At 44.3% G+C, this 57671-nt stretch carries 60 protein-coding genes, 1 tRNA gene and 1 pseudogene (2 of these 62 cut by a window edge); 30 read left to right on the top strand and 32 right to left on the bottom strand.

Annotated elements, in window-relative coordinates; genetic code table 11:
- On the top strand, positions 1-846 hold the 3' portion of the coding sequence (locus ACZ5PW_RS07745; protein ID WP_464559564.1) for a hypothetical protein. It extends 216 nt beyond the left edge of the window; the window shows 846 of its 1062 coding nt (coding positions 217-1062); the start codon falls outside the window, past its left edge; its stop codon occupies positions 844-846.
- Between the two features lie 110 nt (positions 847-956).
- Here the strand turns inward: ACZ5PW_RS07745 and ACZ5PW_RS07740 are convergent, their stop codons facing one another.
- Complete coding sequence (locus ACZ5PW_RS07740) at positions 957-1418, bottom strand: Lrp/AsnC family transcriptional regulator (RefSeq protein WP_464559562.1); 462 nt, start codon at positions 1416-1418, stop codon at positions 957-959.
- Between the two features lie 231 nt (positions 1419-1649).
- Here ACZ5PW_RS07740 and ACZ5PW_RS07735 point away from each other — a divergent pair, with 231 nt between their 5' ends.
- A complete protein-coding gene (locus ACZ5PW_RS07735; RefSeq protein ID WP_464559560.1) occupies positions 1650-2840 on the top strand; it encodes a glycine C-acetyltransferase in 1191 nt (396 codons plus the stop codon).
- Positions 2841-2946: 106 nt separating this feature from the next.
- Positions 2947-3981, top strand: coding sequence for an L-threonine 3-dehydrogenase (gene tdh / locus ACZ5PW_RS07730; protein ID WP_464559558.1), 1035 nt, complete (start codon positions 2947-2949; stop codon positions 3979-3981).
- 176 nt (positions 3982-4157) lie between these two features.
- Here the strand turns inward: tdh and ACZ5PW_RS07725 are convergent, their stop codons facing one another.
- The 7 genes from ACZ5PW_RS07725 to ACZ5PW_RS07695 form a co-directional block, all read right to left on the bottom strand.
- Positions 4158-4625, bottom strand: coding sequence for a pyridoxamine 5'-phosphate oxidase family protein (locus tag ACZ5PW_RS07725; RefSeq protein ID WP_464559556.1), 468 nt, complete (start codon positions 4623-4625; stop codon positions 4158-4160).
- 7 nt (positions 4626-4632) lie between these two features.
- Positions 4633-5685 carry a chorismate synthase gene (aroC, locus tag ACZ5PW_RS07720; RefSeq protein WP_464559554.1) on the bottom strand — a complete coding sequence of 351 codons (1053 nt, stop codon included), beginning with the start codon at positions 5683-5685 and terminating at the stop codon, positions 4633-4635.
- 2 nt (positions 5686-5687) lie between these two features.
- Positions 5688-6215, bottom strand: coding sequence for a shikimate kinase AroL (gene aroL, locus ACZ5PW_RS07715; RefSeq protein ID WP_464559552.1), 528 nt, complete (start codon positions 6213-6215; stop codon positions 5688-5690).
- Positions 6216-6630: 415 nt separating this feature from the next.
- Complete coding sequence (locus ACZ5PW_RS07710) at positions 6631-7005, bottom strand: rhodanese-related (seleno)protein (protein ID WP_464560375.1); 375 nt, start codon at positions 7003-7005, stop codon at positions 6631-6633.
- Positions 7006-7221: 216 nt separating this feature from the next.
- Complete coding sequence (locus ACZ5PW_RS07705; RefSeq protein WP_464559550.1) at positions 7222-8571, bottom strand: APC family permease; 1350 nt, start codon at positions 8569-8571, stop codon at positions 7222-7224.
- 117 nt (positions 8572-8688) lie between these two features.
- Positions 8689-9027: an STAS domain-containing protein gene (locus ACZ5PW_RS07700; RefSeq protein WP_464559548.1), complete on the bottom strand. Its 339-nt coding sequence runs from the start codon at positions 9025-9027 to the stop codon at positions 8689-8691.
- A 116-nt stretch (positions 9028-9143) separates the two neighbouring features.
- Positions 9144-9587, bottom strand: a complete 444-nt coding sequence (locus tag ACZ5PW_RS07695) for an ATP-binding protein (RefSeq protein WP_464559546.1) — start codon at positions 9585-9587, stop codon at positions 9144-9146.
- A gap of 308 nt (positions 9588-9895) precedes the next feature.
- Between ACZ5PW_RS07695 and ACZ5PW_RS07690 the strand changes: the two genes are divergently transcribed.
- The 3 genes from ACZ5PW_RS07690 to ACZ5PW_RS07680 are packed head-to-tail and all read left to right on the top strand — an operon-like array spanning position 9896 to position 13524.
- Positions 9896-12391: an ABC transporter ATP-binding protein/permease gene (locus ACZ5PW_RS07690; protein WP_464559544.1), complete on the top strand. Its 2496-nt coding sequence runs from the start codon at positions 9896-9898 to the stop codon at positions 12389-12391.
- 2 nt (positions 12392-12393) lie between these two features.
- The gene (locus ACZ5PW_RS07685) at positions 12394-12891 is read left to right on the top strand and encodes a Crp/Fnr family transcriptional regulator (RefSeq protein ID WP_464559542.1); all 498 of its coding nucleotides are present in this window, start codon (positions 12394-12396) and stop codon (positions 12889-12891) included.
- Between the two features lie 27 nt (positions 12892-12918).
- Positions 12919-13524, top strand: coding sequence for a hypothetical protein (locus ACZ5PW_RS07680; protein ID WP_464559540.1), 606 nt, complete (start codon positions 12919-12921; stop codon positions 13522-13524).
- Positions 13525-13711: 187 nt separating this feature from the next.
- Here ACZ5PW_RS07680 and ACZ5PW_RS07675 read toward each other — a convergent pair whose 3' ends face one another.
- From ACZ5PW_RS07675 to ACZ5PW_RS07660, 4 genes are all read right to left on the bottom strand, one after another.
- On the bottom strand, positions 13712-14923 hold the full coding sequence (locus tag ACZ5PW_RS07675) for a methyltransferase domain-containing protein (protein WP_464559538.1): 1212 nt from the start codon (positions 14921-14923) through the stop codon (positions 13712-13714).
- Between the two features lie 220 nt (positions 14924-15143).
- Positions 15144-15353: a hypothetical protein gene (locus ACZ5PW_RS07670; protein WP_464559536.1), complete on the bottom strand. Its 210-nt coding sequence runs from the start codon at positions 15351-15353 to the stop codon at positions 15144-15146.
- A 394-nt stretch (positions 15354-15747) separates the two neighbouring features.
- Entirely contained in the window at positions 15748-16512 is a 765-nt protein-coding gene (gene mazG / locus ACZ5PW_RS07665; protein ID WP_464559534.1) for a nucleoside triphosphate pyrophosphohydrolase, read from the bottom strand.
- On the bottom strand, positions 16513-17073 hold the full coding sequence (locus ACZ5PW_RS07660; protein WP_464559532.1) for a CvpA family protein: 561 nt from the start codon (positions 17071-17073) through the stop codon (positions 16513-16515).
- Positions 17074-17330: 257 nt separating this feature from the next.
- Here ACZ5PW_RS07660 and rfbC point away from each other — a divergent pair, with 257 nt between their 5' ends.
- From rfbC to qrcD, 5 genes are all read left to right on the top strand, one after another.
- Entirely contained in the window at positions 17331-17882 is a 552-nt protein-coding gene (gene rfbC, locus ACZ5PW_RS07655) for a dTDP-4-dehydrorhamnose 3,5-epimerase (RefSeq protein ID WP_464559530.1), read from the top strand.
- A 192-nt stretch (positions 17883-18074) separates the two neighbouring features.
- On the top strand, positions 18075-18626 hold the full coding sequence (gene qrcA, locus ACZ5PW_RS07650) for a menaquinone reductase multiheme cytochrome c subunit QrcA (protein WP_464559528.1): 552 nt from the start codon (positions 18075-18077) through the stop codon (positions 18624-18626).
- A gap of 13 nt (positions 18627-18639) precedes the next feature.
- Positions 18640-20709, top strand: a complete 2070-nt coding sequence (gene qrcB, locus ACZ5PW_RS07645; RefSeq protein WP_464559526.1) for a menaquinone reductase molybdopterin-binding-like subunit QrcB — start codon at positions 18640-18642, stop codon at positions 20707-20709.
- 23 nt (positions 20710-20732) lie between these two features.
- Complete coding sequence (gene qrcC / locus ACZ5PW_RS07640; protein ID WP_464559524.1) at positions 20733-21509, top strand: menaquinone reductase iron-sulfur cluster-binding subunit QrcC; 777 nt, start codon at positions 20733-20735, stop codon at positions 21507-21509.
- 14 nt (positions 21510-21523) lie between these two features.
- Positions 21524-22756: a menaquinone reductase integral membrane subunit QrcD gene (gene qrcD / locus ACZ5PW_RS07635; protein ID WP_464559522.1), complete on the top strand. Its 1233-nt coding sequence runs from the start codon at positions 21524-21526 to the stop codon at positions 22754-22756.
- 475 nt (positions 22757-23231) lie between these two features.
- Here the strand turns inward: qrcD and ACZ5PW_RS07630 are convergent.
- Positions 23232-23405 (bottom strand): annotated as a pseudogene (locus ACZ5PW_RS07630) (flagellin); the annotation flags it as partial.
- 264 nt (positions 23406-23669) lie between these two features.
- Here ACZ5PW_RS07630 and ACZ5PW_RS07625 point away from each other — a divergent pair.
- Positions 23670-23804, top strand: coding sequence for a hypothetical protein (locus tag ACZ5PW_RS07625; protein ID WP_464559520.1), 135 nt, complete (start codon positions 23670-23672; stop codon positions 23802-23804).
- A 101-nt stretch (positions 23805-23905) separates the two neighbouring features.
- Here the strand turns inward: ACZ5PW_RS07625 and ACZ5PW_RS07620 are convergent, their stop codons facing one another.
- The gene (locus ACZ5PW_RS07620) at positions 23906-24184 is read right to left on the bottom strand and encodes an SHOCT domain-containing protein (RefSeq protein WP_464559518.1); all 279 of its coding nucleotides are present in this window, start codon (positions 24182-24184) and stop codon (positions 23906-23908) included.
- A 41-nt stretch (positions 24185-24225) separates the two neighbouring features.
- A complete protein-coding gene (locus ACZ5PW_RS07615; protein WP_464559516.1) occupies positions 24226-24657 on the bottom strand; it encodes a Spy/CpxP family protein refolding chaperone in 432 nt (143 codons plus the stop codon).
- 244 nt (positions 24658-24901) lie between these two features.
- Between ACZ5PW_RS07615 and ACZ5PW_RS07610 the strand changes: the two genes are divergently transcribed.
- Both ACZ5PW_RS07610 and ACZ5PW_RS07605 read left to right on the top strand, forming a co-directional pair.
- On the top strand, positions 24902-26725 hold the full coding sequence (locus ACZ5PW_RS07610; RefSeq protein WP_464559514.1) for an ATP-binding protein: 1824 nt from the start codon (positions 24902-24904) through the stop codon (positions 26723-26725).
- Between the two features lie 3 nt (positions 26726-26728).
- A complete protein-coding gene (locus tag ACZ5PW_RS07605) occupies positions 26729-28120 on the top strand; it encodes a sigma-54-dependent transcriptional regulator (RefSeq protein WP_464559512.1) in 1392 nt (463 codons plus the stop codon).
- Positions 28121-28911: 791 nt separating this feature from the next.
- Here the strand turns inward: ACZ5PW_RS07605 and ACZ5PW_RS07600 are convergent.
- Positions 28912-31959, bottom strand: a complete 3048-nt coding sequence (locus ACZ5PW_RS07600; RefSeq protein ID WP_464559510.1) for a hypothetical protein — start codon at positions 31957-31959, stop codon at positions 28912-28914.
- 21 nt (positions 31960-31980) lie between these two features.
- Positions 31981-32559: a hypothetical protein gene (locus ACZ5PW_RS07595; RefSeq protein WP_464559508.1), complete on the bottom strand. Its 579-nt coding sequence runs from the start codon at positions 32557-32559 to the stop codon at positions 31981-31983.
- Positions 32560-33032: 473 nt separating this feature from the next.
- Between ACZ5PW_RS07595 and ACZ5PW_RS07590 the strand changes: the two genes are divergently transcribed.
- From ACZ5PW_RS07590 to ACZ5PW_RS07570, 5 genes are all read left to right on the top strand, one after another.
- Positions 33033-33257, top strand: a complete 225-nt coding sequence (locus ACZ5PW_RS07590; protein WP_320174089.1) for a hypothetical protein — start codon at positions 33033-33035, stop codon at positions 33255-33257.
- Between the two features lie 153 nt (positions 33258-33410).
- Positions 33411-34199, top strand: coding sequence for a BRO-N domain-containing protein (locus tag ACZ5PW_RS07585; protein WP_464559506.1), 789 nt, complete (start codon positions 33411-33413; stop codon positions 34197-34199).
- 4 nt (positions 34200-34203) lie between these two features.
- A complete protein-coding gene (locus tag ACZ5PW_RS07580) occupies positions 34204-34347 on the top strand; it encodes a hypothetical protein (RefSeq protein WP_319760775.1) in 144 nt (47 codons plus the stop codon).
- Positions 34340-34753, top strand: coding sequence for a hypothetical protein (locus ACZ5PW_RS07575; protein WP_464559503.1), 414 nt, complete (start codon positions 34340-34342; stop codon positions 34751-34753). Before ACZ5PW_RS07580 ends, ACZ5PW_RS07575 begins: the two co-directional genes overlap by 8 nt.
- A gap of 112 nt (positions 34754-34865) precedes the next feature.
- The gene (locus ACZ5PW_RS07570) at positions 34866-35231 is read left to right on the top strand and encodes a hypothetical protein (RefSeq protein WP_464559501.1); all 366 of its coding nucleotides are present in this window, start codon (positions 34866-34868) and stop codon (positions 35229-35231) included.
- A 96-nt stretch (positions 35232-35327) separates the two neighbouring features.
- Here the strand turns inward: ACZ5PW_RS07570 and ACZ5PW_RS07565 are convergent, their stop codons facing one another.
- The 8 genes from ACZ5PW_RS07565 to ACZ5PW_RS07530 form a co-directional block, all read right to left on the bottom strand.
- Entirely contained in the window at positions 35328-35876 is a 549-nt protein-coding gene (locus ACZ5PW_RS07565) for a recombinase family protein (protein WP_464559499.1), read from the bottom strand.
- 532 nt (positions 35877-36408) lie between these two features.
- On the bottom strand, positions 36409-36732 hold the full coding sequence (locus ACZ5PW_RS07560; protein ID WP_464559497.1) for a Rha family transcriptional regulator: 324 nt from the start codon (positions 36730-36732) through the stop codon (positions 36409-36411).
- A gap of 116 nt (positions 36733-36848) precedes the next feature.
- On the bottom strand, positions 36849-37805 hold the full coding sequence (locus tag ACZ5PW_RS07555) for a hypothetical protein (RefSeq protein WP_464559495.1): 957 nt from the start codon (positions 37803-37805) through the stop codon (positions 36849-36851).
- Positions 37806-37840: 35 nt separating this feature from the next.
- On the bottom strand, positions 37841-38377 hold the full coding sequence (locus tag ACZ5PW_RS07550) for a hypothetical protein (RefSeq protein WP_464559493.1): 537 nt from the start codon (positions 38375-38377) through the stop codon (positions 37841-37843).
- A gap of 148 nt (positions 38378-38525) precedes the next feature.
- Positions 38526-39104, bottom strand: a complete 579-nt coding sequence (locus ACZ5PW_RS07545; RefSeq protein ID WP_464559491.1) for a virion core protein, T7 gp14 family — start codon at positions 39102-39104, stop codon at positions 38526-38528.
- Between the two features lie 354 nt (positions 39105-39458).
- Positions 39459-39698, bottom strand: a complete 240-nt coding sequence (locus ACZ5PW_RS07540; protein WP_464559489.1) for a hypothetical protein — start codon at positions 39696-39698, stop codon at positions 39459-39461.
- A 17-nt stretch (positions 39699-39715) separates the two neighbouring features.
- Positions 39716-40045 carry a hypothetical protein gene (locus tag ACZ5PW_RS07535; protein WP_464559487.1) on the bottom strand — a complete coding sequence of 110 codons (330 nt, stop codon included), beginning with the start codon at positions 40043-40045 and terminating at the stop codon, positions 39716-39718.
- Between the two features lie 825 nt (positions 40046-40870).
- Positions 40871-42040, bottom strand: a complete 1170-nt coding sequence (locus ACZ5PW_RS07530) for a site-specific integrase (RefSeq protein WP_464559485.1) — start codon at positions 42038-42040, stop codon at positions 40871-40873.
- An 83-nt stretch (positions 42041-42123) separates the two neighbouring features.
- Here ACZ5PW_RS07530 and ACZ5PW_RS07525 point away from each other — a divergent pair.
- Positions 42124-43235, top strand: a protein-coding gene (locus ACZ5PW_RS07525) for an IS3 family transposase (protein ID WP_464557112.1) whose coding sequence is annotated in 2 segments (ribosomal slippage) — positions 42124-42376 and positions 42376-43235 — 1113 coding nt in all. Because the reading frame shifts where the segments join, the coding sequence is not laid out codon by codon here.
- On the opposite strand, the gene ACZ5PW_RS07520 is transcribed toward ACZ5PW_RS07525, so the two are convergent.
- Entirely contained in the window at positions 43216-43752 is a 537-nt protein-coding gene (locus ACZ5PW_RS07520) for a DUF6538 domain-containing protein (RefSeq protein ID WP_464559483.1), read from the bottom strand. The genes ACZ5PW_RS07525 and ACZ5PW_RS07520 overlap by 20 nt on opposite strands.
- 319 nt (positions 43753-44071) lie before the next feature.
- On the opposite strand from ACZ5PW_RS07520, the gene ACZ5PW_RS07515 reads away from it, so the two are divergent.
- On the top strand, positions 44072-46327 hold the full coding sequence (locus tag ACZ5PW_RS07515; protein WP_464559481.1) for a KAP family P-loop NTPase fold protein: 2256 nt from the start codon (positions 44072-44074) through the stop codon (positions 46325-46327).
- Positions 46328-46335: 8 nt separating this feature from the next.
- Here ACZ5PW_RS07515 and ACZ5PW_RS07510 read toward each other — a convergent pair whose 3' ends face one another.
- The 3 genes from ACZ5PW_RS07510 to ACZ5PW_RS07500 all read right to left on the bottom strand — a co-directional run bounded on the left by ACZ5PW_RS07510 (position 46336) and on the right by ACZ5PW_RS07500 (position 47436).
- A complete protein-coding gene (locus ACZ5PW_RS07510; RefSeq protein WP_464559479.1) occupies positions 46336-46620 on the bottom strand; it encodes a type II toxin-antitoxin system RelE/ParE family toxin in 285 nt (94 codons plus the stop codon).
- Positions 46607-46858, bottom strand: coding sequence for a CopG family ribbon-helix-helix protein (locus ACZ5PW_RS07505; RefSeq protein WP_464559477.1), 252 nt, complete (start codon positions 46856-46858; stop codon positions 46607-46609). The genes ACZ5PW_RS07510 and ACZ5PW_RS07505 overlap by 14 nt, the downstream gene beginning before the upstream one ends.
- 260 nt (positions 46859-47118) lie before the next feature.
- A complete protein-coding gene (locus tag ACZ5PW_RS07500) occupies positions 47119-47436 on the bottom strand; it encodes a hypothetical protein (protein WP_464559475.1) in 318 nt (105 codons plus the stop codon).
- A gap of 529 nt (positions 47437-47965) precedes the next feature.
- Between ACZ5PW_RS07500 and ACZ5PW_RS07495 the strand changes: the two genes are divergently transcribed.
- The 9 genes from ACZ5PW_RS07495 to ACZ5PW_RS07455 all read left to right on the top strand — a co-directional run bounded on the left by ACZ5PW_RS07495 (position 47966) and on the right by ACZ5PW_RS07455 (position 55514).
- Positions 47966-49180 (top strand): ISL3 family transposase, encoded by a 1215-nt coding sequence (locus tag ACZ5PW_RS07495; protein ID WP_464553331.1) that lies wholly within the window; start codon positions 47966-47968, stop codon positions 49178-49180.
- A gap of 28 nt (positions 49181-49208) precedes the next feature.
- On the top strand, positions 49209-49928 hold the full coding sequence (locus ACZ5PW_RS07490) for a hypothetical protein (protein WP_464559473.1): 720 nt from the start codon (positions 49209-49211) through the stop codon (positions 49926-49928).
- Positions 49929-50027: 99 nt separating this feature from the next.
- On the top strand, positions 50028-50270 hold the full coding sequence (locus ACZ5PW_RS07485) for a helix-turn-helix transcriptional regulator (protein WP_464559471.1): 243 nt from the start codon (positions 50028-50030) through the stop codon (positions 50268-50270).
- Positions 50270-52060 carry an AAA family ATPase gene (locus ACZ5PW_RS07480; RefSeq protein WP_464559469.1) on the top strand — a complete coding sequence of 597 codons (1791 nt, stop codon included), beginning with the start codon at positions 50270-50272 and terminating at the stop codon, positions 52058-52060. Before ACZ5PW_RS07485 ends, ACZ5PW_RS07480 begins: the two co-directional genes overlap by 1 nt.
- Before the next feature lie 414 nt (positions 52061-52474).
- Positions 52475-52861 (top strand): plasmid mobilization protein, encoded by a 387-nt coding sequence (locus ACZ5PW_RS07475; RefSeq protein ID WP_464559467.1) that lies wholly within the window; start codon positions 52475-52477, stop codon positions 52859-52861.
- A complete protein-coding gene (locus ACZ5PW_RS07470) occupies positions 52851-53819 on the top strand; it encodes a relaxase/mobilization nuclease domain-containing protein (protein WP_464559465.1) in 969 nt (322 codons plus the stop codon). The genes ACZ5PW_RS07475 and ACZ5PW_RS07470 overlap by 11 nt, the downstream gene beginning before the upstream one ends.
- Before the next feature lie 328 nt (positions 53820-54147).
- Positions 54148-54576 (top strand): hypothetical protein, encoded by a 429-nt coding sequence (locus ACZ5PW_RS07465; protein ID WP_464559463.1) that lies wholly within the window; start codon positions 54148-54150, stop codon positions 54574-54576.
- A 10-nt stretch (positions 54577-54586) separates the two neighbouring features.
- A complete protein-coding gene (locus tag ACZ5PW_RS07460; RefSeq protein WP_464559461.1) occupies positions 54587-54832 on the top strand; it encodes a hypothetical protein in 246 nt (81 codons plus the stop codon).
- Between the two features lie 4 nt (positions 54833-54836).
- Entirely contained in the window at positions 54837-55514 is a 678-nt protein-coding gene (locus ACZ5PW_RS07455) for a RusA family crossover junction endodeoxyribonuclease (protein ID WP_464559459.1), read from the top strand.
- Between the two features lie 137 nt (positions 55515-55651).
- Here the strand turns inward: ACZ5PW_RS07455 and ACZ5PW_RS07450 are convergent, their stop codons facing one another.
- The 3 genes from ACZ5PW_RS07450 to ACZ5PW_RS07440 form a co-directional block, all read right to left on the bottom strand.
- Positions 55652-56839 carry a tyrosine-type recombinase/integrase gene (locus ACZ5PW_RS07450; protein ID WP_464559456.1) on the bottom strand — a complete coding sequence of 396 codons (1188 nt, stop codon included), beginning with the start codon at positions 56837-56839 and terminating at the stop codon, positions 55652-55654.
- A gap of 189 nt (positions 56840-57028) precedes the next feature.
- A tRNA-Ser gene (locus ACZ5PW_RS07445) sits at positions 57029-57120 on the bottom strand.
- 146 nt (positions 57121-57266) lie between these two features.
- Positions 57267-57671, bottom strand: the 3' portion of a protein-coding gene (locus tag ACZ5PW_RS07440) for a response regulator (protein ID WP_464559454.1). The gene runs 252 nt beyond the window's last position; 405 of the gene's 657 nt are visible here — the last part of the coding sequence; its start codon lies off the right edge, out of view — the gene reads right to left on this strand; its stop codon occupies positions 57267-57269.

Here is a 57671-nt window from a genome sequence, read left to right as displayed (position 1 = left end):
GTAAAACCTTATAATGCCGGAGATGTTCCGCCTTCTCAGGAATTGATGGATATTATCAGAAAGGTAAAAGATTCCACTATCCCCGCCCCTTTCAAAACAGAAACGGATGAGGAGGAAAAAGCTTCACAAAAAGCACTCGAGATAATTAGAACAGAAAAAAAAGCCCTCAAAGCAAGTGAAATAAATCCCTCGCCAGCCCTTGAAGCGGTACTTGAAGCATATCGCAGCGGTCAACTGCCCTACACTCGAAGAACCCTTGACCCCGAAGACATTGATGAACAGAATTACTATCATCAGCCCTATTCCGAACTGAATCTAAAATCCATTTTTGATATGACTGTGCTGACCAGCGGAAAGGACATCTTTCTTTCACTGGGACTTACTCCGCTAGGACTTGAACGGCCGAGCGAAAAGGACTCCAGATCAAGAAAGATCAAGGAACTTAGACAGATTGTTTTGGCCTTCAAGGCTAAAGAAGCGCGAGAAGCGGCAGAGCTTTCTCCAGATGAAACAGAACTGCAAAGGCTGCGGGCTTCAGCTAAAAGTAATATTCAGCCACGAAAATACATGGTCAAGCAGATCATGGACTTCTTTGGCATCAGGCGCAAAGGTGATCCCAATCAGAGCTACGAAGAAATGACAACGGCTTTCAGGCTCTACAAGCAATGGGTCAACCGCTGGGAACGCATGGATATGTATGTCAAAAAACAAAAAGCCAGGCGGATTCAACTCAAAAGGCAAAGCCCCTCTCCGGCAATAATGAGAGAAGCAGACCCTTTTTCCTACGGCAAACAGATTCAGATCAGCCCTTACGGGTATGAAAAAATTTACACAGCCCCTAAATAACCTGTTAACGGACTGTATAAAAATTTACCCAGAGCGGATTAAAGCTGTTGCCTTTTGCTGAAATATTCGGTGGCAGATCTAGATAAGGGCCATCACAGGCCGTATGACATTCAAACTTTATGTTCAGCCCATTTATTGATGGCATCAAGGAACATAAAGGTTTCAGTGGATTTGATCCCGCCTACATGGGATAGATCATCCACAAGAAACTGGCGAAACGCATTGCGTGAAGGAACAAAAACTTCCACTAAAAGGTCAAATCTACCGGATACGTTGATTACTGACTGGACACCGCTTACTTTAGATATTTTTTCCATAATATCTGAGTTGGCCCGTTCTTCAAGGTTTATTCCCACCATGGCGATAAGGCTGTTTTCAAAGTAAAGCGGGTTAACTGAAGCGGTAATACGCAGATAATCATTTTTAATCATTCTTTCTGTACGCAACCTTACAGTACCGTCGGAAACGCCGAGCTTACGCGCGATATTCTTATACGACTCGCGTCCATTACACTGTAATTCTTCAATAATTTTACGATCGATCTCATCAAGAACTAAAGGGCGGTCTTTCACGCGATATCTCCTTTTTCAAAATAACTTGTCTTTTTACCAGATAACGAAATATACATAGTGGCAAAATGACAAATCCGTCAATATAATCGTTTTTTAAGTCAAAATTACATTTTGAGCACCATTTTTACTCGTTTCATAGTTTTAAGTTCATTTAATTTTGCTTGACAACAATAATAATGTAGTTTTTTAAATATATCGAAGCAACTCTATTTCCGGACGGGAGAAAACTATATGCAAAATAATTTCCTTAGGTCACTTTCCGAGCAGACTGAAGAGCTCAAATCGGCAGGTCTTTACAAAGATGAAAGAATCATCACATCCCAGCAGCAGGCAAAGATCTCTGTAGCCGGGGGGCAGGAAGTGCTCAACTTCTGCGCCAACAACTATCTGGGACTGGCCAACAATCCCGAACTGATCGAAGCGGGAAAGAACGCTCTCGACAAGTACGGATTCGGTCTTTCGTCTGTTCGTTTCATCTGCGGCACACAGGACGTCCACAAAAAGCTGGAAAACAAAATCAGCGAATTTCTGGGCACTGAAGACACTATCCTCTACAGCTCCTGCTTTGACGCGAACGGCGGTCTTTTCGAAACCATCCTCGGTCCTGAAGACGCTGTCATCAGTGACGCACTCAACCATGCATCTATCATCGATGGTGTAAGGCTCTGCAAGGCCAAACGATTTCGCTACAAAAACAACGATATGGCTGACCTTGAAGAGCAGCTCAAAGCCGCTGCGGACTGCCGCTACCGCCTGATTGTTACTGACGGTGTGTTTTCCATGGATGGTATCATCGCCGACCTCAAATCAGTCTGCGACCTCGCAGACAAATATGACGCACTGGTGATGGTTGATGATTCACACGCTGTGGGTTTCATTGGCGAGAATGGCCGCGGAACCCATGAATACTGCGGTGTAATGGACCGTGTCGACATCATAACCGGAACCCTCGGCAAGGCCCTTGGCGGCGCGTCCGGCGGATACACCTCCGGTCGCAAGGAAATTGTGGAATGGCTGCGCCAGAGATCACGTCCTTACCTTTTCTCAAACACTCTTGCCCCTGTTATTGCATCCACCTCAATAGAAGTGCTGAACATGATTGACCGCAAGCCGGAACTTCGTGAACAGCTGGAAGAAAACAGTAAACTGTTCCGTACCCGCATGAGTGAAGCAGGTTTCAACCTTGTTCCCGGAAACCATCCCATCATCCCGGTGATGCTTGGCGATGCCGTCCTGGCGCAGAAAATGGCGGAAGGACTTCTCAAAGAAGGAATCTATGTAATCGGATTCAGCTTCCCCGTAGTTCCCCGCGGTGCTGCACGGATCAGAACCCAGATGTCAGCCGGACATACCACCGAGCAGGTCAACCGGGCCGTGGACGCTTTCATTAAAGTCGGACGCGAACTGGGCGTGATCGATTAACTCAGTCCATTTAAGTTATGCCTGAGAACGATTATCCGGCACTGTTCGGATTAAAAATTAAAGAGCCCCGCCAAAGGCAGGGTACAGTCAAATATAAGGTTTTAAGATGAAAACAATGAAAGCTCTGGTCAAAAGCAAAGCAGAGGAAGGCATCTGGCTGGAAGAAGTTCCGGTCCCCGAATGCGGTCATAATGATGTTCTTATCAAAGTAAAAAAGACCGCAATCTGCGGAACTGACATTCATATTTACAATTGGGATAAATGGGCGCAGCAGACGATTCCCGTACCCATGGTAGTGGGACATGAATTTGTGGGGACCATTGAAAAAATGGGCAGTGAAGTTCAGGGACTTGCTCTCGGAGACCGTGTTTCCGCGGAAGGACATGTCACCTGCGGGCACTGCCGTAACTGCCGTGCGGGGAAAAGACACCTCTGCCGCAACACCATAGGTGTAGGTGTGAACCGTCCCGGCTGCTTTGCTGAATATGTCTGTGTTCCCGCATCAAATGTTTTCAAACTCACCGATGCCATTTCCGATGACGTAGGTTCAATTCTCGACCCTCTCGGCAATGCAGCACACACAGCCCTTTCCTTTGATCTCGTAGGTGAAGATGTGCTCATCACCGGAGCAGGGCCCATCGGCATCATGGCGGTTGCCATTGCCAAGCATGCAGGCGCGCGCCATGTGGTAATTACCGATCTGAACGATTACCGCCTCGACATCGCAGCCCAGCTCGGTGCAACCCGGACTGTGAACGTGTCTAAGGAAAAGCTTGAAGACGTGATGGCTGAACTTCAGATGAGCGAAGGCTTTGATGTCGGCCTAGAGATGTCCGGGAGCCCGCAGGCTTTCAATGAAATGCTCGACAAAATGAATCACGGCGGAAACATCGCCCTGCTCGGCATCCTGCCAGAAGGCACAACCATTGACTGGAACATGGTCGTGTTCAAGGGACTTAAACTTAAAGGCATCTACGGTCGTGAAATGTTTGAAACCTGGTACAAAATGGCTTCCATGCTGCAGTCCAATCTGGATATAACAGCAGCCATCACACACCACTTCAAAATTGATGATTTCCAGAAAGGCTTCGATATTATGCGCTCCGGCCAATCCGGCAAGGTTATCCTTGACTGGAGTTAGTTCCGGAAGATTCGAAAAAGAGCTGACGGCAACGTTTCAGGCCTATGCCCCCTATAGGACCGTAAAAAAGGTTGCTCAGCTTTTTGGAAATCACTTGCAATAAAAACGGTCGGATTGACATAAGATGTCAATCCGACCGTTTAAGTTTTAACATCACAGCTGACCAGTGGAAAAATCTACTTAACCCGACCTTTGGCCGTTTTATGCTCAATATTAATTTTAATCACCCTTGTCTTGTCCATATCATTACGGATGTATTTCTCTCCGGCGGGAACATGGTCAGGGGAAAACCTGTGTACCAGAGCTAGTAAAGCATCTTCCTTCTCATCCCCTTCCACCTCTTCAGCCCTGCCGAATATAACAACGCTGCGAAACTTTGTGCTGAACTTTGAGGGCAGCAGTTCCGTGTCCACATAAACACAGAAAGAAACCTTTGAACTGAAAGCTATATTATCCAGCTTATGCCCTTTCAAAGCACAGTGAAAATATATGCTTCCGTTATGGTAAACATAGTTTAGGGGGACGGCATAAGGGTAACCATCTTCGCCTACCGTTGCCAGCACACCCTCCTCACCCGAAACCAGAATTTCTTCCGCTTCCTCTGCAGGCAGCACCTTTTTCTTATTACTTATTTCCCTGAACATTATTAACCTACCCCATTCTACGCTGCAAAAGAACGAAATCCGCCACAGTAAGCATTGCCATAGCCTTTAGAACCGGAACAATCCGTGGAATGGCACAGATATCATGCCTTCCCCCGATTCTTATTTCGGTTGCTTTACCTTCACGGTCCACGGTCTGCTGCGGCTTGCTTATGGAAGGTATGGGTTTGACGTAAGCACGGACAACAATGTCCTGCCCGCTTGATATGCCTCCAAGGATACCACCGGCATTGTTTGAAGCAAAACCATCTCCATCCATGAAATCGTTATTCTCACTGCCCAGAGAATCCGCAGCGGCACATCCGGAGCCGATCTCGACACCTTTAACCGCTCCCACAGACATCAAAGCATAGGCCAGTCTGGCGTCAATTTTATCAAACACAGGTTCTCCCAGTCCGGCAGGAACATTCCTGATGCAGACTTCTACAACACCGCCAAGAGTATCCCCATGTGAGCGTACTTCTTTCACCCGCTCTTCCCATTTGGGTACTATATCCGGGTCCGCTGCAAAAAAAGGAGACTCACAGGCACGTTCCGGTGACACTACAGCGGCATCAATCCCACCGATCTTAGTAGTGTAGGCCATGCATTCAATCGACTGCTGGCGTAAAAATTCCTGAGCAACAGCACCGGCGGCAACTCTGGACACTGTTTCGCGTCCTGACGATCTCCCTCCACCTCGGTAGTCCCTGAACCCGTACTTGGCGTCAAAAGTATAATCCGCGTGTCCGGGCCGGTAAACATTCATTATGTCAGAATAATCACGGGACCGCTGATCAGTGTTATCAATATGGAATCCAATCGGAGTTCCCGTGGTTCTGCCTTCGAAAACACCGGATAAAATTTTAACCTGATCGGCTTCCTTGCGCGCGGTGCTGGCAATTCCCTGACCGGGTTTGCGCCTGTCCAGTTCCAATTGGATCATTTCCTCGTCAAGTTCAATTCCGGCCGGACAACCATCGATAACACCACCAAGTCCCGGACCGTGAGATTCGCCATAAGTAGTGACTTTGAAAAGATTCCCGAATGAACTTCCACTCATATTTAAATATCTCCCTGATCAAAGGATTTATATCCATCCATAATTTTAGCGCAGACTTCATCTACAGCCCCCGATCCATTAACAATGAGAGTTGCGCAACCACTGTATAGAGCTTCACGTGCATCCAGAACTTCACGGATCTCCTCAACAAGAGATTTTCCGGTAAGGGAAGGACGCTGCCCATTTGCCGGATCCGCGCTCAACCTCGCTGAAAGTACATCCACATCGGTCTTAAGATAGACAGTGAAGCCGTTCTTAAGAACACTCAAGTTCTCTTCCCGCACAACAATACCACCTCCACAGGACACAATGGAATCATCATTCCCGCTCAATAAAGCCAGAATTTCAGCTTCAAGATCGCGAAATGCTTCCCAGCTGTTTTTTTCGACATACTCGGAAATTTCACACCCGGCCTTTTCAACAATCAAGGCATCGCTGTCGTAAAATCTGCGGTTTAATTGTTCCGCCAGAAGTCTGCCCACTGTGGTTTTTCCGCAGGCCCGTGGACCGATTAGGTAAATATTGGACACATGATCTCCTGTTCACGAATTTTATACAGATAGGACAAAAAGGCAGAATCGCAATGATTACAACTCTCTAACTAAACTGCAGTGAAAGAAGCAGTACCGATACGGTACGGCTGAAACGGTCGATTGACCGGAAAATAAAAGGGAGTCCAGCTCAAGCTGTAACAGACGAACTGATGTAATGAAAAGCTGCAGGATGGTAAGCAACGTCTTCAAGTAATTAACAGGATTTCCGGGTGACTTGTCAAGGTCCGCGGCTGAAGATCTCTGTCCACAAAACCTTGATAAGAGCAGACAGCCTTCCAATAAGACGAATGATTGTCTACTCTTGAATTATCCGTTGAATTGAAACGTCATTCAAACAAAGCCCCCCGGCATAGACAGACTAAGCCGGGGGGGATCTGATTAATTATCAAATCTATTTGTCTTCAACGGGATAACCGGAACGGTTCCACTGATGCCATCCGCCAAGAAGTGCACTTACATTTTCAAAACCCATTTTCTTGAGAGTCCGCCCCACACGGGAGCTGGTGTACTCGTTGGGTCAGGCGCAATAAATTACAATCTCTGAATCCTTAGGTAGATCTTTAGCCCATTCATCCTCCTGCCCGGCCTTGCCGCGCAGTGCTCCTTTGACCTTGAGACCGCTGCCCCGCCAATCTGACCCGCTGCGGGCATCGACAATCACCAGTTTTTCATTATCAAGACTACGGTTGAGTTGTTCCACTGAAATACGAGGGATGTCTTCCGCCGATACGGTATCTGGTAACAATAAAAATCCGGATGCCGCCATAAAAAAGACTGCAACCAGAGATGTAACAAAGCCTTTGATCATTCTATCCTCCATTAAATTTTCAGACCTACGCACTCTGAAATAATTTTCCAATCTTGAATGATATATTATCAGATAATCTCAAGAGAACAAGAATTAATGATAGGATTTAATAATAAAAAAAGAGGAAGCACCGTCTGCGGTACTCCCCCATTATAATTGAATTATTGTGGAAAACTACTTGTAATCGACTATCTTCAAGGCATCATCTTCTGTGTCTGGAACGGCTTCTTCACTCTCATTTTCCTCGTCAATATCGTTTTCCTCTTCAGCTTTCGCGGCTTCACGGGCCTCAATTTCCGCTATGAGAGGTTTGGACTCCAGATAGCTGCCCACCCCGAAAACAAGACCTGCGGCGGCCATGCCACCGAGTGAATAATAAAAATGCTCCGGAAACTGTATATGCAGAGCACAATAAGCGGCTGCTCCGGCATGGACAAACGCAGCCATTAATCCCGGCAGAAAAGAAAAAAGCCCCCTGCGCATTCTGCGGAGACCTGCCAGATGAATCAGATCGATCAGCGCGTAGGTTCCGAACCAGAAACACAGTCCGGCTGAGATAAAGGATTCAAGCGCGTCTTCGCCCGCCCATCCTGTGGCAAGAAGCACGCCTATAATGATCGCAATGAGAACAGCAGCTCCCTTGGTGGCATATTTCCTGTAATCTTCAGTAAGAACAGACTCAATGCGCTTCCCTGCAAGCATAAAAAATCCCAGAACACCTGCAAGGGAAATCAGAATAACCGCTCCTCCCACAAGACAGCGCCCGAGTTCACCCAATCCCTGCCCTGCCATCAGCAGATGCGGGACAGTTGTTTCCGCAAGCCTGTCGGGAGAGTCAAGAAGAAGTGCAGCCCAACCAAAAGCGGCAAAAGCCAGAAGCGCCAGAAGAACGGCTGGAATTGCACGGCGTGCCCTGTTTTCAAATGCAAGCGGCAGGTCAAAACCGATAAAAACAAATACTGACAGGAAAAGAAGCTGCAACCAGCCAAAAGGACCTGATGAAATTAAAGACTCAGGAACAACCGGGGAAATCATCCCGGGAACTACAGTCGGATACCCAGCCCCGGAATCAGCTGGCTGCGTGGACATGACCGCAACATACAGAAAGGCACAAAAACCCAGGGTAAGACATATAGTGAAAACATCCATCCCGTTTTCATCAGCAATAATGCAGGCAATCACAGCCAAAGCCAAGATAAGAAAAGATGCCCCGAGATTTGGAAACCACAAAAAGAATATTTCATTTACCGCATACCCCGCTATCCCCAGCCAGGAAACGGCCATGACAGTCAGGGTAAAAAGCCGGGCAGAATCAAGAAAACCGAAAACAAAATTGTCCGCACGGGTCAACCTGACTTTTCCGGTTCCCAGAGATTCCATGTTGCGGGCGGTAACGATAGATGCGAACGCAGCCAGAGCCAGAACCCCGAGAAAAGCAACTCCGCCTATTCCGGTACCGTTGCCGGCGGCGGCCAGTCCCCGAGGGGACATCATTACAGCAAGTGACGTGAATAAACCGCTCATAAACAACCCTCCATTGCACAAGCCGGTGATTATGAAAAAACTTCCTGCCCGTAAATCACCGGACAGGAAGCCATTATACAATATAGATCCGTACCCCCGGATCTGACCGGGACAAACCTAGAAAGCGGCTACGCATTCATCCCTGGTCTCATAGATCGGCAGAAAAGCCACAAACCCCGAAAGGTCGAAAACTTCCCTTATATAATCCTTAAGAGAACACAGCAACAGCTGACCGTCACCGCCTTTAAGCTCACGGGCAGCCTTGAGCAACACCCTAAGCCCGGCACTGGATATATATTCAAGGTTGCCAAAGTCAAGAATAATCCTGTTTTCACCATTCTGGATTGATCCCAGCAGCCTTTCTTCAAAATCATTGGATGTATTAGAATCAAGGCGTCCTTTCAGCTCAAAAGTAATGATCCCGTCATTTTTCAATTCACCGACTTCAAGGCCCATTGTCTCCTCCGTATTCAACCTGATTTCATTTCCGGACATACCCTGTTGTCATACCGGAATTTTTTGAAAAATATATTAACCATGCAGCATGGTCTTCTCTAGTGTCCAAAATAAAACTACTGGATATTTTTGGTCAACTTCAATCTGTTTTTGCCGTTTTTAAAAGCATACTCTATGCTGTCCATCATTTTTCGCATGAAATGTATGCCCAGCCCACCTATTTTCCGCTCGGAACAATCACACTTGATATCCGGCTCTCCGGTTTCAAGCGGGTTAAACTTCCTGCCGTCATCTTCTATATCTATATAGATAGACCCGGCTTCAAGCTGCATTCTGATTTCAAAATTATGCGAATCCAGATGACAACCATGATTTACCAGATTGGTGAAGAGTTCATCCAGTACAAGGTTAAGTTCAAATACGACCTTTGGGGAAATATCATTCTCTTCACCGAAACTTTCAACCTTCTCGGCCAGCACCTTGAGCTCGGAAAGATCCGACTTGAGTGAAAATGAAGATATAATACGACCGTTTACTGACGGACCTTGTTCATCTACCAAAACTTAATCCTCTTTTTCCCGATTGTGGACAAATGTGCGAATTAACCACAATCAAGTTAGAAAACCCTTGTCCCTGCGTCAACATAAAGGTAATAATTTTTTGAAAGTCAGGCTCTTTATGTCAACAAAAACTACTTTTTAAGCTTTTCAGCTGATAATATGAGTACAAATTTTAGATAGAGGCCTAAATGCTTCGGAATTACTTTTTATAACAATACTGAAAATTCAGGAATGATTGAATCTCCTGAGTTTTAAAGACATAAAACGTCTGAACCGACTTATTCATAATGAACTAACAGGAGTTCTGAATGATCACCAAACGTCCTCTGACTTACTGGGTGAAAAACAGCAATCTCAAACTGCAGTTAATTCTTCTGGCTGTTATTCTGGTTACGGTATCCATAAGACTGGTCCCTCTGGAGATGCAGAAAAAAATCATCAACCAGGCGATCAGCATGCGCAAGGTTGACCTGCTTTTCATGTATTGCGGATTTTACATCGCCTCAGTGGTGGCCGCCAGTCTCCTGAAATACCTGATAACCGTTCTCCAGACGTATATTGGGCAGGAGGCTCTGGCCAGCATGAGAAAAGAGCTTTACGCGCATATTCTCACCCTGCCTCTGGGGTATTTCAGAAAAGCCAACCCCGGAATGGTGGTTTCATCTCTAGTCACGGAACTGGCTCCGGCCGGTGAATACGTAGGACAATCTGTAGCCGTTCCGGTAACCAACCTGCTGACCCTCATAGCATTCGCCGGGTACATGTTCTATCTCAATCCGATCATGGCCGGTATATCAATAGCTCTCTACCCCTTCGTGATTTACCTGGTTCCAAAGCTTCAGAAAAAATCCAACAAGGCCAACAAAAAAAGAGTCGATACAACCAGAAACCTGAGCAGCCACATCAACGAAACAATCTCCGGAATACACGAAATTCACGGCAACGGTTCCTACCGCATTGAAAACCGAAAATACGGCTCATTCGTCGACAAGCTTTTCAAAATCAGAATCACATGGATTCTTTACAAACAGGGGATCAAGGTTCTTAACAATTTTTTTCAGAACCTCGGCCCGTTTCTGCTGTTTATAGTCGGTGGTTATCTTGCTATTCAGGGTCGTTTTGACCTTGGTGCTCTTGTCGCTTTCCTCTCCGCCTACGAAAAAATATACGATCCGTGGAAAGAGCTTATGGACTTCTATCAAGTCCATAACGATTCTCAGGTACGTTATAAAAGAGTCATGGAATACTTTGACTACAAGCCCGAGTTCAAACTTGAGCCTGAAGGGCGCGAGCCAGTCAAAATGACCGGTAATATTGAGGTCCAGAACCTGGGATTCACAGTTTCTGGAAACATCAGGCTGTTGAAACAGATCAACATGAGGCTGAAGCCCGGAGAACAGATGGCCCTTGTCGGTTTTTCGGGCAGTGGGAAAAGTACTCTGGCCCAATGTATTTCCCAACTGTACAAGTATTCGGGCGGATCGGTCAAAATAGACGGTTATGAAGTTGCAGAACTAACAAAGGCCGACATGATTCACAATATGGGTATAGTAGCCCAGGATCCGTTCATTTTCTCAGGTTCGATAAAAGACAACCTGCTATACTCGTGTGCCGCTGTACTGGAGGGAGATCCGGACATAGACACGAAGATGCCCAGCCGCGACAATATGATCGAGGCCATCCAGCAGGCCGGTATTTTTGTCGATGTTCTGAGATTCGGCCTCAACACCCTTCTTGATCCGGCAAAAGAAGCTGAACTGTCTGAAAGGCTTGTAAGGGTCCGCAAGAACTTCCATGCTGATTTCGGTGAGAAACTTGCAGAACATGTCGAGTTCTACCGGGAAGGCGAATACCTAGAATTTTCCAGCGTAGCTGGAAACATAACCTTCGGCCATGCCAATGATAATTCATTTTCCGGCCGGGAACTGGTCAGCAATGAATTCTTCCTCGATTTCCTCAGGGAAGCTCAGCTTGAAACCCCTCTCCTCAGCCTGGGAAGGGAACTGGCCAGGCAGACAGTGGATATTCTGGGCAATTTACCCCCTGATGAAGTTTTCTTTGAGCAAAGCCCAATTCCCACTGAGGAATTCGAAGATTATAAAGAAATCGTAACACGTATAGAGGAAAAAACACTGCAGGAAATCGAGGGACGTGACCGGGAAATGATTCTTCTTCTGGCCCTGAGTTTTGTTCCGGGCAAACACAAGATTGTCGCCCTGCCCTCAATACTGAAAGGGCTGATCCTCGATGGACGTAAAATGTTCAACAACAAAGTCAGTGAAGAACGACCGGAAACCTTCAGCTTTTACCAGATGTCCGAATTCATTCCATCTCAGACAATTCTGGATAACATCCTGTTCGGTAAGCCCAAAACAGATCATCCAAGGGTTCAGGATACCATCAACCAATCCATGATTCAGTTACTTATCGAGGAAGACCTGCTGGAAACCGTGGTTGAACTGGGGATGGAATTTGAAGTGGGAACCAAGGGAGACAAGCTCTCCGGTGGGCAGAGACAAAAACTGGCAATCGCCAGAACTTTTCTCAAGAATCCTCCCATCATGATCATGGATGAGGCGACTTCGGCGCTGGATAACAGATCTCAGAACAGAATTCAGGGACTTCTTGAAACAAAATGGAAAGGAAAGTCCACTTTAATCTCGGTTATTCACAGGCTCGATACCATCAAAAACTACGACAAAGTGGCGGTAATGAAGGCCGGTAAGCTTATGGAAATAGGCACATATGATGAACTGATGGCCAAAAAAGGCCTGCTTTATGAATTAGTACACGGAGCACATTAGTCATGACAGCAGAAACCAGTGAATATCAGGAACACCTCGAAATAATGAGAGAAATCCCTTACTTCTCCGGACTTGACCTTGAGGCCCAGAAGCTACTCGCTTATTTATGCGTTCGCGAAAAATTCGCAGAAGGGGAAGATGTTTTTACCAATGGAGACATCGATAAGTCAGCCTACTTCATCATAAGCGGACAAATGGAGGCATACCTGGACATAAGCGGTAAGGTGGTTCAATCCTTCAAGTCCGGCGATTTTGTGGGAGCATTGTCACTAATCGGCGACTCCAAAAGACTTTTCACGCTTAAAACAAAATCTGAATGCATATGCATCAGGCTTACCAGTGAAAAATTCAAAAAAGCTCAGGAACAGTATCCGGAAATAAGCCGTAGATTCCTTAAGGTTACCGTTGACAAGATCAGTAACTGGGAAGAAAGATTTATAGGCAAGTTCAAAGATGATTGCTCAGGCTGCATGAGCGGAATCGGCCTGACACTGATATAACAAGCCATAGACGAGAAGGTGACTCAGATGAATAAAACAGTACTGACTATATTGATTCTTAACATTTTACTTTCGGCTTCGGTTGTTGCAGCCGGGCAGAATGCGCCAGAATCCATCGCCGGTATCACCATAGGCAAGGATGTCTCCACTATCCACTCGCTTTTGGACATGGAGTCGGAAGCTTCTCCTTGGCAGCAGGGCTACATTTCCAGAATAGAAGTCAGAGATATGGAAGGCTACAAAGGCGGCTATGTGGTTGTCGGTAAGTGCAAGAGAAAAGACACTGTCCTGCGTATGAAGCTCAAGTACAAAGACGGCAGTATGAGTTTTTTCAACAAAATTTATGCAAAAATCGAAAAAAGATTCGGACAGCCAAACGACTGGCGGGGGAATCCCTTCGGAACCCTCAAAGTCTGGAAATGGTCACTCAACGACAAGCAGGGTAACATAAGCCTTATCCTGCAGCACTTCTCCGGGGAAGACGATTCAATTACCAACGGCAACAGCATCCGTTTGTCACGTCCTTCATGGATAAAGGAAGAAGAGGAATGCTGGGACCGAATTAATCCTCCGGTAGAAGAAAAACCTATTCCTGCCAAAATACAGGGAATGAAATGGTATCTACCCTATTAGTTTAAAGACATATTTCCTGCAAAGCCGTTAAAGGCCATTGCGAGCAGATAGTCACGAGACAATTATAAGATGGATATAAGAAAACACCTGAGCCAGTTATACTTCAATGTTCCGGCTCAGGTGTTTTTTATTACCATTCACACCAGGCATTCATGCATACCCCTGTGAACTAGCAAATAGGCAACTTTTAATCCTTCCTGCACCATACAACATACACCGGGTCACTTACACCACGCGTCGCCAGGAAGTGCTTATCGTTGACCGGACGCCAGTCATTTCTGACACTTACTGTTCCCTTTGATCCTTTGAAACCAGCTTCCTGAGCAAGTTGCAGAAGGTATCCCATCCTTTCAAATTCATGCATCTCCAGCCATCCCTGAGTAACTTTGCTTGGGAACCAACGGTTTGAAATCCCCACCAGCAGAACGCCACCACTTGAGAGAGACTGGTAAGCCTGGCGGAGCACACTTAATGGATCAGTGAGGTACTCTATAGACAGACTGCAGATAACAGCGTCAAAACTATCCGGAGACAGATTCATTACCGGATTCAGGTTCAGATCCTGAGTGATTCTTGTATTCAGGTCAGGATTCATCTTCAACTCATCCATATTCATCCCCAGACCTGTTACATCCAAATCAAGGTCACCGGGCAGATGGGACTTCATACTGCTCATCAAATCCAAAACCTTCATTCCCGGAGCCAGGAACCTGCTGTAAATATCCTGCAGGTTCCTGCTGGCCTGATAATCAACATGTCCTATCAGCCTTGGGGAGGAGTAAAAGACAGAATCATCTTCATTATCCTGCCTTCTATAGAAATCACCATGAATGAAATCTGTTGGACAGTTTTCAAGCGGAGCCTGCATTCCCGGCCCCCAGTTGCACATCTCTTCTATCCAATGAGTGAGTCTTCCTCCGGTTTCGCTGTCTTTGTCAGCTATGTTAAGGACCTCCGCTGAAAGCTCGAAGGGAATCCCGGATAAAGGATGGTTGAGGTCAGCAACGAGCTCATTATTTTCAACGTTAAGAACTCTGAAAGGCACAGCAGTCTGCGGATACACACCGGGAATGCCCGTTATCGATCCTTGAGGATAAAATCTTCCCTTTCGCGGAGGCTGATCTTTAGCATCATGAAATCTGATACTGAATTTCCTGAGAGGAACTGCTATGATTTTACTGCGGTCAGGCTCAGCAAGTCCTTCTCCCGGCTGAAAATAGACAGAGACAACATCACCTGTTTTTTTACCTGCTAATTCAGATTCAAGCTTTTCCGGAAGAATATCCCTCCAGAAATTTATTTTCCTCGCTAGATATTGTTCCTCATGGTCTCCGTAATCGCTTTTCCAATTGAGTGTGAATTGAATTGTCGCAAATGAATTCTTACTGAATTCAGTCATTTTCTCCTTCTTGCTCACTCTGAATTGAGTTCAAAAGGTTAACGGTTTCATGACTTGATATTAATCTTTAATCAAAGATAAGCAATAATACCTGCGTTTGTGAAGATAAAAATAACTGTTTGCACTAAATCAAACCAACTCACGGTATAGTACAAAGAAACGTAAAAACCCGGCTTGCAGGCCGGGTTTTTAGCTGTCAGACGTGTAGAAAACCCTTTTATCAGGTTTTAATGTCGGTAATGAACCCCACGCCGGAATAGGCCGGGCCCAGAACACTTTTCTGGAAATCATAATCACTGCTGGTTGACGAATAAGACTGGTCGGAATTCATGTAGTCGAGAGTCTTGCTCACGACCTGAGCTCCAAACAGTTGCCTTTCCGTTGCCTTGTCAACGGTACTAGCCGTTGAACTGATTCCTGATATGTCCATAAAGACCCTCCTTGCAGATAAAGAGCGCACTTCACGTCTATCAGCATTATCGGCAGAAACCAAAAATACTTTAGTGCAGATAAATATAAATAAAGAAAAATAAAGATTGATCATTTCCATTAAAAATCCCCTGTATTCGGGCGAATACAGGGGATTAGAAGTTCTTTGATGCAACATCTGCTTTTTAAAATGAACTTTTATCTAATTATCAAGCTCAAAATTCCCTATGCCTGTGGTGTGCTCCGGAAATGCTGAAAAGCACATACACCAGAACCTCGCCTGTTTAAGCATTTTTAGACGCAAAACATTGGAGACCTTCTAAACAGGAGGTAATCTGACTGACAAATCAGAAGAAAATAAATCACTGAGAAAAAGCAGAACACCTGCTTAAGAACTATTTAACCTGTTTCCAGAGTTCGTTCTGCTCGATAAGATCCATTTCAGAGATATCCTTCCCCTGCTCCCGTGCGAGGTCTTCCATCCGGGAAAAACGATCCAAAAACTTGTTGTTTGAACGGTCAAGGGCACTGTTTGCCTTAATGCCTTTTCGACGGCCAAGCTCAATCAAGGTAAACAAGTAATCCCCGAATTCCTCTTCAACAGCGTCTTTATTTCCGGACTCGAGAGCGGAATTCCACTCTTTCCACTCACTTTCAAGCTGCTCAAGGCACTGGTCATCAGATTCATATGTAAATCCGCTGCGTGAAGCCTTGGCATTGATTCTGTATGATTTCAAAAGCGGCGGAAGGCCCTTTGGAAGGGAATCAAATATTTTATTTGAATCATCTTTTTCGCTACGCTTGATTTTCTCCCAGTTCTTTAAAAGCTCGTCTTGATCTTCAACTTTGCAATCCGCAAAGACATGGGGATGCCTGCGAATCATTTTAGCGGAACTGGAATCTATTGCTTCAGCCAGAGAAAAAGAACCGCCCTCTTCATAACGATTGGCAATAAACAGAAGCAGGAACATGACATCGCCAAGCTCCTCCATTGCCTCGTTTATATCCCCGGCCCGAATGGCCTCTACAAGTTCAAAAGCCTCTTCAATCACATAATCACAAAGAGTCTCCGGAGTCTGCTTCATGTCCCAAGGACATCCTTCAGGACCGGTAAGGGTGGAAATTACGTCTTTAAGTTTTTCAAAAGATTTGGTGCTCATTTAAATAATATCACTCATTGGGTTTGCCAGTTCCGACTGATCTGGAAACATGGATTTGATGTCAAGAGAGTCCAGCACGTTATCCGGCGCAAAGCTTATAAAAAAGCTGGCGGTGGACATAACCCTCGGCGCAAGCTGAGATTTGGTCAGAAACTCGGAATTTGGGGTGAAACTGTTCAGCACGACTATAAGAATTCCGCCGACAATAACTGCTTCCACCAGCCCCAGAATTCCACCCAGCACCTGATCAGCCCAACTGAGCATGCTGACTGAAAGAATTTTCTTTATGGCCACGCCTGCGATAAAAGCAACAAGCAACGTAGCCACAATGATAGAGAGATAGCTGAAAGCCTTAACCGCACCGGGGCCGTCAAAAATACTGGAAAAATAAGGTGCAAGCTCATGATGGTACTTGGCGGCGAGATAAAAACCGAGAATCAGCGAGAAAACCGATATGGCTTCTCTGACTATACCCCGCAGCAATCCTCTGAAAATCAAGCCTGCGGCAATAACGATAAGTATAATATCCAGAGAGTTGAGTGCTATACCTGAAGGTTCCATCGGATATTCCTGAAGAATGTTTGTGAAAAAAAGCTCAACCTTTTCTTAAAAAGATTAAGCAACGCATGACTAAAAAAGCAGATTAACAGACCGTGTCGGAAAAGTGAATAATGTGAACCACCCTAAAAATAATAAAAAAATATTACATTCAAGTGAAAAATGAGGTTGTGTCATTTTATGATCTCGGGTAATTCTCGATTAATTTTGGGGGAACGATTTAATGTCAGGGAACGGATGTCTCTGGCCGGAGGATTTTGATGAAATTGATCGAGACAGAGTTTCCGGGACTTCTGGTTATCGAACCGAAAGTATTCCGGGACAAACGCGGGTTCTTTCTGGAAAGCTTTAACCGGGAGGTATTTGCTGAACATGGATTACCCGTTGATTTCGTTCAGGATAATCATGCCTATTCGTCCGGCATAGGGGTAATAAGAGGGCTCCACCTTCAATTGCCTCCTCATGCGCAGTCCAAATTGGTATGGGTTACCAGAGGGGCTGTAAATGACGTGGTTGTTGATCTGAGAAAAGGCTCTCCGACTTACCTGAGTTCGTTCAAAATCGAACTATCTGCGGATAATTTTCGCAGGCTCTTCATTCCGAAAGGTTTCGCACATGGGTATGAAACCCTGACTGAAGAATGCGAGTTCATGTACAAGGTCGACTCCGGCTATGCCCCCGGCAGCGAGGCCGGAATAAGCTGGAATGACCCTGAACTGGCAATTGAATGGAAGGCAGTTAATCCGGTACTTTCCGATAAGGATCTCGGACTTCCGCGACTGTCTGAATTCAAATCTCCGTTCGATTTTTAAATTGCTCTGCACGGACAGGACCATCCTGTTCTGTGCCCCCTTCGGTTTCTGAAAAAGGGCTTTTTTCCATGCTTGAGGGGATTGTGAAAAGTTTCATATTCTCTTGACATGGAAAGATTCTCTATTTTAGAAGAAATGGCGTTAATTGGTTGTTTATGTTTCACAAAACTTAAGGAGTAGTGGGGCGAGGTTATGGAGGAAAAAAGAACATCGAAGCAGTGTGGAGGAGTTCTTCCTTTCTTCATCGGTGTCCTTGCGAGCCTGATCATCGGTTGGTGGGTTTTCCCACAGGTTATCTACAGTTCTAAGAGTCAGCCGATCGATTTCAGTCACAAGGTCCATGTTGAGGATGAGGGAATGGACTGTGAGTCATGTCACATGTTTTTGGAAGACGGTTCCTTTGCAGGTCTCCCTTCCAACGAGCAGTGTGCTGAGTGTCACGAAGATATTCTGGGCGAATCAGAAGCCGAAGAAATCTATGTGACCGAATACCTGCAGAAGGGTGTTGAGGTGCCCTGGCTGGTTTATCAGTATCAGCCTGACAACGTATACTTTTCGCACATGGCCCACCAAGGCTTCGAGTGTACTGATTGCCATCCCGACGTAGGCAACAGCGACACGCTGCCGACGTATTACGAAAACAGAATTAGCGGTTACAGCAAGCAGACCATGAAGATGTGGCAGTGTGAACGCTGTCATGCGGAAGTTGGTACCAGCAACGCATGTTACGTCTGCCATAAGTAAGTGAGGGACTGCAATGGGTATTGATCGCAGAACTTTTATTCAATTGGTAACAGGTGGTGTGGTAGGTTCACTCTTCACCCCTGTGATTTGGAAAACTCTCGATGATGCATCTATCTGGTCTCAGAACTGGCCCTGGATTCCCAGACTGAAATACGGTGCAATCACAGAGCAGGCCTCTTTGTGTAAATTCGGACCTTCCCCCTGTGCGGAGATTGTAAAATCCGTTGGCGGAAGCCCGTACCTTACCAGAGGCAATGATGACAATGAAATGAGCAAGGGTGGTGTTGATGCTATCAGCGCCGGAGGACCTCAGCTCATGTATAGCCCTTCCCGCGTAAACGGCCCCATGAAAAAGGTCGGCGAAGGAAAATACGAATCCATCTCCTGGGAAGAAGCTGAAAAGATACTCTCTGAGAAACTGGATGCAGTTAAAGGAAAGAAAGGCAAACTCGCTGTTGTTTCCGGAGATGCTACCGGAACAGCAACAGAAGTTCTTTCCGGTTTTGCGGCAGGTATGGGAGGCGAATGCTTCCTGATGCCAGGAGAGGAACAAGGCGCGGCTGTGGCGTTGACCAGCATGGGCGGAAACGGACAGATCGGTTACGATCTGGACAACTCCGACATGATTCTCTTCGTCGGTGCTGACGCACTGGATTCATGGGGTCCGGTTGTGAGAAACCAGCGCGTGTACTCGGAAAGCCGCCCCACCGGTGAAAAGATCAAGACTAAATATCTCTACGCCGGGTCTTTCATGAACAATACTGCAGCAGCAAGTGACAAATGGATTCCGGTCAACCCCGGAACCGGTGCCATTTTCTGCCTCGGTCTTGCATATCACCTGCTCAAGGCCGGAGCTTCCGCACCAGTTGCTGACTTTGCGGATTTTAAAACTCTGGTAATGTCCAGGTTCACCCCTGATAAAGTTGAGAAAGCTGTAGGTGTCAACGGCACTGATATGGCTAACATAGCAGCTGAGCTCGTTAAATCTTCCGCCCCCGTTGTTGTTGCCGGTTCTGAATTCGGCAGCGGCGCAGGCGCAGCAGATATTATAGCAGCTTCTGCTCTCAACATCCTGCTCGGCCGTGTAAATAAAGACGGCGGCATGAAAATCCTGCCCAACCTGCCCAAGGCGGTTGAAGCAGCTGCAGACCGCTCCGAACTGGCTGCAAAAGACTTTGCAGGCTATCTGAGCGGAATCGCTTCCGGCAAAACCGGAACTCCTGATGTTATGATGGTCTACGAGGCCAACCCTGTTTACGCCATGCCCCAGACAGATGCTCTGGCCGCTGCCGTTGCCAAGGTGCCTTTCCTCGTGTCTTTCAGCACTTTCATGGATGAGACAGCCGCCGCTGCTGACCTGATCATGCCCAACCCCACCGGTTACGAGCGTTTTGATGATGCTCAGACACCTTACGGGCTCGGCTCCGCAATGCTCAGTGCCTGCGCACCCGTTACCGATCCGCTTTACAACAGCAAGTCCACTGTGGATGTTATCCTCGGTGTAGGCTCTCTGCTGGGTGTGGACCTCGGGTATGAATCAGCTGAAACCGTTTTTCAGGCCAAAGCTGAAAAAGCAGGTGCAGACTGGGATTCCCTGGTAGAAGGCGCAGCTTATGTTTCCGAAGAAACCGAATCCGGTCCCGCGAAGTTTGCTGCATCCGTTCTGTCCAAGGCTATCGTGATGCCCAAGGGCGGAGAAGTAGCAGTTGCTCCTTACTCGAAGCTCATTAACGGCTCGGCTAAAATGGCGCTGCCGCCGCTTAACGTTGCGCTGGTCAGCAAATTCGAACTGAAAGGCAAAGACCTTCTGGTTCAGGTCAACTCCAAGACTGCCAAAGCTATCGGCAAGTCTGAAGGTGATATGGTCAAGCTGTCCGGAGCCGGCGGTGAGTGTGTTGCAAGAGTCCGCATCAATGAAGGCGTAATGAACAATGTTATCGCCGCACCACTCGGATTCGGCCACACCGCCTGGGACGTATACTCCCGCGGAAAAGGCGACAACATCTGCAAAGTTCTCAAGGTTGAAACTGAAGCCGGCACCGGCCTGTCCAAATGGACCAGTTCCACCGTGAGTATCGCCTAAATTAAATTCAGGGGATTCACGTTATGCAACAAATTGAATTAAATAATAAATGGACCATGGTGGTCGATGTCGACAAGTGTACCGGTTGCGGAGCTTGTATGGTATCCTGCCAGGCTGAAAATAACATAGCGCCCATGGAAGAAGGGTCCAATAAGCTTAAGACCCTTACCTGGATGCTTGTTTATGAACTCAACAATGGTAAGGAATTCCCCAACAGGGAAGTTGCCTACCTGCCCAGACCCTGCATGCAGTGTGGTCATCCGGCCTGCGTTCCCGTTTGTCCCGTAGTAGCAACTACCAAGGATGAAGATGGCGGAATCGTCAGCCAGATCTACCCCCGCTGTATCGGTTGCAGGTACTGCATGGCAGCCTGCCCTTACCACGCTCGCTATTTTGGATGGTTTGACCCCGTATGGCCCGGTGGTATGGACAAGGCACTGTCGCCCTCAACATCAGCCCGCCCCCGCGGTGTTGTTGAGAAGTGCAACTTCTGCCACACCAGACTGCTGAACGCACGCCAGCGTGCCCGTAACGAAGGTATGGACCCAGGCAAACTTCCCGACGGTTGGTACAAGCCCGCATGTCTCGAAGGCTGCCCCACAGGCGCGATCTCTTTTGGTGATGCACTGAACCCTGAACACAAAGTCCATGAAATGATTAAAGACCCCAATGCATTCCGCATTCTGGAGTCTATCGGCATGGAGCCTCAGGTTTACTACATCAGCCGTAGGGATTGGGTTCGTAAACAGAGCGACAACCTTGAAGTCGATGGCAGCCATGTTGCCAAAGACAAGCACTAGGAGGGAGGTTTACCATGGATAGCAATCTCTTCCCCGAAGGCGTGAAACGTTGCGGACTGCCCAAGTTCCTGCTCTGGATGGTTTTTCCTACCGCCATCCTGCTCTGGGGTGTGTACGCTGCCGCTAAGATTTTCTATTACGGCATCGGCGTTACCGGCCTTGACAACTACTTCGGTTTCGGTCTCTGGATTACCTTTGACCTTGCCGTTATTGCTCTTGGAGCAGGTGCTTTTTTCACCGGCTTCCTGAAGTATATACTGAAAATAGACCAGCTCAAGAATATCGTAAACCTTGCGGTTATTCTTGGTTTTCTGTGCTATTCCGGCGCCATGCTCATCCTGACCATGGATATCGGTCAGCCGATTCGTGCATGGTTCGGTTACTGGCACCCCAACGTGCATTCCATGCTCACAGAAGTTATCTTCTGTATTACCTGTTACTGCACAGTTCTTATCATCGAGTTCATTCCGATCATTCTCGAACAGAAACAGCTGAACAAGATTCCTTTCCTGCACCACTTTGCCCATCACCTGCACGTGAACATGGCTCTGTTTGCCGGTATCGGAACCTTCCTCTCCACCTTTCACCAGGGCTCCCTTGGTGGTATGTACGGAGTTATGTTCGGCCGTCCTTACGCCTTCCGTGAAGGTTTCTTCATCTGGCCCTGGACATTCTTTCTCTTCGTTCTCTCTGCTGTTGGTTCCGGGCCGGTATTTACCGTACTGGTCTGCACCCTCATTGAGAAAATGACCGGAAAGAAACTGGTTGAATACAAAGTTAAAGCTCTCATGGGCAAAATAGCCGGAACCATGCTTTGCGTGTACATGTTCTTCAAGATCATTGACACATGGGCCTGGGCAACTGGCTACCTGCCCTCCGTTGGACTCTCTTTTGAAGACATGTTCTACGGAAATGTTTACGGCCAGTGGCTGCTCTGGACTGAACTGATCCTCTGCGGTGTTGTTCCCGCTATCATGCTGATCACGCCTTCCATCAGAAACAACCCCACTCTGCTGTATTCAGCTGCAATTCTGGACTGCATCGGTGTAACCATCAACCGTTACGTCTTCACCGTCCAGACCATTGCTATTCCGGTTATGCCTTTTGATAACTGGGAAGTTTACTTACCTAACTGGGCTGAATGGGCCACCACCCTTATGATCTGCGCATATGGCGCACTCGTACTCAGCCTTTGCTACCGTTATCTGCCTGTCTTCCCGCAGGAAGTTAAGCTAAATCAGAAGTAGCAGTTAGAATTATCTCGTAATTAGAAGCCACAGTAATGTGGTAAGCCCCCATCAGGTAGACAAGGTCTTCGGATCTTTCTCCTGATGGGGGTTTTCTTATGGGCTGACTTTATTACAGCAAGAGACACATAAATAATCCAGACACATCACCAATATGGTTTAAGGATAAATTAATATACTCCTTAACAACCTTAGCAGCATATTTCATGATTTATAATCATTTCAACCTTCATCCATGAAAACAAAGACTGGCCGCAGTATTATCCATTTTGAAAAATTCAAATAATAGTTGACCTGGAATATTAAGTATCAATCGGTAAGCAGGAAGAATCGCTTCATCTTTGGTGAATGACTCAGGAAGACCGCTGAGCAAGAACATCATGAAAAGAGTTAATTGCTGACAATAGGCCACCTCCCTGGAACCACAGCCACTTCCGTAAGACGGCTTATGGAACTAAAAAATGCATTGCATTCAAATTTGCTCTCTGATTAATTCAGTCATCTCTGTGGCTACATCTACATCTGATATTCTGTATTCTGAAGCCTGTATTTTCTCAGCTTGGATGGATCAGTTTATAATTGTATTTTCGAATCGACTCTGCATGGCTCCTAATTCAGCTTTAATATCGTCCTTATAAACCATTGCATTACCCATTTGTTCATGAGCGTTTTGTACTCCTGACTTAACGGAGGAACTTCCTCCTGTATTTATGTCGTCACTGTTGTAAGTTAATGGTCATTTGCAAAACAAGTCCATAGTCTATTTTTAACTCATATTTATCGTCTATCCTTTGGTTTTACATCTGGAGGACAAGAGTAAAGAGCTACATAACGTATTTGTGAACAATTGAAATCTTTAAGAAAGTAAAAAGGACTGATACAGGACAAGCTTGCTGAACTTTGTGGTGTCTCTGTGCAGTACTTAATCGATGTGGAGAGCTGGAAGGCCAATGCGACCATCAAGGTGTTGAGTGAAATTACACAGGCACTTCAGTGGTTCTGGAAAATAATGACAACACGGAAAAATAAGTTTTTAGCAGATCGATAAAATTTGGTATATCCAGCAACAATAAACAAAAAGATCTACATTATTGAAGCCTCCCCGCAATCTTGCGGGGAGGCTTCAACCATTCACAGTATGTGCATTACTTAATCTCCGAGAACTTCCTTCCTCTTGAGATATTCATCTTCGTCAATGTCGCCCCGCGCAAACCTTTCCTCAAGAATCTGAACTGAATCCCTTACATGGGTCTTCCGAGGATTCGTTACACCTTTATCGCCGAGGTTCTGCAACAGCTTGAAAATGAGGTAAGCGATAAATGCTATGATTAGTATATTGATGAACATTCCCAAAAAACCTCCCCCCATAAACCCGCCGTGCATAAAGCCTCCTCCGGGACCGTATCCGAGATAGTTACATCCGAACATATCATGCTCCTGAGATTTTGGTCTACTTATATTCCATTCACCTACCAGCCGTGTCCGTAGCCCAGAGGGCAGTTGTATCCGCCGCCCCTGGTGCCTCTGGAGCCCATGCGACCGAAAGAAATGTTATTGGCTCTCGCCTGATCAGAAAGCTGAGTTTCCTTCTTGGAGATAGTTTCAATCAGAGTACGAACCTTATCAGGATCAGGGTTTGTTCCTGCCATCAAGGCCTGAAGCTCTCCATGGTCGGCCCTAAGCGATGCCCTCAGTTCCTGGGTTTGTTCAAAGAACTTCTGATATTGGGCACTGTTGTATACAGCGACATTGCTTCCCTGCTGGCAGTAACCGGCCATCATCTGCCCACCGCGCATGCCATGTCCCGGTCCGTGTCCATATCCCCTTGCGAAGGCGTTGCTGGAGATGAATGCCATTCCTGCTGCCAGTACCATTGCGATTGCGATAATTGCCTTTCTCATTTGTTATCTCCTATTGGTTGTAGATTTTGAATGCCTTTTGCATGGTATAAGGCAAGAGTGATGCCAAAGCGGTTTATTTTATTTAACACATTAATATAAAAGACAAAAAACGTAACCCAATCTGGGGGACTGCTTTTTTTAGCTCTTGCTTAATTTTTAAGCAGATGTTTAAAAAATAGACACTTCCAAAGATTAACTGTCCAATTTTTAGACAGTCGGAGCCAACAAAAATCCGGGAAGAAAAATGAAAAATAGAATTAAAGCATATCTGGGTAATGTGTCTCCATGGATAGTCATAGGCATGAGCCTGATACTTGTGGCTGTGGTGCTGACTCTGGCGCTCATGAATTATAACCGGGAAAAAGAATATACCGGTCGGGTGTTAAGCGAAAAAGGAACCGCCCTGATCCGCGCATTCGAGGCCGGAACCCGCACTGGGATGATGGGCCGCCTGGGACAAGGAGCAAACATTCAGCTTCTTATTGATGAAACAGCCGCCCTGCCCGACATCATTTACATTACAATAATCGACGGAAATGGCAGAATCATCGCTTCAAGCAAAAAAAACACAATCGGCAGTACCTTCATCTCTCCAGCAGAGCTCAAGGAGTTGTCCCCCTCAAACAGCACAAAATGGCGCATTATGGGCTCTCGGCAGGCAACCGAAGCATTCGAGGTCTACAAGCAGTTTGCCCCGACTCAACCGGGATTCAGGAACAGGGGGCACGATATGCCCCGGCACATGGGAATGATGGGAGGCAGAAATTCGTGGCGAGATAACAAGTTCTTCTCCGGGAAGGGCGGAATGGGCTGGATGCATTCTCGCGCTGACGGAAGCCAAATATACGAGAACGGAAAAACCGTCATCTTTATCGGCATGGATATGACCTCCTTCAATGAGGCGATACAGGAAGATATCTCCCTGACCCTGACCATGTCCGGCACCCTTCTGCTACTGGGACTCGGAGGTTTCGTTTCCCTTTTCTGGATGAACAGTCACCTGCGTTCCCGGAAACTTCTGCAGGACAACCGAGCACTGACCGAGGAAATTGTCGCCAACCTGCCGGAAGCGATTGTCTCCTGCTCGCCCGGAGGCGAAGTCAATTTCATCAACCCAATCGCTAGGCAGATGCTGGCAAAGGATGTTTTTAGTCCTGGTCGAACTGTCCGCGAGTTACTGCCTGAAAATATAGTCAGTCTGGGCGAGGAAGTCAGGCGAAGCGGATTTCCAGTCATCAATACCGAGATGGAATTGCAAAAAACGTCCGGAGCGATGATTCCCGTTGCGGTGAACGTAACCGAAATACGAACCGGGAACAGTGAACGTGTGGGCATGGTTTACATGATTCGCGACCTCACGCAGGTCCGCCTGCTTCAGGACCAGATCCGCAAGGCGGACCGCCTCGCCGCCATCGGTCAACTAGCCGCAGGGGTAGCCCACGAGGTTCGCAACCCCTTAAGCTCTATCAAGGGCTACGCCACATATTTCGGTTCCCTGTTTCCAGAAAACAGCGATAACCGTAAGGCTGCCGAAGTAATGACCCACGAAGTGGAGAGGCTGAACCGGGTAATATCCGAATTGCTTGAAATGGCCCGGCCGGCAGACATCAAGATGCGCGAAACCGATGTGAATATCCTCATCGAATCTTCGCTAAGGCTGGTAAGTCAGGACGCGGAGTCAGCATCCGTTTCCATTGAGACCGATGTGGACCCCGACATGCCCCGGATAATCGCTGACCCGGATCGTCTGGCCCAGACCCTCATCAATCTTTACATCAACGCCATTCAAGCCATGCCGGAGGGCGGCAGGCTCGGTGTTTCGTCAGGATTGTCGGAAAAGGGACTCAAAATAACGGTCAGAGATAGCGGAGGAGGCCTGCCCGGAGATGACTTTTCGAGGATATTCGACCCATACTACACAACCAAACCATCAGGCACCGGACTGGGACTGTCCATAGTGCAGAAAATTGTGGAAGCCCATGGCGGAACCATCGAAGTCGAATACAGCGGGAATCAAGGAACATCATTTGTAATAATCATTCCGGTAGAACCGGAAAGAGAGGCATAGACTATGAGTGCATCCATACTGGTGGTGGACGACGACAAAGCCCACCTCTCCATGCTGTGTACCATTCTCACCGGATGGGGACATAGCCCCGAAGGGGTTGAGGACGGAGGCGATGCCATTGAAAAAGTTAGCGAAGCGCCATTTGACGCGGTTCTAATGGACGTGCGTATGGCAAAGGTGGGCGGTATTGAAGCCCTTTCCAGAATCAAGGAGATCAATCCGGCCATCCCGGTAATCATTATGACGGCTTACTCTTCCGTGGATACGGCTGTTGAAGCTATGAAAATCGGGGCCTACGATTACCTGACCAAGCCCCTGAATTTCGATGAACTCAAGCTGACCCTTGAACGCGCCCTTGAGCACATGACCCTCATAAGGGAAAACCGCAGTCTGAAGGAGCAGATTTCCGATAACGGGCAGGCTTTTGGAATCATCGGAAGAAGCGGGCCGATCAGGGAATTGATGGATATGGTCAAAACTGTCGCCGCAACAGAGGCCACAGTGCTTATAAACGGAGAAAGCGGAACCGGAAAGGAACTTTTTGCCAAGGCCATCCACGCAGGCAGCAACCGCAGCGACTCACCGTTGATCACGGTAAACTGTGCTGCTCTGACCGAGACCCTGCTTGAATCCGAACTTTTCGGACATGAGAAAGGAGCCTTCACCGGAGCTGACCGGAAACGCGAAGGTAGGTTCGTTCAGGCCGACGGGGGAACCCTTTTTCTTGACGAGGTGGGTGAAATACCCATGCCCATGCAGTCCAAGCTCCTACGGGCCATTCAGGAGGGAGAAGTCCAGCGGGTGGGCAGCGATAAGGTCTTAAGTGTTGACGTGCGCATAATCGCCGCGACCAACCGAGACCTATTGGAAGAGTCAAAAAAGGGAAATTTCCGCGAAGACCTATACTATCGCCTGAATGTGGTCAGCCTGAGAATTCCTTCCCTGGCCGACCGCAGTGAAGATATCTCGCTGCTGACGAACCATTTTCTAGGCAGGTACGCCCGAAGAAACAGAAAAAAGGTCAAGGGATTCACTCCCGGCGCAATGGACAGGCTGAACCGCTACTCGTGGCCGGGAAATGTGCGTGAGCTTGAAAACGCAGTGGAAAGGGCCGTTATCCTGACTGCCGGGGAATACATTTCAGAAAAGGATCTGCCCCCGGCAATAACAGGAGATTCTCCTGTTGTGCAGAAAGAGGATGTCCAAGTAAGCGACAATTTCCCTTCAATAGGCGGCAAACCCCTGCACGAGGTGGAGAAGATAGCCATCCACGAAACCCTTGTGCGTACCGGTGGCAACAAAAGCGAGGCGGCTAAGATTCTCAATATCACCCGTACCACGCTGGACAACAAGATCAGGAAATATTCTATAGACCTGCATAATCTAGAAAAATGAAGTATCCCACAGGCCGACAGTTGAAATACAAATTTATATTTAAAGACGGAGTTTGATGACAAAAGCAATCAGGCCCGGCTGCTAAAAAGATTCAGCAGTTGGGTTGCCCAAAAATAACTAACTTTAAATGAAGCAGGTTAGCAGCCTGTATGGTTTTGAATCCCCAAAACCCCACTGCTTCACAACTACGCTTGTTTATTCATCATCAGGTGCATAAACGTTATGCTGGGTTTGCGCCCAAAATTGTCGAGTTATTCAGATTCAGCGTGAGACAAACCGAGACTCCAAACCACTAAAAAACGTAAGGCCCACAAAGCTTTTGAAGCTTTATGGGCCTTACTGATTTCTTGTAATGGCGGAGAGGGAGGGATTCGAACTTCGCACCCCTCTAACCCTGAAATCATTGAACTTATTCTTGCTTCAAACGTCCCTTGGTGTAGCAGTTTGAGGGGCAATTTGGCAAGCCTATCGAACTTAAATTTTAGCAATAAACACAGTCTGATTTTTTCAGTTTGCTCAGACAGATTTACGCTCGCTGCTCGGTTGCTTCCTTTCGGTTATATGGAAGAGAATCTGAAAGATCATCCCAATTGACCTCCTTCAATTTCATACTGTTAACTAATCATGAAAATTGAAGGTTATCCTGATTGGTTTGATTTGGTCACGGGGGGAATTGATTTTTTTGGTGATTCTGTGGATCAAGTGGGGATGTGGTCTGGTGGATTCTTCGGTTGACCGAAGATGGCGGTGACGTAAAAAAATGACTTCACATAAGTTCGTGATATATAGATTTAACTTGTCAATTCACATTCTAATCGATGTAAAAACTGTTCTCCAAGCTCTCCAATGACTCCTCCAACCTTGCGAGCTAACCGTGCTAACCTGATATAATTTGCACGCTCGTTATGCTGTCGTCTTGCAAGGGCTGCAATTAACTCAGCAACTTCTGGGTTATCTAAATCTATTTCATTTACAAATTCATCAGCAAGACTCGATGACAATTCGTAAAGAACTTTAAAAAATAATACAACATAACGTGGCTTATCTAAAGTAAGACTATACAATTTTCTTTTTAATTTTTCTGAGTTTTGTTTAAAAACACTAACTGCAACTTCTTTATCTACAACTGAAATTGCATGCAAAGCCAAAGCGGTTTGATTCCATCGGTGCTGATACTTTTGCGTAAGAGCAACACCTTTTCCATCATTATAAAATTTTACCGCTACCTTAGGTGCTATTGCAGCAAACAATGGAGTTAAAGGGGGATCAATAATGATTTCGTTATGCTCAATCCATTTACTCGCTGGGGAATGCTCTTCTCCTCTACAAAAATAAACTAAAACATTAGAAATTTCAGAAGACTGATTTTGCCAGTCAGCTCTTGTTGCAGCTAAAAATTCCTCTTCAGGTATAAAGGGGACAATTTTATATACAAATTCTTTATCAATTTCATTGATAATAGACAAAGAACGAGCTAACTTTTCAACATCCCGTGAAATAATATCTTTCATTGAAGCAGCAAACACTTCAGGATCAAGTTGAGAAACAATCTTTCCAGCTATTTGTCTCTGAGCTGTATTTGGATTTACTCCATTGCGAAGAAAAGCAGGATAATAACCCAAAGAATTCCAAAATATACAATCCATTGATTGCAGTGCATTAGCAGGTTTTTTATTGATAGCCCTCACCAAATAAGGAATAATATCTTCAACGTATCCAAAATTAAAATTCCGTTCTCCGTCTCCTACTCCACTTAAATAACAAAGAGTTCCTACAAATTTATCTACTGCATAAGCAAAACTAGTATCAACAGAATTAATAATATTTACGAATCTTCCCCATTTTAAATTTAAAAAAAATACTTCTAACCATTGTGGATGATAAAAAGAAATACGATCAAGCAATGATCCGAAATGGTAAAAGTCATCTACTGTTAAATCATTAGCTAAAGCAATAAGCCTATTAACATCAATTTTCTCAAAAAGTTTTTTTGCAATATCTTTTGAATTAGGCAGCTCGTTGACATTAGACTTTGTAATAAGAGTATTAGCGATATCGCTAGCAAAAAAAGCCTCCTTCCCTGAACCAAAACTAAACCAACAGAGAAGGACTTGCTCATCAAATATTATTTCTTCTGCTGAGAGATCAAAAATAGTAAACAAAGATGAAGCACAGCCGATAGCCCACACATCTTGCTTCCATTCCAGACTACATCTATCCAATAAAGGACTTACAATATTACGCAACTCTTCTTTGTGGTGAAATTTAAAAGAACTTGTCCATTTTATAGCTCCTAGCACCCAATACACACCTCGAAGAGATATATCCCGATCAAGTACAATAAAAGATATTAATTTAACAACTTGTTGCCATTCTTTTTCATCTAAAGCAGTACTGATTATACGCCGAGCATAATCAATATGTTTTGTACGAAAATGAGAGCCTGAAACCACTATTATCTCTAACTGATCAAGCTGCAAAAGAATTCTATCAACGTCATCTTCATAAATATCAAATTCGTTAGCTACTTGATCTAGCTTACTCTTAGAAACTCCAAAGTCACATGATGCTACCTGAAGCAATGAAATAATAACAGCTAAGATATTGGATTTTCTTATATCCTTAAGGTTGTTATATTCTAATTTAGCAGCCTTCCACCCCCCCCTTAAAACCCAAAAAAATTCCCAAGGCGACTTTTGCTGCGCGCAATTGTCTATCAGTCTTTCAAATGAGCGGTCCATATACCTGTCACCAATATTGCTATCAAAAGCCTGAACAATAGGAAGAATTTCTGCGCGTCTTTGGAGAATCGTATCTTTTAATATACTTAATCCTCCTGTTGCTGAAATATATGAAGGATTCGGTGTCGCGCATTCAGCTAACGTGCTAACGAAAATTATTTTTACCATTGTGCATGAATATTCAGACAAGCGTTCAACAAAAGATCGTCCAAAAACGTGCGCGTCATCAACAACCAATAAAGAAGGAGAAGAAGATACAGGGATATTTTTTAGCAAATCATTGGCGTTAGCATCAAAATGAGGACGCCATATAGTAAACCCAAGATCAAAAAACCTTTTCGCTACATGCCAAGCTGTGATTGATTTACCACATCCAGACTCCCCTACTATTGAATACCAATGAGTACGCTCTATCTCGTCAAAAATGTAATCACAAATAGGAAACTGAGGACATTCTTCAACATCAGCCGGACCTAATCTTTTACCAGAAATAGCATTCTCAATTCCGCGCTGGTAAGAAAAATCAACGATATCCCACGTAAACTCTGGTGGGACAGCTACTCCTTGTAACCACTTTTTAAGCAATGCGATAAATTCACTACGACCAAAAGGAGTCGAGTTACTAGAAAGAAACGACATTTCGGCAACTAAAGCGCGAACCATTAACTCTCTATGACTTGGAGACTGACTATGAAAACTTTCATTAACTAAAAAAATGTCTAATAAATGTGCAGCTTGACCTAACATTCCCTCAATATCTAAACTTTTTGGGCAAGGTATATCAACAGCTCCACAACGTTTGATACGAGCCACTGATTGAGAACAAGGACCAATAAGAATTAGTGCCAATTCATCGGCTATTGATTCAGATTCCAAGTCAACAGCCCATTTCTTTGCATCTGGAAGGTTAATTTGATTTATTGATGACTTAACTTGATATGCTCGAGTTTTTAATGGCCCAGACCACAGTATATCGATTTTATCTAAATCATGAGAAGGTTCGATAGTAAGAGTATCCCAATCAGATCGACTCAGAGAATCAAGCAAAGCAATGATTGACTGGACTGTATATCCCCTAATTCCGTCTTGTCCGCTCAAAAGATCATCTCCATATATAGCTTAGAAACGGTCGTCAGCTAGGAATTGAATAAGGCTGGAACTAAAAAACATCCTTGCGCTAAACTTTTCCTGCCTATAGGAAGCGAACCGTGTCATAATAAAAGATACTACATGTCTTAAACTAATATGCAGCCATGGACCTTCAACTTCACGATGGGAAATCAATATTTTTTTTATTTGATATCCACCATTTTCCCAACTTTTATCTGTCGTTAAAGTCTCCGAAATTTGATTCCATCTTCTTTCAGGAGCTAGACCTAACCTAGGAATTGCAGTTGTTATTGCATGCTGAGAAAAAATATTTGCTGCATTAAATGCACCTGTCTTAACTTCACAAATAACTCCTAAATCAAGACCAAAATCGAAAGCATTTGTTAGGCTTTCATCCCAGTCATAATGTTGACCGCCAACGCTTTCATAAACATATCGCGGACGTACTCCCAATAAATCACAATCACGATCACTACCGAATCCATCTTCGTTCCGAACTCTATCTCTATGTACAACAAAATCAGAAATTGGGAAAAAACCATTCAACCTCAAATACCAGTAACCAAGCTCTTCTCCGTAGTTATTCATAGCAATCACCTATCGTTCATATATGCTCAATAAGATTAATACCTACATGAAAATAAGAACGAAGACAAAAGCTGATTTATAATAACAATCACAACATCGATCACCAACCTCGGTTGGCACCAAAGGTTGGCAGCACACCAAAAAAACCGCAAATAAACGCAGAAAAGGGCTAACCCAGAAAATGAGTTAACCCTTTAATATTGTACTACTTTTGTATTAGATGGTGACCCCGGCAGGAATCGAACCTGCGGCACCAGGATTAGGAATCCTGTTCATTCCTAAATCACTCCCATTCCGAATTAATACCCTTCTCTTCCCTACACAACTCACCATACACCTTTGTTTTCTCCCTCCCGAAAAACCATTCGTATCCTTTGAGACGCAAGCTTCGCACAATCATTATCGAAAGCGGACTCAAGGAAATCACAGCAGTAAATTACGAAGACCCTATCGGATGGTAAGGAGGAAACGTCATGCTTAAGCTTAAGAAGAAAACCGGAGAAGAACTCCTGACAGAAGCTACTGCCTTCGTTGAGAAAACCATAGATCAACTCGACGCTGCCGCAGAGAAACTCAATGAGGAAGCTGATGAAGTCGAACGTCAGATCATTGAGCTTCAAGATAAGAGCGACAGGCTCAACGGTCAGTATCTGCAAGCAGCAAGAATGAAAGAAAAGTTCGAGCAACTTCTGTATTAAAAGTCAACGTCTTAGAATTAACCCACACTAGTAAGCAGCCCTACGGCTGACGAAAGATAGGCAATGAGAAAGAGGTGGATCACTCCAAGTGGTCTGCCTCTTTTCTTTTGGTCAACCACCAACAGAATTTCAAAAGAAAAAGGAGAAACTACAATGGCTAACATCAACAACAACAAATTTGACAACATGACCCCTGCACAGTTCACCCACGAACTCTTTGGAATCATCCGTGTCCTTTATGATGCTGATGGTGAAATCTGGTTTGTAGCAAAGGATGTGTGTGACGCGCTCGGAATCAACAATCCAAGTCAGGCTGTCAGCTACTTGGATGAAGACGAACAAACTCTCATTACTAATGAGGGTTTGAGCAACAGTCGCAACCCCCACATCGTAATCATCAACGAGTCCGGCCTGTACTCCCTGATTCTCCGCAGTCGCAAACCGGAAGCCAAGAAGTTCAAGAAGTGGGTAACTGGTGAAGTCCTCCCGTCCATCCGCAAGCATGGCGCATACATAGATGAATCCACAGCATCACCTAAGTTCCTCCGTGAAATGGCTGACATCATTGAACAGAAGAACATGGTGATCGCAGAAAAGAGCGCAGCACTGGCAGAAGCCACACCGAAAGCAGCCCTCGCTTCTACTATGACCGACGACATGAGGAAGTTTTCTATTCGTGTCGCTAAGTACGAACTCTCAAACCGTATTGGACGGAAGGTTTCTGAAAGTCTGATCCGTAAGGTACTCCTTGCAGACGGCTTGCTTGAACCTGTTCGTGGTCTTTTGGGTGAGCAGCAGCGTTACATTCCAACTCCAGCAGCCTATGAAATAGGTCTCTGTGTTCGTGCCGAAGAAGGTCAGGTCGGTCCTCTGTACTTCTTCACTTTGAACGGCATGGAGTATCTCGTTGAACGTCTGTCTGAAATTCAGGAGGCAGCATAGGCTCATGGAAACTCTACTCGAACTCATAGCGTGGTTCTTTGCAGGATGGCTCACAGCCCTTGCCATATCAGGCTTAGTGGGAGTGGGCATACTCACTGCCTGTCTCTACAAGGAACTTAAAAAATGGCGAGGTAAGCGTAATGGATAACCGTGTCGCAATCATCGACGGTGACATCCTTGCCTACCAGATAGCATCCAGAGAGGAGAAACCGATCAACTGGGGTGACGGCTTCTGGACCCTTCATGCAGAACAAGGGCCAGCCGAAGTTGCTCTGGAGGATCGCGTTCTCCAACTCCAGGAAACCCTTAAGTCAGACAGGGTAATCATTGCTCTGTCTGACGACGACTACAACTTCCGAAAGGACGTCTATCCGAAATACAAAAGTAACCGGAAGGAGAAACGTAAGCCAATGATCCTTCCGGTTCTCAAGGAGTTCCTTATGGAAACCTTTGAAACCTTTCGGCGTCCTGGGCTTGAAGGTGACGACGTTCAGGGAATCCTGGCTACCTCCAAGGTGATCCTTAAGGCAAAGGAAAAGATCACATCCATATAAAGAGTTCCACCAGGAACTATAATAACATGGGCCACTTCTTGACTTGAATGGATAGTATTAATATTTAACAGTCAACAAAAACACTTAAATACCTATAATAGAAGGAGTAAACATGAAAAAGACTTTATTAATTTTCAGCCTTACCAGTCTTCTCTTAGGGTGTGCGGGTCATAAGAACAAAGAACAGCCTATAGGTCCGCAAGTTAAAAAGGCTGAGAAGATTTGGAAGCAGTGCATTATGGAAGAAACGGAAAAATTTATTGATGCCACAAATGATCTTTTCCAGTCTTCCGAAGCAGCACTGGAGCAATGTGAGCCCCTAAGCAAAGATGTGATCCAAGCACTCAAGAATGAAGGTAGAAATTATTATGTGATCAAAGGCTACCTTAATGCATTAGAAAAAGACAACTCTGCCTTTGCTAAATGGTATGGAAGAGGAATTATGAACGGTTCCATAAAAAGGAGATCGACAAACTAATTTTGTATTTGCTAAATAGCTGTCAGTGGTCGGTATGAAATTCACTTAAACATTCCGGCCACTGGATGTATGACACAGATAATTAAAACTGTAACACTATGAAGACAGTACCCTGTATAGGGTCTGACGGCTAACCCCATATTCCTCAGCCAGAGCCTTCTTCTCGGACCCTGCTGCAACCTTATCCTTTATCTCTTGCACCTGCTCCGGTGTTAACTTGGCTTTCCTTCCGCAATGCTTGCCCTTAGCTTGAGCCTTTGCAATTCCTTCCCTCTGACGTTCCTTGATGATCTCCCTTTCAAACTGAGCCACTGCACCTATGATCTGTAATTGCAGTGTCTGGAATGGGTTCTCTTCTCCGGTAAACGTCAGGGACTCTTTATGAAACCTTACAGCAACTCCTTTTCCCGTCAGTATCTCAAGAAGGGACAGAAGGTCACTCAGGTTCCTTGCAAGGCGGTCTATTGAGTGAACGTGAAGAGTGTCACCTTTCCTCAGAAATCTAAGACATTCCTCAAGGACAGGACGCTTAGAAGTTGAAGCACTGGCCTTCTCTTCATAAACGTGGTCAAGCTCTACCTTATCAAGCTGACGGTCTGTTTTCTGGTCTGTTGTGCTTACACGGATGTAGCCTACTTGTGTCATGTCTTTACCTCCTGTTGCGTTGTCGTGTAACAAAAGGTTTAGACATGATAAGAAGTAGTGTCAATAAATTAAATTACAAGGTTGTGTGACACGGTGTTGTGCGGGTTAACTGCGGCAGTGTAACATGTCACATAAGGTATACCTTTTGAGACAAGAGAGCTAACCTTCAAAGTATGAAGGGTATAACTAATCGTTACACCCTTTGCGTGGTTTAAAGGGGATTATTTGTCCCCTTTGTATACTGTCATTAGTAATGACGGTATCCCGCCCATTGGTAAGACCCTCCCTGCCCATCACATACCTATTGCTGACTCCAGGTTCCTATAGGAGAGCGAACGGCCCTACCGGGGGAAAACCGAGATAGGAATATATTGTAAAGCGTCTCAAATTTTTCAGTGAAAATATTCCTGGGGATGCGTGGTGGAAATCACAACGGAGGTCTTAAGTGTCTTCAATTCACAAACCTGACCTCCCATTTCGGTATATCAGGATTACCGCGCATATTAAGCGTAGCAATCCTGAACATAAGCAATCATTGCGCTAACTTGGTGAACCTAACCCGTCTAATTGACGGGTATCTCGGATTATTAATCAGAGCTTTGTCTCCGGTGAAGCCCATAGCAAGGAAGACGAAGCCGTCACGAGTGATGTGGTAGACCGGAGACTTACGCTTCACAGCACCAGCCTGGACTTCGATCTGCGTCAATCCAAAATTGGATGCACGGAAATCCTCAGAGCAATCCAGATTCTCGATGTCCCGAAGAACATGAAAGTGTTTCTTCCCGAACACCTCGGCAACCTTGAGGATGGTGGTCATTTCGACCACGATGCTCTGAGGTATTACCGTATTGTTCACCCTTCCGTGACGAAAATCTTCACAGAACATTCAACCGTTCGGGTAAAGCGAACGGTTCAAAAATATAAAAGAGAGGACTGCACAAATTGAGCAATCCCCTCCAGTAACCCCGTAGCCTACCTACGGCCCACCTTAACCAGTCCCATCTTAACGGCTGCTTTCCACGGGATTTCACCCATTGTCGCAGTCTTAAGGACAACTTCATTACCAACCTTACGGGCCTCAAGGATACCATCACCAAGGTCAGCGTTAAGGATTGCGTCAGGATTCATCTTATCCATGTCTGCAAGGAACTCTCCGGCAAGCTGTTTGTAACCGGAGGTTGTACGCTTAACAGCATGGTCCATGATGGCTTGATGGAGTTCTCTCGGCTTATTGTTCCGTACCCATTCAAAGCACTGCTGAGGATCGAGGCCCATATCAGAGACAACCTTATATGCCTGCCCTTCAAACTGAGAGCGTAGGCCATTAACGATCTCTGCCATTTCTCCAGGCTCTTTGCCTACCTGAGAAGCTGCACGACCGAGATAACTATCAATGTCTTCACCTGCTGCGATACGGTTCAAGGCTCCCCATATCGTAGACTGATCGACCATGCTGCCAATGGCATTAAGAGTATTTTCTGTGTCGTCACTGAAATATTCAGGCTGTTCACTCTGTTCAGAATCTTCCTGTTCAGATATTTCCGGCTTTTGTGATGGAGAATGACGAGGAGCTTCACTGTAGGTTCCATCAGGGTTCACCTGGAGGATGCCAATGTTCACAAGGTCTTTAACTCTGGCCTCTGTCCCATCAGGAAGGATAACAAGAGAATCATCAGTCAGATTGCCTCGGCCCCTGATCGGAGTACCTGAGGCTGTCCTTCCAGTATCCAGGTAGTGTGCTCCACTTTCTTTGGCTTTCTGCTGTTCGTCCCAAACATCGTATGAGTGGCTTCCATCGTCGACTATGGTCTTACCGCTGTAGACATCACAGGTCATGCCTGGGCCATTGTCCTCAATGCTTCCATGAATGGGAGTGGAAGGGGCTTTAGGAGCGTAAAGCTGTGACATTGCTTCATCGTAACTGGTCATATTCTTTTACCTCTTTGCGTTGATTAATTTGGTGGTTAAAGGTTGAAAGGTTTGTCCATGTCTTCAAGATGGGAAGGAAGTGTTTGCCGCTCTTCTCGCTCTTTCTTGATCACCTGTCGTGCGACATTGAGGGCAAAGGAGCCAATGGCAGAATCACATATACGATCTGCCAGGAAGTCCTTCACGCCTACGGTAATCCTGTTCTTGCGATAGATGGTCTTTCCTTCCCATTCCTTGCGGGAAGATGGGAGACGTAGAATCCGAGTAATCAAAGAGTGTCTGAACTCTCTGTCATTATGAAAACGCCTGGGTTCATCTTCCTGCATGAGGAACATGGCTATAATGACTGTGAGAATATCCGAGGGCTTAACCCCGGCATTGCGGAGGGTAACGAGCCAGTTGCTGACACGAGGCCATACAGCTTTCGATTTGTGATTGATCTCGTGCCATTGAGCTTTCGCTAACAGATCACCAAGGACAATCCTGGCTCCTACAAGAGCACCATGATTTTTATTGGCCTCGGTAAATATTTGAGCTTTTTCCAGGTATGGACGTAGCTCACCTTTGGTCACTGTCTTACCAAGTGGATGCCCTGTGCTTCTGTTACGATCATCATGGTATTGGCAATACTGGCTAAAGTTCTTCCGGTATCCAAAACACCCTGGCACTGAGCAATGCTGAGGGTTTGCCTTTAGACGAGCTAATCTTTTTCGATCTTTATCATTCATCGTCTTTGTAGAATCTGTGGTAGTTCTCTAAGGCAGAAGCTCCGATGGAAAGACCTGCACCCAGGAGACTGGGACTCGAAACCTTGGAAGGAGTATATCTCTGGAAACTGGAGCCACGGTTCTTTGCTTCCCTTCGGAATCCTTGAATCTGAATATCGTTCTGAACAGAATCCATCTCATAACCATGCAGGATGGAATCTTTGTAACGAGCTTCCTGTCTGTAGAAGTCAGCCATAAGGGAATCAAAGGACAGACCAGCGGATTCACTGGAGGCCATTGCAGTACCTGCTTTCTGGAGGGCTTCAATGTGCAGGTCTTGGATTTCAGCGGAGGCAGCTTCCTGTTTCTGCATAAGCTGCATGTTAGAAGCTGCGGCCTGTTCAACGTATGTTTTGTTTGCGATCTCAGCGTTCTGGAGCATGGCTCTCTGGTTCTCTTTCGCAAGACGGGCTTGATACTCAGCCCGTGCGTTGGCCTGTTCCTGGCCCTGCATGTAGCTTACTCCAGTAGAGGCTGCTGCCATAGCCATTGAAGACCAGAACGCTGTTGTTGCACTTATCGGTTCACACATAGGCGTAACCCCTACGCAATGCCTATCAACTTCCTGTCTTCATCTGAGAGCTTTGTTCGGGAGTTAAAAGGATTTTTCCCAAAGCGAAAAGGGAAGAGAGGACAGGAAGTGACAGGGCATTTCTTAACTTCGTTTGAGCTACCGCCAGAGCAATCAAGACACTTGGCTCTGACAGCCTTAACCGGAGAGGTAATTGAGGTGTCTGTTTCAGTATTCATAATTTTCATTTTTCGGGACTCTGTGTCCCATTTTTTTACACAAGGGGTTTAAGATGAACTTTGGTAAGGGAAGGAAGCTAAAAATTCATGGAAGGGGTTATAGACCCTGGTTCACGAGCAAAAACGGGTATATCTGCTACTGGTTCCAGGACTCATCATCGTAGGTAGGAAGATCAGCCGTAAGTTTCTCCAGAGCCTCACGCATTGCTAAGGGATCACCTATGGTGTCCTGAGTGACTCCATTGTCTCGGAGGAACTGACGGACCACGTTAAGAAACGAGGCTTTTGGTTCATCGTCATTTTCCAGTTGTTTCATCATGGTGTCCCTGAGGGCATACCAGAGAGACTTTAGCTGATCTTGATCTGCTTTTGCCATTCTTAACCTCCTGTCTGTTAAACGATTGAGCTTTTACCTCTGGCCCCTGCAAGCATGAGAAACTTGATAAGTTCTTGGTCTGACTCTTCACCTGCCTTGAGGTTCCTGAGGTCTTCTGCATGAATGACCAGGGAACGACGAACAATTGCAGAAGCCGACAAGGAACGACCTCCAAGCTTTTCACTGTACCAATCACGGATGAACTGGAGGTCTTCTTCAAGTTCTGGAGTGGTACAGAAAGCATGCTTCTGTGTTTTGCCTGCACCCTTAAGGCGAACCTGAGGCTGAGTGTTGCTGCTGCGGGGAATCTTCAAAGTATCGCTGTTGCTTTTGACGGTCTTAGACATAGCTACTCCTGTATGTGGTTAATGGTTTACTTTTGACAAAAGAAAAGCAGGACAGCCGTAATGACTGCCCTGCTGTACCCAACGCAAAGAGACGATGGGAGGGAGGATCAATTGTGAAGAAGAATCATAATCGAAGAAGCTCACCGCTCTGACTGTTCACCATCAGACAATCAAAGTGATGAGCTTCTTAACTCTGTTCTGGCCTACCGAATAGCTACCAGGAACTGAGACTGACCTCTTGGTCTTGCTTCAAAGGAGAATTACATGAACAAAGAATATCTTTAGAACACCTATGGTATTCTTATGGGTTAACTTAAGATAGGGATATAAGAAGAAGATAAGTAAGATTAAACTTAGGGATAACTATGAGAAGACTATAGATTACCTATGGTACTCTTATAGGTATCTTATAGGGAATCCTTCTTCATCCCTGGGTCTCTCTCCTTACATAGTGCGTCCTAATTCCATCTATCAGGAATCTATAGGTATCTTATGGGGAATCTTTCTTTCATCCCTGGGGTCTCTTCTTACTAGTGTGGGTCAATTCTAAGGTTTTGAAATTAATAGCAAAACAAGTTTTTATTATTTTAAATTTAAGTATGCCATTTCGTTCTTCTTGAATCCCTGACGGAACCAGAGGTCGAGGACGAGAAACGCTTTACCACCTCAGTGACAACCGCAAATCTGTTGACCACATTTTTGACATCGTGATTGACCAAAACATTCAAACAGAGGGCACAGGAGACTTTCAATCACCTGACGATCAACTCTATTTTATTTCAAGCACTTAACTCTAAATTACAAATATAATGTGCCACACATGATTTAAAAATGTGGTAGCTCCAAACCCGGATATGTCAGTTGCTCAATACCTTCTTTCAAGCGTTTCAACGGGTAAGCATTACTTCCGTATTTACGCCCTTCGGTAACTGGAGCATGGCCTGTAAGAGCATCACTGACCTCTTCTTGAACACCACCTTCTCTGAGTCCATCCTTGAAGCTGTGTCTGAAGCTATGAAAAACTTTGCTGCTGTCGAACGCACCATATTTTCTGGCGTATTTGCTCCACCACTTAGACCATGAAGCAGTTCGCTTTTCCCCCTTAGACTTGAGTAGAGGGAAGAGTTGAGCTTCTTGCCCTGCTTGGCCCATCTCTGCGACATAATCGAGAAATCCTAACTCAATGAGCTTGGAATGAATGGGAACACGTCTTTTAGAGCTTTCGGTCTTACGCCGTTTATTATCGTCGACGGCAGTCATATCGAAATAATAGATGCCCTGCTCGTTTTTAATATCGTCCACAGTTAACTGTCCAAGTTCTTCAAGTCTGGCTCCTGTGAACGCAGCCATCAATGGTAACCACTTGGCAGCTTCCCCTGCTCCTCCTTTGGGCCTGTCAGCTTCTGAATAAATCGGGAAATTAAAAATAAGGTTCAGGTCTTCAACACTGTATGGTTGACGAACGGTCTTCTTGGTCTTTGTAGATTTTGCTTTAACTTTGGATGCAGGGTTCACTTCAATATAGGCATTTTCAACAGCCCAGTTCAGTACAGCCCCAATTGCACCCAGTCCTTTATCGTTGACTGTCCTTGCTGACAAAACTTTTACATCAGGATGTTTATCAGTGTACTCAACGAGTTCAGGAACAGTCATTTTCAAAAGCTTTCCTGACGGACGAACAGGCAGCCGAAGCATTGCATCTTTGAACGCCCTGACATGGGCTTTCGTGATCTGAGTAATCTGGAGATCGCCATGAAGCTCAACAAAGCGTCTTACATATGTACCAAAATCTTTGACGGTTTTTTCTGGACCACCTGCTGACTTATGTTCTTCAGACCACTTTTCAAAAATTTGTGTAAAAGTAGGAGCTTCCGAAACCGAAGAAGGAGCATGACTGAGCATGCCTTTACTTAAAACAGGGCGAGGGGGTGTATCAATAGGCTTTCCGGCATGACGTTTCCTAACAAGATCAAGAGTTTTTACTTTTGCCTTCAAAACAGCGTGTAGCCCTCCCGTATATTAGTCCCAGCGCAAAGTAGAGATTTCTGTTAAAGACAGCCATGAAGGAGGTTGTTTCGATGCGGAAATCCAAATTTAGTGAAAGTCAGATTATCAAGATCTTGAAAGAGGCCGAAGGCGGTCGCAGAGTCGTAGACGTGTGCCGAGATTACAAGGTCAGTCAAGCCACGTACTACAAGTGGAAGTCGAAATACGGTGGTATGGAAGCTTCCGATATGCGTCGCTTGAAAGACCTCGAAGAAGAGAATCGTAAGCTCAAAAATATGTTCGCCAATTTGAGCCTTGAAAATGAAGCTCTGAAGGATGTCATAGCAAAAAAGCTTTAAAGCCAGCTGAGAAGCGTGAGCTTGTTGACTACCTTCGCAACGAATTTTGCCTCAGCATTCGGCATGCATGCAGTGCGCTGCGTTTAAGCCGCTCAGTGTATGGCTATAAGCCTAATCCGCGCGATGATTCGTTGATCATTGAGATGCTTCTTAAGTTGGCTGATCGGTATCCTCGTTACGGGTTCAGAAAATTATTTATCCTGCTGCGCAAGCAAGGACACCGCTGGAACCATAAAAGGGTTTATCGAGTTTACTGCATGCTTAAAATGAATTTCCGGCGAAAGGGTAAGAAACGCTTACCGTCCCGGAATCCTCAGACTTTATCAGTTCCACCAAAGGCCAACATCTGCTGGTCAATCGACTTTATGCATGACTCGCTGATGAGTGGACAACGGTTTAGAACTTTTAATGTGCTTGATGATTTCAGCCGTGAATGCTTGGCAATTGAAGTCGACACAAGTCTGCCCGCCGGAAGGATTACTCGTGTGCTGGACAGAGTCTCAGCGTGGCGTGGTTTTCCTGAGAAAATGAGGATGGATAACGGTCCGGAGCTTATTTCGGTAACATTGGCAGACTGGGCTGAAAGAAATGGTGTTGAACTGGAATTTATTCAACCAGGTAAGCCAACCCAAAATTCATATATCGAACGCTTCAACAAAACGTTCCGTAATGAGGTTTTAGATTTCTACTTGTTCTCAACGTTATCTGAGGTCAAGGGCATAACCGAAGACTGGATTCGTGAATACAACGAAGAGCGACCTCATGAATCGCTCGGAGACATGACTCCGGTCGAATATGTCCAAACACATTCACCCCAAGAAAACTCTACTTACGGATGGCACTAACTTGGGGAGGTTTACAAGCGTAGCTAAGCTCTCGGTAAGAATCACTTTCCTTATCAACCTTAACTTCAATTTCATTCAGTATCCAATCAACATCCTTTGCAATCGGCTTGAGATTACCAATAGCAAGCTGTTCTGCTGATTCAGATATGGCTAATGCTAAAACCTCATCCCATAGATCATATTCATGATCGCTTAATCCAAGGATTCTGGTTTCCTCATCTTCTTTCAAAGCCTCGTGCATCCACAAAGTGGCTATACGCTCAATTTCAACCTGGGATAATTTTTCAACGGACTTCGCTTCTTTTAAACGTCTCTTTGCAGCAAACTCCTGATCCAACTTCACAGACTCAAGACGGACACGTTCAAGAGCCTCTTTGGGATCGCTGGTACGCAGACTGAAATAGACCTCTTTCTTTTCGTAAATGTCCTGTAAATCAACAGGGACTTTCGCACGAAAATAGTAATTACGGCTGCCTTTGCGGCGGTGTAGGCGGGTATGTTTGCACACGTCTTTCATGCCTCCGGTGTAGCATACTGGTGTAGCAGTTTGGAAGCAGAAAAGTAAAAGCCCTCGGACACTTAAGTGATTCCAAGGGCTTAATTATGCTCTGGCGGAGAGGGAGGGATTCGAATACATATGATAAGGGTTTGTTTTAATAGAATTTAGATAGTTTTATTTTTGTGGTTACTCAGGGAGTTACTCAATTTTATGAAAAAAAATTCTATTTTTTTGATGAATCCCATTTACAGAATATAATTCTCTCACTAATTAATCACATTGCAGCTTGCCCCCAATTGCCATGTAAATGCCTTCTTCAAAAAAAGAGATTCCAATAATGGACCACGATCTTGATATAACTGTCGACGACAATGGAACTGATGCCCATTTAATACATCCCAAAGACGACAAATTAAAAAGGGCTCACCTTGCGAAAAGACTAGCTGAAAGCATTGTCAAACTGGACACAAGTTCTTCATCATACGTTATAGGAATTCAAGGAAAATGGGGAGAAGGTAAAAGTTCTTTCATCAACTTCATCATTTCATATCTCCCTCATAATGAACTATTTCCACAATATAAAGATGCATCCTTTTTTATAAACCCAGCCCTCCCGCGGCCTACTATTAGGGATCATGAAAATTTAGTTGATATATATCACTTTGCTCCATGGAGATTCTCATCCGCTGATGATTTAGTTAAAAAATTCTTTGACAACCTACCTCGAAAAGACAGTTCTATCTTCACTGATGACAACTGGAAACAAATTCAATCATTCGTCAACACTGTTTCAAAAATCAGTAACCAAACTAATAAAATAACAGCTAAACTGCGTCAAATTTATATAGCATTATATGGAGCTGGTTTCATAACGATCCCTTTAGAGTACTTTAAAAACAACATCACTATATACTTTTCACCTATCATATTATTCTCTTTAGCTTTCTTTTTCACAATACCAGACTTGTATAATTTATTCTTTGATAGCAAAAACAAGAAAAAGGACTCACTCGAGAATGACAAGCTTAAAATTAAAAATATAACAAAAAAATGGAAAGGAAAACTAGTAGTCATCATTGATGATATAGACAGACTAGAACCTAGAGAGATACGTCAAACTATCAGACTTGTTAAATCACAATGCGATCTACCAAACATTGTTTACATTCTTGGATACGACAAAAATGAAATAGCAAATGCCTATTCAGACATTAAGAAAGAGAGCTCCCCTGCCTTTTTAGAAAAAATAGTACAACATGAAGTCCATTTAACTCCGCTTACTGAACCACAGGCTGCTGAAACATTAATTTCAATGACTAAAAAGCACCTGAACCTCGACAAAGTTGAGACAGAGGAGCTACAACTAGCATTATCTCCCGAAGCCCCCGTTGCTAAGGCTGGCTATGACCATTCAACAGGTAAAATAATACCACACTATTTTAAAACAGTGCGTGACTTAAAGCGCTTCTTCAACTCGCTTAAATTTGCAGCCGCGCCATTTAAAACGAAAAAAGTATTTCAAAGAGATGTGACAGACTTTCTCCTCATTGAAATATTACGCTTTTATAACCAAGATGCGTATAAATACTTATCCTCTAGAAAAACACAACTAACAACATTCAAGCACGATAAAACGAATAAAGAGATAGAAACCCTGAGTTTTTTCGATGAACACGCAAAAGAAATTGCAAAATATTTATTTTTAAATCATATAAACAAAGCGAGCATCAAAAGAGGCATACGAATTATACATCCAGAATACTTTGACAGCTATTTCTTGCTATATATACCAGAACAACGAATCAAATATGAACATATATTAAAATTATTTAGTACAGCAACAGACAACCAAGAGGATACTGTACTACAGATAAAAGAATACGTGCAAAAAGAGTATATTAGTGTTGCAGATCAAATCAACAGAGAATATTATAATCTTCAAGAAATAAATTACGAAAACGCCGCGCCAATGCTTAAAGCTCTTATTTTAGCTCAAGATAACATTAGACGAAACTCACCAGAGACATCACTGACAATTGATACCATAAGAGCATATGAAAAAGATGACGCACACGCTGCTAATCTGTTATTATTTTTCGTGCAGAACTCAAACAACCTTTCGGCATCTGAACTGCTATTTATGAATACGAAACAAAATGTTTCAAAAGAGAAATATGATGAATCACTAAAAGAATGCTTAAATATTTTTGAATCAAAATTAAAAAATGGGGACAAGGAGGTATTTGACCAAGATGCTCCATTTCTTTTTCCAATACTAGTAGAACGCATACCTGAAGAGTTAAAATCTTTCTTGAAAAACAATTTAGTCCAATTTCCATGTGCCATTCTTCCATTCTTTGGAAACGCTTCAAGCAAATCAGCTAACGCAAGCTGGATAAGACAACACATTTCAGGCGAAACTTTGGAAAAATGGTTCACTGCCGCAAAAGCAACACTTGAAAACACTACTTGCCCTAAACAGTCACTTAAATCAGCTATTAATCTCATGAAAGATGATAGTTATGCTTATGGCCAACCTTTAAGTGATTATACTAAAGGAGTTCCTCCAACTTCGGTAAAGAGTGCAAAATAGATTAAATTCTATTCTACACCCCGCCAATCCTGACTATGCCGCAGCACCCTCAAAATCTCGACATCTTCATTGCAGCAATACGCCACAAGATACGCGCCCTTAAGCACGATCAGCTCACGAGTTCCCGCAACTCTACCAGCTCGGCCTATTTGGGGATGCTGCTCTAAACTCTTCACATTTTTTAATATGGCTGTGACTACTTTTCTAGCTGACTTCGGATCATCCTGACTTATATATTCGTAAATGGAATCCAAATCCTGAACGGCCCGTTCAAGCCATTTAATCCTCGGCATACTTTGCCTCTAAGTCTTCCTGAGAGGTCCACTTAGCTTCTGGGCTTCTGGCTTCATCAAGCCCTTCCTGAATCGCTTTGACCTGCCATTCATTCACATCAAGATAACTGGAAATAGCTTCGCCAAACAAAAAGGCCTTCGATCTATTAGTTGCCTGAGCCAACTTTTCAACGCGCTCTTTCATTTCCGAAGTCATACGAATTGTTACGACTTCACTCTTGGGTCCTTTACTTATCATTTTTTGCGCCCTCCGTTTGTATTACAACATATTACACTGTAATACTAAAGCCAAGTCTTTGTTTAGCCATTTCAGAGAACCATAAAAATGATTTGTGACACCTGTTGTGGATCTTTGAGGTGCTCATTGCTTAAAAATTTCATAAAATCGTACGCTTTTTTTACCCCGCATTTAATAAGCCCCTAAACTATTAAAGATCAGGGGCTCAAAAAACAATAACAGACTATATAGAGTAATTCTGTCCTAGCGGCAGAGCTAAATTAATCATAATCAATGATTTCATGAACTTCATCAACACAGGTCTGCTTTCGACTATGGTTATCTGCTGTAAACCATTCCCCCTCAACCAACTCTAAATCTTCTAATCGGCTAATATCAAGGCATCGCCAGTTTTGCGGTGAGCCACTAACAATTGGCCTAGAACTACTATCTCCACCAAACTGGTACAACAAACAATGCATAACCCCGTTTTTCAAACCAAGCACATGCGGACACATTTCGCGCCTACAACCATTATAAATAGCATGCACTTGCTTCTTTTCTTGAATAGCCTGCTCTAAGAGCTCATACGTAGACATAAAGTTCTCCTGCAACAAAGATAATTAAACAAGTTTAAATAAAATCTTAAAAAGTTCACAATTTAAACCTGTATCACCATTATTCTCTTTATATCAACAAATCAACATTACTTAAAAGATTCATGTCACCCACTATTCAGCCGAGCGACCCTTATCCTTAAGCAAGACCGAACAAAATATATAAATTTTAAACCGCGTCAAAACCATTACTCAAAAAATAAATTTATTTTTTATTTCAGAAAACGTCATTTAACGTCCCACAGCGTCCCCTGACACAATTCAGTAACATATCAACCTAATTGGATTAATTAGTTTTATATGGTATCAATTGCTCCCATATAATTTCACATTTCAACTACGCACACGTACCAATTAGGAGCAGATATGGAAAAAACACCACTTTTCACGGAAAAAGAATATTCTGATACTTTTAAATGGTTCATCCGGCTCAAGCGTACTTTTGACAAAATGAAAGGACATGGCGTCCAATCGGTGAAAGAACCACCAATCATCGAAAGGATTTATCGCCATGTCCACGAGTTTTATCTACCATGCCTTGGGCCTGCCCGGCTATGACTATGTCAGGCAGGATTTTGTTGCCGGTAACGTGCTGATTTATGTGAGACCAAAAGCCAAGCTTGTTAAGTGCTCCCGCTGCAAGCATCGTCATGTGATTCATAAAGGAAGGAGCGAGCGTTGGTTGCGCACCGTTCCCATCGGTATCAAACCGATTTGGATTGTTGTAGATGTGCCTCGTGTTCAGTGCCGGAAGTGTGGTTGTGTCAGGCGTATCAAGCTTTCCATCGCAGACCCACGTCGCTGGTATACGCATAAATTCGAACGCTATGTCAGGTCACTGGTCAAGATGATGACAATGCTTGATGTCTCTACTCTGCTTGGAGTCGGTTGGGATGTGGTCAAAGACATCTTCAAGCGAGACCTGAAACATCGATTCGGACAGCCCAAGCTATCGAAATTGAAGTACATTGCAATCGATGAAATCAGCGTACGCAAAGGTCATAAATACCTAACGCTGGTCATGGATTTAAAAAGCGGAGCTGTCGTGTTTGTCGGTGACGGCAAAGGGGCTGACGCTTTGCTGCCTTTTTGGAAAAGGTTGAAACGCAGCCAAGCCGGGATCAAGGCTGTGGCAACGGATCTCAGTCCCGCATATATCGGTGCGGTTCTGAAAAATTTACCGCATGTTCCTCTGGTCTTTGATCATTTCCACGTGGTGAAACTCATGAACGATAAGCTCACCGAAGTTCGGCGCAAGCTTCATCGGGAGATAAAAAATACGATGGGCAAAGACGTGTTGAAAGGCACGCGCTGGCTGCTGTTGAAGAATCCTGAAAATCTAAACGCGGAAAGGGATGAACAGCAGCATCTGGAGGAGGCTCTACGGCTAAACAAGCCACTGGCGACAGCCTACTATCTGAAAGAAGACTTGCGTCAGATATGGAGTCAGCCAAGCAAGAAGGATGCAGCCGAGTTTCTAGAGAGTTGGATATCTCGTGCGAGGGCTTCTGGCATCGCTCCACTCGATACTATGGCAAAGACGTTGGCAACGCATAGCTTTGGGATACTCGCTTGGTTCGATCATCCCATTTCATCAGGGCCAATGGAAGGTACGAATAACAAAATCAAGACCATGAAAAGGCAGGCATATGGATATCGTGATCTGGAATTTTTCAAGCTCAGGATCATGGGTATTCATGAAGCGAAGTACGCTTTAACCGGATGAACCTTTTAAATTGTTAGTATTCCTTATTATGGGTGTAGGACTAGAAGCAAATCTAGCAGCTCGTTGTTTCCAATTAGCCGCAATTCTAGCTATATTTCCAACCGGTTTTTTCTTGGAAGGTAGAAGCCGAATAAAAAAGAAAAAGGCTAAGCAAAATAGAGTACTACGGGACCAGCCATTCACTGGAGCAAATAACCTACCTGCACTTTCTATAGAACAAAACCTTTTGAAACGTTACCTTTTGATGTCCACGATGTTTTTGATTCTTTTACTGTATGACCTTGAGGGAAAAAACATCCAGACCAAGCCAGAAGCCGAAATTATAAATAAACCTAGAAAACAACAATCTACTATCGCTATTCCGCTTCCATGCTCGGAAAACAGCCGAGTTAAGCCGAGCAGAGTTGCCAAATGGGAAAGGGATAAAGACTTAAAAAATCACTACGACATAGCTCTCAATAAAATTCTTACTTGGGAAAAGTCTGTAAATGAACCAGTTAGAGCACATAAAGAAGCACTCATCCATGCCTCGCGCAAATTTTTTAGCTCGTACTTCATTTACGGAGTTCCTACGGTATCTAGAGAAATGTTCATCACAGATGTAAGTGACTATATGAGAAAGACCCCTTCAATAAAATTCATTGAAAAAAGAGCCACAGAAGCATGGCAATATCTTCCAGAAGATTTGAAACTAAGTGGCGGAACAACAGCTAAAAGCCAGAAGAAGAATCGGCAGGAGACCCCTTAAAAAAGTTTAAGCCCTAAAATAAATTTAGTATCTTGTTGAATTAATGTGAAAACGTATGATTTCTCCTGATGTCAAAAAACACAACACAGGAGAAAATTAATGAACGGTAATGAAAAAGAACTTCTTTTAAATCCACATGCTGGATTCCTACGTCTCAAGGATGTTCTCAAAATCATACCCGTAGCCAGAAGTACATGGCTGCGCGGAGTTGAGAGCGGCAGATTTCCCAAGCCCGTTAAATTAACCGAACGAACTATCGCTTGGGGCGCGGCTGAAATCTATGAACTTGTTGAGAAGCTCCAAACCGAAAATTCTTATCCTTTTGCCGAGGGTAATGAATAATGCCTTACCTGAATGAATTCAAACAGATATTAGAAGAACATGGAATCTCAAGCGAAAATTTAATTCGTGACGGCCAGTTGCACCGGACTGCAACACACACCAAGCCTCATAAGAAGAATGCGGCCTACATAATCCACAACACCGATCCTGCCCTTTTGTGGTGGTGTAATTGGGAAACAGGAAATCAGGGCACATATTCCCCCAAAAACGCCACAGACACAACTGCGAATCAGGCAAAAGCTCAGGAACGGTTAGCGGGTATCAGAAAACAGCAGCGACTAGAGCAAGAGCTACGGCATGAAGAAGCGAAAGACCGAGCTGCAAGCATATTACAAAGCTGTTTACCCTGCACACACAGTGAATACCTACAGCGCAAGAAGCTGCCTATAGATGACAACATTTTCCAAGGTCGAAATGGCGAACTCATAATTCCCATTCTTTCAGAAAGTGAGTCCGTACAAAGCTTACAGCGTATTTTTCCAGACGGTAAAAAGCGGTTCCTAACTGGCGGAAAAATAAATGGCGGATTCTTCTACCTTGGCAAAAATCCTGAAAAAGTAATTTATCTATGTGAAGGCTATGCCACCGCTGCAAGCATATATCTCGCCTCAAAAGAGACAACTTACTTATCCTTCTCAGCCCACAATTTAAAGGCTGTCGCTTTATTCCTGCGTAAAAAATATCCACAAATCCCCATAATCATATGTGCCGATGCGGATGAAGCTGGTCAAAAGAACGCTGGAGCGTGTCTAACCATCACGAATTTGTCCGTAGTAACTCCTTCATTTTTAAATGTTGAAGGATCAGATTTTAACGACTTGCATTTAAGTCAAGGACTTGGAGAAGTTTCAACGCAGATTGAAGCGGCCTACTCTACACATATTCAAGCACAGAAATCGCAAGCGCTATGTGCAATTAAACTAGGAGATTTTTTAGAAATGCCCCTACCAGAACGAGGATTTCTACTGAAACCAGTTATTCCAACTCAAGGGTTAGTCATTATGTATGCACCGCGTGGAATAGGTAAAACCTTTGCAGCGTTAAGCATGGCTTTGGCTATTTCTGGTGGAGGAGAAATTTTTGAATGGCGAGCATCCAATCAGAGCAGAGTTTTATATGTTGACGGAGAAATGCCAGCAAGGGCTATGCAGGAACGGTTAGCATACCTTGCGATGGGAAATAACGTTCCTCCTAATGCCACGAACAACCTTGTCCTTGTCACTCCGGACATTCAGCCCTGCCCCATGCCCGACCTATCTACTTATGCAGGACAACAAGCCCTTGAACCGCTGTTAAAAGACATTTCTCTCTTGGTTTTAGATAATATTGCCACCCTATGCCGGACAGGTAAGGAAAACGAAGCTCAGTCATGGCAAAATATGCAATCGTGGCTGCTGGACTTAAGACGCAGGGGAATTGCCGTTCTACTTATCCATCATGCTGGCAAATCTGGCGACCAGCGAGGCACAAGTGCCAGAGAAGATATCATGGACACAGTGATCAGCCTACGCCGCCCCAAACAATACAAAATGACAGAGGGGGCTAGGTTCGAGGTTCACTTGACCAAAGCTCGTGGAATTTCTGGCGAAGACGTAAAGCCCTTTGAAGCACTTCTATGCAGCGAAAAAGAATCCTTTTACTGGAAGATAAAAGATATCGAAGATGCTGAATTAGACGAACTCAAAGCTCTTTTATCCGAAGGTCTGAGTATTCGAGATTGTGCTGAAGAAATGGGAAAATCCAAATCCGCAGTGCACAGGCTAAAAAAGAAATTGGAAGCCATGAGTTGAGAGCAAAATAGACTGCCAGTCCCGCTTTTAAATTCTATGGGATTCGGGACACTGGGACAATAAAATTCGATCCTAAATTATGAGAGAATATTTACCCCCTATCCCCTTGCGCAAAGTCCTCTGGTGAAAAAAATAAAAGTAGCAAATGAAGCCGAAATAGAACTCTGCCAGGTACGAAATTAAAGCAAAGTGCAGCTTTGTCCCACTGTACCATCTCCTAGCAGAGAGAAGGCGGGACAGTTAAATCCTGACTCAGTTCCGGCGGATTCTGAAGAAGATAGATGGCAGTCGCAATTGACACATTATAGTCGTGCGGGATTGTCAGAGGTAAGGAGCAAGCCATGTTTTCGTTTCACTTAAACGCTTGCCCTGCGGGGAAGAAATAAATCAAAGCACAAAAAGCAAAATCACAAGATGAAAAATAACTATCAGAAAAAAACAGGCCGTCCCACTCTTCCGAGCGATGATGTCAGACAGTACGTGATTGGCGTCCGTGTTAATTTGAAAGAGCGGACACTGCTAGCCAGCAAAGCCAGAATGTTAAATCTATCTCTTTCGCAATGCTTACGAGAGCTATCCATACAAAAGGACATAAAACGCTTAGTTGTCCCAGCCGTAAACAGACAAGCTTACGCCGAATTATCAAAGCTTGGGAGCAATCTTAACCAGCTTTTGCAGCTTAGCTATCGTTTAGACAGAAACGCGATCCCAGAGCAACTAATCAACGAAACGCACGAAGCTGTCACAAAACTACGCTGCGAACTGCTAGGCCTAAACAAGGCTGCGAAGAATGATAGCTAAACTCGTAAAAGGCACAGGATTTCGCGGAGCATTGGATTATGACCTCGGGAAAGATGGTGCGTCTATTTTAACAACCAATATGGCCGGGGAAAATCCGAGAGAGCTAGCGCAGGAATTTGGAGCTATTCGCAATTTGCGGCCCAATTTAAAAAAAGTGGTTTGCCATGCAAGTATTAGTCTGGCTCCGCAAGAAAGCCTAACAGACAAGGAATGGCGTAACGTCACGCAAAAATACATACAAGCAATGGGGTTTAGTGACTGCCAATATATTGCGACAAAACATACAGACACAGAACATCCACATATTCACATTGTAGTTAACCGAGTAACCATGCAAGGAGAAGTCGTAAGCGACAGTAATGACTTTAGAAAGCAAGAAAAATTAATGCGTGAACTAGAGAAAAAATACGACCTGCAAGCTGTTGCAAACAGCAAAGAAGTCGATTCAAAAGCATTAACCAAAAATGAAGTTGAAAAAGCTCTCCGCACAGGAGAGTTGCCTATCAGAATGCAACTGCAAAACAAGGTAAAAGAAGCTTTAAGCGCATACAAGAACCTTAATTTATTTATAAAAACACTAAGCGCAAACAGTATTGAAGTTCGACTCAACCGAGCCAAAAACGGAAATATCAGAGGCATTAGTTTTGCGCTGAATGGAATAACCATGAAAGGCAGTTCCCTAGGCAAAAGTTACTCATGGAACGGACTGCAAAAAAGAGGATTATATGAGCAAAATGGAAAAAATAAAGAACTTATCGACTGCGAAAGAAGAGACTCCAGAAGTGGACGAAATCACAATGATGGAAGCCCGCTTGGGATTGCTGAGCCAGCAGGAGCAACACAAAATCGAGAGCAACATGGAGTTGATCAAGCTTTTGAAAGAATTTCAAATAGTAATCAAGGAATCAACTCGGACAGTAGAAAAAACCATAGAAGAAACAAGGGATTTTCCCGTTAAGGCTGTGAAGTTATTAGAAAAGGACGTAAACCGCTGTATAGCGATATGTAAGCTAGTCAACAAGCAAGCCGGAAAGGCTCATGAGGAGGCATGCGAAGTCTATAACTATATGCAAAATGAAGTGCGGAAAAACATCTACATAAATATGGGAATTACATTTCTTTTTTCGCTGGTTGGGGTTTTGTTTGGTGTGGTGATCGTGCTGTATAAGTTGGGGATTTTGTAAGGGACCATTTCAAATCAGTTTTCTAAGACAATATACGCACTTGCAAAGAAACGCATCATATTATATCTATAGCCATAAAAAATAAACAAGGAACTTTAATCGATGAAAGATCAATTCGATGAATATTGCCTACTTGATTGGATGTACTTAAAAATGCGAATGATAGGCCAGTCTCAAAATACGTTCATGGTTAAATTTGATGAAAAAAACTTACCTGACATACACACTATATACCCGAATATTACATATGAAAAACTAATTGAAATATTGAACATATGTCGAGCTAACCATTGGATAGAGCAAAAAGAAATAAGTACCGGGAATCCGTATTCTCTAGTTGGGATAACAACAGCAGGTCTAGGCATAGCAAAATCTCGACATATCGAGAATCAACGAACCAACACAATACCCAAAAAAATTATTTGCTGGTGTAATTCAAATCCCGGTGTTTTAGCCGTTGCTGCAATATTAGTTAGCGCTGTAAGTTTAATAACATCCGCCTATATAGCAATAAACTATTCATCAAAATAAGGAACATGTTATGACGAACCTTTTAGAAGGAGCACCAGCTTCAGTTACTTGTTTGTGTCTTTATTGCCAGTCACCTCTTGAGGACAAACACGGAAAGCAGCCGAAAGAAGGAGACCTAATTGAATGCGCTCATTGTGGAAATTTAAATGACTTTAGCAGTGTCGTAGCAGAAGCAAAAGAAAGAGCAGAAGCTCAAGTTAAATTAACAATCGAACAAAATTTAAATAATTTAACTGCAAAACTATTCAAAAAATAAGTTTATGATGAAACAAACATCAAACATAATTCCAACAGATGCTTATTCATCTCCACCTCAAAGCAAATATTTTGAACTATTTTTTGACTTTGCACCTATCTCTTTCCAGAATTCAAACTCAGCAACCAAAAATTTATTTATAAACAACGTCAAGAAAATCTTATCTACCTTTCAATACTATATCCTTGAAGACGTCCAAATTGATATTTCATGGTTTACAGATGAGTGCTACCGATATGAAACAGATAAATGCCCAGATGTGGACAACATAATAAAACCTATTTTGGATTCATTTATTGGACCAAATGGATTCTTAATTGATGACTGCCAGATACAATCTGTAAGTTCTACATGGATTGATCATAGTGGAAATCAAAGTTTCGAAGCAAGAGTAAAATATCACTGGGACATGACATGCCTTAAAGACGACTTATTTTTTATACAAATAGATAAAGGATTATGCTTCCCATTTAGAAAAAGCTTCTCCGCTAAAATTGCAAAGACACGTCTTGAATCCATAATTAATTCCATACAAGCAAGAGAGCAAATGGTTGCTAACGGGCACCGCATGGTTGAAGCCCTTGAATCACTTCCACTACAACGTTTTTTTCACCGCTCGCGAATAAGGGATATTCAAATAATTAGGCACGAAGATTTTATTAACGCAAAATATACTGCATAATTAAGACCTACTACACAGAATTTTAATACTCCATTTTCCTTTTTCATGACCGGAACCACCCAGCCTCAAAATCAGCCCAATGTTTTTGAAATTTATAATGATAGTCCCATAAGACGCAATCAAAAGTAGACGGCGACTTACCCCGCCAGCCCATCCAAATAGTCAGCCCACTCCTGCATCATCTTATGACGTTCCTCTAGGTACTCAGCGCGGTTGTAAGCGTCCCGAACCTTATTTGCCTCACCATGGGCCAATTGACGCTCTATGACGTCTGGCATGTACTTTAATTCCCCATTTAGACGGGTACTCGCAGTTGTCCTGAACCCGTGGCAGCACATTTCATCCTTTGCGTACCCCATACTACGTAAGGCCTTATTTATGGTGTTCTCGCTTAATATCCCCTTGTTGCTACGATCACTGTGAAAAATATATTTATTATGGCCTGTTACAAGATGGGTTTTCTTTAATATGTCTATGACCTGTGTGGAGAGCGGGACAATGTGAGGTCTCGGAGCTTTCATTTTATGAGCTGGAATTTGCCATTCTCTTGCTTCCCAATCAATTTCTGACCACTCAGCACTACGTAATTCCCCAGAACGTACAAAGGTATACGGAATAAATTTTAATGCCTGGGCAACACTGAAAGTACCTTTGAAATTATTTATCTTCCGCAAAAGTTTCTTAATCTCGGCAGGTTTCGTTATAGCAGGAAAGTGTTTAACACGTTTTGATGCGGGAATGAGTAACGCTTTGGTATCGCTTGCAGGGTTACTCAATTCTGGATTTGATACGCGGGCATAGTTAAAAATATGTACGCAAGTTAAATTAACTCGCTTGGCAGTCTCATGCAGATTCATGGCTTCCAAACGCTCAAGGATCGCAACTATATCTTTATTCGTTATTTCAAAAATGGATTTATCGGCTATGAAAGGGAATACATGATTCACAAGTCTGCCGTATATGGTCTGCCTGTCTTTTTTGTTTGCCAGAGTTAATGATTTTTTCGCAAACCATTTATCCGCAATAACTTTAAAACTATAACTACCGTCTATCTTAGCCTTCTGCTCTTGTCGCTCTCGGGATGGATCCAATCCTTTCGCTAGAGACTGGCGCATCTCAAATACTCGATTTCGAGCTTCTTTCAGACTTACTTCTGGATACAACCCTAGCGAGAGCATTTTTGCTTTGCGATTGAATTGATAGCGAAGCCGCCACCTTTTAGAACCGCTTGGAGTAATTTCTAAACAAAGGCCGTTACTGTCTGTGATTCGGTACAGCTTCTTCTTGGGCTTGGACAATTCAATTTGTTTTATAGTTAAGGGCACTTAAGAGTCCATGTGTTGAGGGTTAAGACTTGAGTAACTTTCTAACAAAAAAACTGGTTACTCAAACTCTTACTCAATAAAAAGGTCTGTATCAACCTACCCCATGAAATCTCGTGGAACTTAGAAAACAAAAAAGCCCTGCAATTGCAGGGCTTTTGACACTCTATGCTATCGAGTGGAATTATTAACTGGCGGAGAGGGAGGGATTCGAACCCCCGGAAGGCTCACACCTTCAATAGTTTTCAAGACTACCGCGTTCAACCGGACTCTGCCACCTCTCCAAAACGTGAGAAAAGAATTTTGCCGAAGTTGCCTAAGATGTCAACCTTTTTTTGTACTTTTGTACGGAAATTTTTATCCTGGCAATTTGAGGCCTTATTAATCGACATAGACAGCCTGAACATTAGTCCCGGATGACCTTCCCAGACTAAAGATAAACGCCCTTTCCTTTCAGCTCATCACCAAAAGCACGCAACTCGGATATTGAACGAAGCCCAAGTTTTTTCATCATATTTGAACGGTGTTTTTCAACCGTCTTGATACTTATAATCAGCAGATCGGCAATTTCCCGGTTTTTATACCCGGCAAGAACCTGCTTCAGAATTTCACGCTCACGGGCAGTCAATGAATCAAGCCGTTCATCACACTTACCCCGCTCTTTCTGAAGAAATCCCTTGGCCACTTCTCCGGAAATATCAGGGGCAAGATAAACTTTACCTTTCATCACTGTCCTGATCGCCATCATGAGTTCTTCGCTTGAGGATGTTTTCAAAACATATCCGCTGGCTCCGGCATCAAGAGCTGAAAAAATATGATCCGCTTCTTCATGGGC

The sequence above is a fragment of the Maridesulfovibrio salinus genome (assembly GCF_055394525.1).
Note: the sequence above shows the minus strand (reverse complement) of the source record. Positions and strands in the feature narration are given on the sequence as shown.

Excerpts from the sequence above, each read along its gene's own strand:
- ACZ5PW_RS07535 (WP_464559487.1), bottom strand. The coding sequence starts at position 40,045 with ATGTCTAAGACCGTCAAAAGCAACAGCGATACTTTGAAGATTCCCCGC.
- ACZ5PW_RS07495 (WP_464553331.1), top strand. The coding sequence starts at position 47,966 with ATGTCCACGAGTTTTATCTACCATGCCTTGGGCCTGCCCGGCTATGAC.
- ACZ5PW_RS07735 (WP_464559560.1), top strand. The coding sequence starts at position 1,650 with ATGCAAAATAATTTCCTTAGGTCACTTTCCGAGCAGACTGAAGAGCTC.
- ACZ5PW_RS07705 (WP_464559550.1), bottom strand. The coding sequence starts at position 8,571 with ATGAGCGGTTTATTCACGTCACTTGCTGTAATGATGTCCCCTCGGGGA.
- qrcA (WP_464559528.1), top strand. The coding sequence starts at position 18,075 with ATGGAGGAAAAAAGAACATCGAAGCAGTGTGGAGGAGTTCTTCCTTTC.
- ACZ5PW_RS07620 (WP_464559518.1), bottom strand. The coding sequence starts at position 24,184 with ATGTTCGGATGTAACTATCTCGGATACGGTCCCGGAGGAGGCTTTATG.
- ACZ5PW_RS07615 (WP_464559516.1), bottom strand. The coding sequence starts at position 24,657 with ATGAGAAAGGCAATTATCGCAATCGCAATGGTACTGGCAGCAGGAATG.
- rfbC (WP_464559530.1), top strand. The coding sequence starts at position 17,331 with ATGAAATTGATCGAGACAGAGTTTCCGGGACTTCTGGTTATCGAACCG.
- ACZ5PW_RS07580 (WP_319760775.1), top strand. The coding sequence starts at position 34,204 with ATGGAAACTCTACTCGAACTCATAGCGTGGTTCTTTGCAGGATGGCTC.
- tdh (WP_464559558.1), top strand. The coding sequence starts at position 2,947 with ATGAAAACAATGAAAGCTCTGGTCAAAAGCAAAGCAGAGGAAGGCATC.
- ACZ5PW_RS07590 (WP_320174089.1), top strand. The coding sequence starts at position 33,033 with ATGCTTAAGCTTAAGAAGAAAACCGGAGAAGAACTCCTGACAGAAGCT.
- ACZ5PW_RS07540 (WP_464559489.1), bottom strand. The coding sequence starts at position 39,698 with ATGGCAAAAGCAGATCAAGATCAGCTAAAGTCTCTCTGGTATGCCCTC.
- ACZ5PW_RS07565 (WP_464559499.1), bottom strand. The coding sequence starts at position 35,876 with ATGACACAAGTAGGCTACATCCGTGTAAGCACAACAGACCAGAAAACA.
- mazG (WP_464559534.1), bottom strand. The coding sequence starts at position 16,512 with ATGAGCACCAAATCTTTTGAAAAACTTAAAGACGTAATTTCCACCCTT.
- ACZ5PW_RS07455 (WP_464559459.1), top strand. The coding sequence starts at position 54,837 with ATGATGAAACAAACATCAAACATAATTCCAACAGATGCTTATTCATCT.
- ACZ5PW_RS07585 (WP_464559506.1), top strand. The coding sequence starts at position 33,411 with ATGGCTAACATCAACAACAACAAATTTGACAACATGACCCCTGCACAG.
- ACZ5PW_RS07575 (WP_464559503.1), top strand. The coding sequence starts at position 34,340 with ATGGATAACCGTGTCGCAATCATCGACGGTGACATCCTTGCCTACCAG.
- ACZ5PW_RS07465 (WP_464559463.1), top strand. The coding sequence starts at position 54,148 with ATGAAAGATCAATTCGATGAATATTGCCTACTTGATTGGATGTACTTA.
- ACZ5PW_RS07470 (WP_464559465.1), top strand. The coding sequence starts at position 52,851 with ATGATAGCTAAACTCGTAAAAGGCACAGGATTTCGCGGAGCATTGGAT.
- ACZ5PW_RS07520 (WP_464559483.1), bottom strand. The coding sequence starts at position 43,752 with ATGAAAGACGTGTGCAAACATACCCGCCTACACCGCCGCAAAGGCAGC.
- qrcD (WP_464559522.1), top strand. The coding sequence starts at position 21,524 with ATGGATAGCAATCTCTTCCCCGAAGGCGTGAAACGTTGCGGACTGCCC.
- ACZ5PW_RS07700 (WP_464559548.1), bottom strand. The coding sequence starts at position 9,027 with ATGGGCCTTGAAGTCGGTGAATTGAAAAATGACGGGATCATTACTTTT.
- ACZ5PW_RS07515 (WP_464559481.1), top strand. The coding sequence starts at position 44,072 with ATGGACCACGATCTTGATATAACTGTCGACGACAATGGAACTGATGCC.
- ACZ5PW_RS07725 (WP_464559556.1), bottom strand. The coding sequence starts at position 4,625 with ATGTTCAGGGAAATAAGTAATAAGAAAAAGGTGCTGCCTGCAGAGGAA.
- ACZ5PW_RS07510 (WP_464559479.1), bottom strand. The coding sequence starts at position 46,620 with ATGCCGAGGATTAAATGGCTTGAACGGGCCGTTCAGGATTTGGATTCC.
- ACZ5PW_RS07685 (WP_464559542.1), top strand. The coding sequence starts at position 12,394 with ATGACAGCAGAAACCAGTGAATATCAGGAACACCTCGAAATAATGAGA.
- ACZ5PW_RS07475 (WP_464559467.1), top strand. The coding sequence starts at position 52,475 with ATGAAAAATAACTATCAGAAAAAAACAGGCCGTCCCACTCTTCCGAGC.
- ACZ5PW_RS07670 (WP_464559536.1), bottom strand. The coding sequence starts at position 15,353 with ATGGACATATCAGGAATCAGTTCAACGGCTAGTACCGTTGACAAGGCA.
- ACZ5PW_RS07505 (WP_464559477.1), bottom strand. The coding sequence starts at position 46,858 with ATGATAAGTAAAGGACCCAAGAGTGAAGTCGTAACAATTCGTATGACT.
- ACZ5PW_RS07545 (WP_464559491.1), bottom strand. The coding sequence starts at position 39,104 with ATGTGTGAACCGATAAGTGCAACAACAGCGTTCTGGTCTTCAATGGCT.
- ACZ5PW_RS07570 (WP_464559501.1), top strand. The coding sequence starts at position 34,866 with ATGAAAAAGACTTTATTAATTTTCAGCCTTACCAGTCTTCTCTTAGGG.
- ACZ5PW_RS07680 (WP_464559540.1), top strand. The coding sequence starts at position 12,919 with ATGAATAAAACAGTACTGACTATATTGATTCTTAACATTTTACTTTCG.
- ACZ5PW_RS07555 (WP_464559495.1), bottom strand. The coding sequence starts at position 37,805 with ATGACCAGTTACGATGAAGCAATGTCACAGCTTTACGCTCCTAAAGCC.
- ACZ5PW_RS07595 (WP_464559508.1), bottom strand. The coding sequence starts at position 32,559 with ATGAATAACTACGGAGAAGAGCTTGGTTACTGGTATTTGAGGTTGAAT.
- ACZ5PW_RS07490 (WP_464559473.1), top strand. The coding sequence starts at position 49,209 with ATGGGTGTAGGACTAGAAGCAAATCTAGCAGCTCGTTGTTTCCAATTA.
- ACZ5PW_RS07485 (WP_464559471.1), top strand. The coding sequence starts at position 50,028 with ATGAACGGTAATGAAAAAGAACTTCTTTTAAATCCACATGCTGGATTC.
- ACZ5PW_RS07605 (WP_464559512.1), top strand. The coding sequence starts at position 26,729 with ATGAGTGCATCCATACTGGTGGTGGACGACGACAAAGCCCACCTCTCC.
- aroC (WP_464559554.1), bottom strand. The coding sequence starts at position 5,685 with ATGAGTGGAAGTTCATTCGGGAATCTTTTCAAAGTCACTACTTATGGC.
- ACZ5PW_RS07500 (WP_464559475.1), bottom strand. The coding sequence starts at position 47,436 with ATGTCTACGTATGAGCTCTTAGAGCAGGCTATTCAAGAAAAGAAGCAA.
- ACZ5PW_RS07610 (WP_464559514.1), top strand. The coding sequence starts at position 24,902 with ATGAAAAATAGAATTAAAGCATATCTGGGTAATGTGTCTCCATGGATA.
- qrcC (WP_464559524.1), top strand. The coding sequence starts at position 20,733 with ATGCAACAAATTGAATTAAATAATAAATGGACCATGGTGGTCGATGTC.
- ACZ5PW_RS07675 (WP_464559538.1), bottom strand. The coding sequence starts at position 14,923 with ATGACTGAATTCAGTAAGAATTCATTTGCGACAATTCAATTCACACTC.
- ACZ5PW_RS07690 (WP_464559544.1), top strand. The coding sequence starts at position 9,896 with ATGATCACCAAACGTCCTCTGACTTACTGGGTGAAAAACAGCAATCTC.
- qrcB (WP_464559526.1), top strand. The coding sequence starts at position 18,640 with ATGGGTATTGATCGCAGAACTTTTATTCAATTGGTAACAGGTGGTGTG.
- ACZ5PW_RS07480 (WP_464559469.1), top strand. The coding sequence starts at position 50,270 with ATGCCTTACCTGAATGAATTCAAACAGATATTAGAAGAACATGGAATC.
- ACZ5PW_RS07660 (WP_464559532.1), bottom strand. The coding sequence starts at position 17,073 with ATGGAACCTTCAGGTATAGCACTCAACTCTCTGGATATTATACTTATC.
- ACZ5PW_RS07460 (WP_464559461.1), top strand. The coding sequence starts at position 54,587 with ATGACGAACCTTTTAGAAGGAGCACCAGCTTCAGTTACTTGTTTGTGT.